Here is a 54,473-nt window from a genome sequence, read left to right on the forward strand (position 1 = left end):
ACGGCGTCAGACGGGCATTCTTGTGTACGTTCATCCGGGGAACTCTTCGGTTGAGGTTGGTGCTTCGCAACCCCAGCTTCTCAGCCCACCCCCGGGTGAACAACCTTCATAGCTTCGACAGCTAGGCCGCCTGGCGGAGCTGGTCGGGCAGTTGCAGGACGGTTTCGATCAGCTCGGCGGCGTCGAAGGGCTTGGCCAGATGGAGGTCGGCGCCGGCGGCCCGGGCGGCTGCCACATGTTCGGCCAGGGCATTGGCGGTCAGCATGACCACCGGCGTGCGCGGGCGGCCTTCGCGGGCCTCGAGCGCGCGGATTTCGCGGGTGGCGGTCAGGCCGTCCATGACCGGCATCTGCATATCCATCAGCACGATGTCGAAGTGATCGTCGCGACAGGCGTCGAGCGCCTGTTGGCCGTTCTCGACCAGCACCATACGGGCGTCGATCTGGGACAGGATCAGTTCGACGACCTTGCGGTTGGTCGGGTGGTCATCGGCGACCAGAACGCTGAGTCCGGCGCGACCTTCCGGGGCGGGTGCCTCGGGCATTGCGGCTGCTGGTGCGGCAGAGCGTTTCAATGGAACCATGAGGGTGAAGCACGATCCGCCGCCGGGCTCGCTTTCGCAGTCCAGGGTGCCGTCCATCATTTCCGCCAGCTGGCGGCAGATGGCGAGACCGAGGCCAGATCCGCCGAACTGCCGCGTGATACCGCCATCGGCCTGCTCGAACCGGCTGAACAGGCGGTCGCGTGTGGCCGCGTCGAAGCCGATGCCGCTGTCCGCGACGGCCAGACGGAGCGTCTCGCGGCCGGTCGCGTCGTGGTCCACGCCGACGGTCAATTGGACCATGCCTTCGGTGGTGAATTTGACGGCATTGGAGACCAGATTGGTCAGCACCTGCTTCAGACGGACGATGTCGCCTTCGATCCAGCGCGGACAGTCCTCGGCGATCTCGACCATATATTGCAGGCCTTTCTCGCGGGCGGTCTCGGCATAAAGCTGTGCCGCTTCCTCGACGGCCTGGTGCAGATCCATTGCCTCGGCGTTCAGCTGCAGGCGACCGGATTCAACGCGGGCGAGGTCGAGGATGTCGCTGAGCAGGATTTGCAGGGTCCGACCGGAGGCGTCGATCAGCTTGAGCATGTCGCGCTGGTCTTCGCTGAGGTCGGTATGGGACAGGGCCTGGGCGACGCCGATCACGCCGTTCAGGGGCGTGCGAATCTCGTGGCTCATATTGGCCAGGAACTGGCTCTTGGCGGCGTTGGCGGCCTCGGCGGCGTCGCGGGCCTCGGCCAGGGCCTCGGCATCGCGCTTGAGATCGGTGATATCGTTGACCACGGTGACGATGCCGCCTGCGGCCGTCATCCGGTCCTGCACGCGCAACCAGCGTCCGCCGGCGATGCGCTGCTCAAGGGTGACCGACAGGGCCCGACGTGCTTCGATCCGTTCATCGATCCATTCCTGCTCGCGGCCCACTGCCTCCTGGTACAGGTTCTCGGAGATGCCGATCTCGAGAATCTGGCGGAAGGTCATGCCGCGCTCAAGCCGCGTGGCGAGCTCGGGATTGACCTCGGAATAGCGGGCGTTCCACAGCACCAGCCGGTCCTCGGTATCGTAAAAGCCCAGGCCATCCGGCATGGCGTCGATGGCTTCGCGCAACTGGCGGATGGCGCTGGTGCGTGACCAGTAGGTCAGGCCGATCGACGCGGCGGCGGCCAGACCCAGAACGCCCATGGCTGCAGCGATCACGGTCAGCACGAAGGTGCCTGAGAAGGCTGAGGGGGCAAGGGCGATCGCAGGACTTGCGTTGATCGTGACAGCGCCCATGGCCGTGAAATGCAGGGAGGCGATCGCCAGGGTGGCGAGCAGGGCGGCGCCGAGGATGCCTTTCCAGCCGCCCCGGGCATAAACCCAGCCTGCGGCGGCGGCAAACAGGGTGCCGATGACGACAGCAGCCACAACCACGGCCGGATCCCAGCTGACAAAGCCCTGAAGCCGGACGGCGGACATGCCGACAAAGTGCATGGCCGTGACACCGGCGATACCGAACATACCCGCCACCATCCGCGCCAGAACAGTCCGGCCCAGAAGTCCGATCAAGGTGGTGCCGACGCTGGCGATCAGGGCGATACCGAAAGATGCTGCCGTCAGGCCCAAGTCGTAGCGGAGCTCGAGGCCGGGGTCATAGCCAAGCATGCCGGTAAAGTGGGTGGTCCAGGCGGTGAGTCCCCCGGTCATGGCTGCCGTCAGACCGAGGGCGAGACGCATGCGCCCGCCGGAGTTTCGCGCCCGGTCAAACAGCGACAGGGCGGTCACCAGACCCCCGAAACAGACCGCAGCGGCCAGCGCCACCATCAGCCAGTTGTGCTGGGTTGTCAGACAGAGCAGGACGGCATTCACGAAGGCGGTATCCCCATGTTTGCCCCCTACGCTAGCGGACACAGGTGAAGATTCCGTACCCTGGCCTTGATTGGCGGGGGTTCGGGCCTGTCTTGCGGATTTCACAGTTCACGCGCATCACAGGACATGCCCGACGCCTCGAATCCTTCTCCTGTAGCCCCTTCGCCCGGGTCGCGGTTGTGGACGGCAGGGGCATCAGGGGGGCTGGCCGTCCTGATCCTGCTGGCGCTGGCGGTCTATGATCCGGAGCACGCGCCGCCCCTACTTGCCGGGGCGCTGTTGGTGGCGATCAGCACCTGGATGGTGGCACGCCAGCGGCCTGTGCCCGGGCAGCCCGAAGCGGCACCCGTGGCCGACAACCGTCCGGACACCCGCGCCGAGGGGCAGGCCACCCTGCTGGAAGAGGTGTTCGAGACGGTCACCGATCCCATGATGGTCGTGCGCGGCGGCGAGCCGGACGACATGGCCGGTCGACGTATCCTGCTGGCCAACCGGGCGGCGCGGGACCTGCTGCGTATTCCGCGTGAGGGGGCGATCCTGGTGTCGGCCCTTCGTGATCCCGGCCTGCTGGAGGCGGTCGATGAGGCCCTGTTCGGCGGCGTCAGCCGCGAGACCGACTTCGATTCAGGCGGCGTGCAGGCCCGTCATTGGCGAGCGGTGACCCGTCCACTGCCGGGGTCGGAGGCCCAGACCCTGGCGTTGGTCATGCTGCGCGACGAGACCGATGTGCGGCGGATGGAGCTGATGCGCGTCGATTTCCTGGCCAATGCCAGCCACGAACTGCGGACGCCACTGGCCTCGCTGTCCGGCTTTATCGAGACGCTGAAGGGGCATGCGCGCGAGGACTCGGTGGCGCGGGACCGGTTCCTCGACATCATGGCGGCGCAGGCCGAGCGGATGACGCGGCTGGTCGCCGACCTGTTGTCGCTGAGCCGGATCGAGCTGAATGAACATGTGCCGCCGTCGGGGCATCTGGACCTGAGCCGGGCCACCGCCGATGTGGTCGATGCGCTGAGCGTGCTGACGCGCGATTACGGCGTGCAGATTGTCGTCGACGCCCCGGATGAGGCGGTGCGGATCAAGGGGGAGCGGGACGAGATCGTTCAGGTGATCCAGAACCTGATCGACAATGCCATCAAATATTCGCCGCGCGACGGCCGGATCGAGGTCGAGATTCGCAGCGGGCTGACCCCGGCTGCTGCTGCGGCCGCTCGGATGCCGGGCGCGGCGCGTCTGCCGCTTTTGACGCCGGACCGGGACGATGGCCTGACCTATGCTGCTGTGACAGTGCGCGACCACGGGCCGGGCCTGTCGCGCGAGCATCTGCCGCGGCTGACGGAACGATTCTATCGCGTCGAGGGTCAGAAGAGCGGGGGGGACCGTCCGGGGACCGGACTGGGGCTGGCGATCGTCAAACACATCGTCAACCGGCACCGCGGAGGCCTGCTGGTCGAAAGTCTGCCGGGCGAGGGGGCGGCCTTTACCGCCTTCTTTCCGCTATCGAAACGCCGCGCTGTGACAGAACCCCTGACGGTGTAACCGAACTGTCATGGACCCGTCGTAATCCGCTGACCAATCACGGGCAGGGTCCGCGCACTTTTGATGACTGCAGGATTGCGGTCTGATTCCCCGTATCGCGGACCTTGATGACCCTGACCGTCCTTCTGATTGTGATCGTGCTGGCAGCGGCGGCCTTTGTGCTGGGCCAGCGGCGGGCCACGCGCCGTGCTGCCCTGCTGACCGGTCGGGAGCGCCCCCATTCGCGTCCCGCCCAGCACGGCGCCTATACCCTGATCTGGGTGGCGGCGCCGGCGGTATTCGTTCTGGTGGCCCTGTCGCTGCTGTCGGGGCCGATCACCCAGCAACTGGTCCAGACGGGCCAGCCGGAGGCGGTGTCCAGCCTCGAGCCCTTCCGCAAGAATGCCTTTGTCGCCGATGCCGCGCGCGTCGCCAATGGTCAGCCGGCCCAGGCGATCTGGGAGCCGGAGCTGGCGCAGCATCTGGCGAGCGAGGGTGCGCGTTCCGACCGGATCGAGATGACGCTGGACTGGGCCGGAGCGGTCGGTGCCATCCTGGTCGCGCTGATGGGCGGTATTATCGCCTTCCTGCGCATCCGGCCGGATTTTCGCGCGCGCAACCGGGTGGAGGGCTGGATCGTCGGCCTGCTGCTGGTCTGTTCGGCAATCGCAGTGCTGACGACTATCGGGATCATCGCCTCGCTGCTGATCGATGCGACGCGCTTCTTCTCGGCGGTGCCGTTGCCCGAGTTCCTGTTCGGCACCCAGTGGAGCCCGCAGACCGCCATCCGCGCGGACCAGGTCGGATCGACCGGGGCGTTCGGAGCCCTGCCGCTGTTCGCGGGCACCTTCCTGATCATGCTGATTGCTATGGCCGTGGCCGCGCCCGTCGGCCTGTTCGCGGCCATCTATCTGTCCGAATACGCCGGACCGGCCAGCCGGGCGATCATCAAGCCGGTGCTGGAGATTCTGGCCGGTGTGCCGACCGTGGTCTACGGCTTCTTTGCTGCGCTGACGGTGGGCCCGGCCTTCCGCGAGTTCTTCAACACCATCGGACGCTGGCTGATCGGTGGACCACTGGATGGCCTTGGCCAGTATCTGATGCTGGTCCAGAACCAGATGGCGCTGGTGGCCGGCGCGGTCATGGGGATCATGCTGATCCCGTTCGTGTCGTCGCTGTCCGATGACATCCTGAACGCCGTGCCGCAGTCGCTGCGGGACGGGTCCTATGCCATGGGGGCCACCAAGTCCGAGACGGTCAAGCGGGTGCTGATGCCCGCCGCCCTGCCGGGTGTGGCCGGGGCTCTGCTGCTGGCCATGTCGCGGGCCATCGGCGAGACCATGATCGTGACCATGGCGGCGGGCCTTGCCGCGCGCCTGACGCTCAATCCTCTGGATACGGTGACCACGGTGACGGTGCAGATCGTGACCCTGCTGACCGGCGACCAGGAGTTCAACTCGACCAAGACGCTGGCGGCCTTTGGCCTGGGCCTGACCCTGTTCCTGGTCACCCTGGCGCTGAACATCGTGGCCCAGCGCATCGTGCAGACGTATCGGCAGCAGTATGACTGAGACCCGCGACGCGATGACGGCGACCCGTCTGGACCGGCTGAGGGGCGGGCTGAAGCGGCGCTATGCCCGCGAGGCCCGGTTCCGCCTGTATGGGATTCTGGCCATTGGCGTGGCCGTGGCGTTTCTGGCGCTGCTGCTGGGCCGGATTATCGATCAGGGGCATACGGCCTTCTATGCCCATGACGTCTCGGTGCCGGTCTATCTGGACCCGGCGGAGATCGACCCCGCCTATCCGCAGGGCACCAATTTCGAGCAGATGGTGGCTCAGCAGCAGCTGGCGTCACGAGGACTGGAGGGCGATGCAGCCGGTCCGCTGGCTGCCGAGATGCGCGGCCTGTTCTCGTCGGAGCTGAAGTTCGAGATCGCCCGGCGGGTGGCCGAAGACCCCTCGCTGATCGGTCAGACGGTGACGTTTGACGTGCCGGTGTCGGATGAGGCGGACCTGTATTTCAAGGACGAAATCTCGATCGACACCCCCCCTGAGCAGCGGCGGCTGACGAACCAGCAGATCGGCTGGCTGGACCAGCTGGAAGACGACGGCAACGTCCGCGCCCACTTCAACAGCCGGCTGTTCACCAGCGGTGATTCGACCGAGCCTGAGCTGGCCGGCGTGCTGGGCGCGGTAATCGGCTCGGCCCTGATGCTTATGGTCACGGCCTTCCTCGCCCTGCCGATCGGCGTGGCGGCGGCGGTCTATCTGGAGGAGTTCGCGCCGCGAAACCGGCTGAGCGCCCTGATCGAGGTGAACATCAACAATCTGGCCGCCGTGCCGTCGATCGTTTACGGCCTGCTGGGTCTGGCGCTGTTCATCAACTGGATGCACCTGCCGCGCTCGTCGCCGCTGGTCGGCGGTCTGGTGCTGGCGCTTATGGCCCTGCCGACCATCATCATCGCCACGCGCTCGTCGCTGAAGGCAGTGCCGCCGTCGATCCGCGAGGCGGCGCTGGCCATGGGCGCCAGCCGCACCCAGACGGTGTTCCAGCATGTGCTGCCGCTGGCCCTGCCCGGGGTGATGACCGGGGCGATCATTTCGCTGGCCCATGCGCTGGGCGAGACCGCGCCCCTGCTGCTGATCGGCATGGTCAGCTTTATCCCGGGTATCGCCAGCTCGATCACCGAGCCGACCGGTGCCCTGCCGTCCCTTATCTACATCTGGGAGAATGCCTCGGAGCGCTCGTTCCACGAACGGACCGCCGCTGCCATCATGGTTCTCCTGACCTTCATGATCGTGATGAACGCTGCCGCCATCCTGCTGCGGCGTCATTTCGAGCGCCGGTGGTAAACGCATGAAACAGACGATCTATCGCTCGCAGGACGGACTGGAAGGCGGCGCATCCGCGCCTGCCGCCGAGGTGCCTGCCGAACTGGCCGCCGCCGCCCAGGCCGCGACCGATCCCAAGGGGGCGGCTCCAGTCGGCCCGACCAAGATCTCCGCGCGCGACGTGTCGGTGTTCTATGGGGAAAAGCAGGCGCTGTTCGACATCAGCCTGGACATTCCGGACAAGACGGTGACGTCGCTGATCGGGCCGTCGGGCTGCGGCAAGTCGACCTTCCTGCGCACCATGAACCGGATGAATGACACCATCGCCGGGGCCAGGGTGACGGGCCGGATCGACATGGACGGCGAGGACATCAATGCCCGCTCGCTGGACCCGGTGCTGCTGCGCGCCCGGGTCGGCATGGTGTTCCAGAAGCCCAACCCCTTTCCCAAGTCGATCTTTGAAAACGTCGCCTATGGCCCGCGTATTCACGGCCTGACCCGCTCCAAGGCTGAGCTGGCCGAGGTGGTCGAGGAATCGCTGCGCCGCGCCGGTCTGTGGGAAGAGGTCGCCGACCGACTGCACTCGCCGGGCACCGGCCTGTCGGGCGGTCAGCAGCAGCGTCTGGTCATCGCACGCGCCATTGCGGTCAATCCCGAAGTGATCCTGATGGACGAGCCCTGCTCGGCGCTGGACCCGATCGCCACGGCCAAGATCGAGGAGCTGATCGACGAGTTGCGCGAACGCTATTGCATCGTGATCGTCACCCACTCGATGGCCCAGGCTGCGCGTGTCAGCCAACGCACCGCCTTCTTCCACATGGGGCGGCTGATCGAGACCGGCGACACCGAAGAGATCTTCACCAATCCACGCGAACGTCGCACCCTCGACTACATCACCGGCCGTTTCGGCTAGGATACCCCGAATGAACCAGCACACCGTCAAATCGTATGGAGACGAGCTGAACCAGCTAACGGCCATCGTCGCCCGCATGGGCGGACTGGCCGAGGCCCAGGTTGCCGACGCCATCGAGTCGGTGGCGCGTCGGGATGTGGCGCTGGCCCGGGCGGTGGTCGAGCGCGATGCCCGCCTCGATACCCTGCACAGCGACATCGAGAAGAAGGCCATCCGCCTGATCGCCCTGCGCCAGCCGGTTGCCTCGGACCTGCGCAAGACGCTGTCGGCGATGAAGCTGGCGGTCGATCTGGAACGCACGGGCGACCTGGCGCGCAATATCTCAAAGCGGGCGCTGATCCTGGCCGACGGCGAGCCCATGCTGCCCCTGACCCGGTCGATCGAGCGGATGGGCAAGCTGGTGTCGAACCGGCTGCGCGATGTGCTGGACGCCTACACGGCCTCGGACGTGGATCGGGCGATGGGCGTCTGGACCTCGGACGACGAGGTCGATGAGCACTACAACAGCCTGTTCCGCGAACTGCTGACCTATATGATGGGCGACCCGCGCACGATCACGGCCTGCACGCACCTGTTGTTCATGGCCAAGAACCTGGAGCGGATCGGCGACCACGCGACCAATATCGCCGAGACCATCCACTATGAGATCACCGGCGGCGACATGATCGGTGAACGACCGCGCTGGACCCCGACCCCGTCGGATTCCGATGTGATGGCGGTCGACGATCCCCTGCGTCCGCAAGAGTCCTGAGACCGGAGACCGCTATCGTGCAGCCCTATGTTCTTGTGATGGAAGACGAGGACGCGCTGGCGACCTTGCTTCAGTACAATCTGGAAAAGGAAGGCTACCGCGTCGTGGTGGCCGGCGACGGCGAGGAGGGGCTGGTCCAGATCGACGAGCGCTTGCCCGATCTGGTGCTGCTGGACTGGATGCTGCCCAAGGTGTCGGGCATCGAGGTGTGCCGGCGCATTCGCGGACGGCCCGAGACCCGCAACCTGCCGATCATCATGCTGACGGCGCGCGGCGAGGAAACCGACCGGGTGCGCGGTCTGGACACCGGCGCCGATGACTATCTGACCAAGCCGTTCTCGATGACCGAGCTGATCGCCCGCATCCGGGCGGTGCTGCGCCGCATCCGTCCGGGTCTGGCCGACGACCGGATCAACCACGGCGACATCGTCATCGACCGGGTGGCCCACCGGGTGCGCCGGGCGGGCAAGGAAATCCACCTCGGGCCGACCGAGTTCCGCCTGCTGGACCACTTCATGCAGCACCCGGGCCGGGTGTTCAGCCGCGAGCAGCTGCTGGATGCGGTCTGGGGCTCGGACGTCTATGTCGAGGCGCGCACGGTCGACGTGCACGTCGGCCGTCTGAGGAAGGCGCTGAGCGTCGAAGGCACCGCCAACCCGATTCGCACCGTGCGCTCGGCGGGCTATTCGCTGGATCTGGACGGGTAGGGCGTGTCGGGGCCGTCCGACCGGCTCGACCTCAGCGGGCGCTGGGCGGGCGTCTTTTTCTACCCGGACGGCGCCCCGGACGACTTCGTGCCGACCAGCTTTCTGGCGATACTGGACGAGCACGGCAGCCACTTTACGGGCCAGACCACGGAGCCGGATTACTGGAGCCCGGTCGGCGCCGACCTGCACGCCGTTCTGGAGGGGCAGCGGACGGGGCTGTCGCTGGCCTTCACCAAAATTCCGGACGGCGGGCGGGTCACCATCGAATATGTCGGCGAGCTGACCCCCGATGGCCAGACCATCCGGGGGCGGTGGCACATCCTGGGCAATTGGTCCGGGACCTTCGAGATGCAGCGGCAGGGGGCAGCCGTTGAGGAGGTGGAACGGCGTGCCTCCGCCTACACCTCCGTGCCCGCCTCCAGCGCATAGACCTTGGCGCAGTATTCGCAGGTGACGTGGATCTTGCCGTCGGGCTCGACCATCTCGGCGCGTTCCTCGTCGGTGAAGCTGTCGAGGACGGTGGCGATGCGGTCGGGCGAGCAGCGGCACAGGGCTTCGAGCGACTGGCCGGCCTCGAGGCGCACGCCGTCCTCGTGGAACAGGCGGTAGAGCAGGGTCTCGGACGGGACCTGGGGGTCGATCAGTTCGTCGGCGCTGATGGTGTTGAACAGGGCGCGGGCGCGGGTCCAGGCTTCCTCGGTCTCGCCGCGGGTGGTGTCGGCGGCGAGGCGCTGGATCATCATGCCGCCGGCGCGCCAGCCGCTGCCGGTCTCGTCGGTCAGGTGGCCGACGGCGAGGCGCACCTCGGTCGGGATCTGTTCGGACTGCTCGAAATAGTGTTCGGCGCACAGGGCCAGGCTGTTGCCCTCGATGGGGGTGATGCCCTGGTGGCGGTCGAAGTCGGGGCCCTGATCGAGGGTCATGACGAAGACCCCCTTGCCCAGCAGGCGGTGGGCGCCGGGGCGGGCGTCATCGGCGGTGAGGGCGGCCAGTTCGCCCTCGTCATAGCGGCAGTAGCCGCGCAGGGTGCCCTCGGTGCCATAGTCACAGACGACGTAGCGGACCGGGCCGTCGCCCTGGGCCTGAACGATCAGTCGCCCGTCGAACTTGAGCGCCGAACCGATCAGGGCTGCGAGCGCACAGGCTTCGCCCAGCAGTTCGGCGACCGGGGCCGGATAGGCATGGGCCGACAGCACGGCGTCGATGGCCGGACCCATGCGGACAATGCGGCCGCGCACGGGCTGACCGTCGATCTGGAAGGCGGCAACGCGGTCGTCGGGCAGGCGGGAGGCGTCGGTCAAGGGGCGTTCCTGTGGGGGGCTTCCTGTGAAAGGCGAAGGCGCACAGATAGGGGGTGGCGGCGACCAATTTAAGCCCTTGCAAGCGTGGCCTTATGATAAGGGCGGAAACCGCGAGGGGCCTGTGCCGTTGTTCTGTCGGCCCCCACTGTGAACGAAGGCGTCTGATGTCTGCAAAGCCCCAGCTGAAACCCCTCAAGGATCAGGCGATCGTCATTACAGGCGCGACCTCGGGCGTCGGGCTGACGACGGCGCGGCGGGCGGCGCGGGCGGGGGCCTGTGTGTTCCTGATCGCGCGGGGTGAGCAGGATCTGAAGACCCTGTGCGAGGATATCCAGGCCCAGGGCGGGCGCGCGGCATGGGCGGTTGCGGACGTCGCGGATTATGACGCCCTGGCCGAGGCGGCGGACAAGTGCCAGCGTCTGTTCGGCGGGTTCGACACCTGGGTGAACAATGCCGGTGTGTCGATCTTTGGCCCGATCCGCGAGACCACGCTGGAGGACCAGCGGCGCCTGTTCGACACCAACTACTGGGGTGTGGTCAACGGCTCGCTGATCGCGGTCGAGCATCTGCGCGGGCGGCCGGGCGGCGGGGCCATCGTCAATGTCGGCTCGATCCTGTCGGATGCGCCCATCCCGCTGCAGGGCATCTATGCGGCGTCGAAGCATGCCGTGAAGGGGTTCACCAATTCGCTGCGTATCGAGCTGCTGCGCGAGAAGGCGCCGGTGTCGCTGAGCCTGGTCAAGCCGGCCGCGATCGACACCCCCTATAACCGCCACGCCCGCAATCTGACGGGGCAGGCGGTTCAGAACCCCCAGCCCGTCTACGGCACCCATGTGGTGGCCGACACGGTGCTGTATTGCGCCAGCCATCCGATCCGCGAGATCACGGTGGGTGGGGGCGGGCGGCTGATCGCGTCCTTCTATTCGGCGTTGCCGGGGGTTGCAGAGCCGCTGTTCGCGCGCTTTGCTCCGTCCATGATGCGCGACAAGAGCCACGACTATCACCCTTGGGACGACGGCCTGTACGACCCGACGAATGACGGCCTGGCCGATGAGCTGCACTATCCGGTGGTGCGCCGCTTCAGCACCCTGGCCGAGGTGCGCAAGCATCCCGGCATCGCTGGCGCCGTGGTAGCGCTGCTGGTGTCGGTCGGTGTCGGCTATGTGCTGCTGAACCAGAAGTCGGGGCCGACGCGGTTCGAGCGATGGAAGACGCAGGCTGATCCACGTCGCTGGCGGATGCCGTCGATGCCCGCCATGCCGTGGCTGTCGCGGCTGCGCTCCGACGGCATGGACGGACGGCTGGAGGCGTTGCAGGCCGAGCTGGACCGCTATGGTGGACGGGCGCGGCGAGGGCTGGAAGACGCGGGCGGTCGCGCCCGGCGCTATGCCTCGGATGCCGGCGGCTATGCCCGGGACCACGCCAGGGAGGGCGGGGCCGTGGCGGCTACTGTCGCCCTGCTGGGGGTTCTGGCCGCAGTGGCGATCAAGGCCCGGCAAAACGACGACTGAGGCGTTGCTGCAACTGCGAAGGTGGGTCAAGGTCGGGCCATGTCCGATGCGCCCACACTGATTTTCGACTTCGATTCGACGCTGGTCGGTTTCGAGACGCTTGAGGCGCTGGCCGAGCTGGCGCTGGAGGGGGCACCCGAGGCCGGGGCGGTCCGCGGCGAGATCGCGGCCCTGACCGATCAGGCCATGTCGGGCGTTCTCAGCTTCGACCAGGCCCTGACCCGTCGACTGACCCTGCTGCCGCTGACCCGTGACCATGTGCAGGTGCTGGCCGAGCAGGCCGTGGCGCGACTGGCCCCATCGGTGGCGCGCAATGTCGAGACCCTGCGCGCCCATGCCGAGCGGGTGGTGATCGTGTCCGGCGGTTTTCGCGAGGTGATCGCACCGGTGGCAAGGCATCTGGGCGTGCCGGATGAGCAGGTGCTGGCCAATGACCTGACCTATGACGACAAGGGCCGGGTGACCGGTGTGGACCGTGCCAATCCCCTGTCCGCCGATGGCGGCAAGGTGACCGGCATCCGGGCGCTGGGCCTGTCGGGCACCGTGGTGATGATCGGTGACGGTTGGACCGACGCGGAGGTGCGGCTGGCCGGGCTGGCCGACCGGTTTCATGCCTTCTGCGAGGTGGTGCGCCGCCCGCGCGTGGTCGAGGCCGCCGACGCGGTGGCCGTGTCGCTGGACGAGGTTCTGCACGCCGAGGGCCTGAGCGGGCGATGGTCCTATCCGCGCAGCCGCATCAAGGTGCTGTTGCTGGAGTCGGTGCACCCGGCGGCGGTCGCGGCACTGGAAGACGCGGGATATTCGGTCGAGTGCGAGACCGGAGCCCTGGACGAGGACGCGCTGATCGAACGGCTGAAGGGCGTGCATGTGCTGGGGCTGCGGTCGAAGACGGGCGTCAGTGAGCGGGTCATCGACGCGGCGGACCGGCTGATGGCGGTCGGGGCCTTTTGCATCGGGACCAATCATATCGATCTGGAGGCCGCCAGCCGCCGGGGCATTGCGGTGTTCAACGCCCCCTATTCCAACACCCGGTCGGTGGTCGAACTGGCCATCGGGCTGGTCATCACGCTGATGCGCGGGGTGGCCGACCGGTCTGCCGCGATGCATGAGGGCCGGTGGAACAAGAGCGCGCGGGGCTCGCGCGAGCTACGCGGCAAGACGCTGGGCATCGTCGGCTATGGCGCCATCGGCTCGCAGCTGTCGGTGCTGGCCGAGGCGCTGGGCATGCGGGTCATCTATCATGACCTGTCCGAGCGGCTGGCGCTGGGCAATGCGCGGCCCGTGATCACGCTGGACGACCTGCTGGCCGAGGCCGATGTGGTCAGCCTGCATGTTGACGGGCGGGCGGGGAATCACCGGTTGATCGGGGCGGGCGAACTGGCGCGGATGAAGCCGGGGGCCGTGCTGATCAATCTGTCACGCGGGCATGTCGTCGATATCGACGCGCTGGCCGAGGTCATGCGGGCCGGACGACTGGGCGGCGCGGCCATTGATGTCTTTCCCGAGGAGCCCCGGACCAATCAGGACCCGTTCGACAGCCCCTTGCGCGGTCTGGCCAATGTCATCCTGACCCCGCATGTCGGCGGCTCGACCGAGGAGGCCCAGGAGGCCATCGGGGCATTCGCAGCGTCTCGTCTGCTGGGCTATCTGAACCGGGGTGACACGACCTTCTGTGTCAACCTGCCGAATGCGCAACTCTCGGACGTGCAGGGTGCGCATCGGTTGCTGCATATCCACCAGAACCAGCCGGGTGTGTTGGCCGCCCTGAACCTGGCCCTGTCCGAAGCCGGGCTGAACATTCTGGGTCAGCACCTGAAGACCGATGGTCGCACGGGCTATGTCATCACCGACGTGGATCGCGACTATCAAGCGGGTGCGCTGGACGTGCTGAAGACTGTGCCCGGAACGCTTCGGTTTCGCGCTCTTTACTGAAGCTTACGCAGCGGCATCTTGCGTTGGGGTCGCTGTCGCGCGCACACTGTTGCCAACAGTCGCGACTGACGACTGAGGGAGGATCTCATCATGTCACGTTTCATGCGCACCGCCGCCGCTGCGGCCCTGACCCTTGCTGCGGGTGCCGCCCTCGCGGGCGCCGCCAACGCCCAGAGCTATGACCGTCTGGTCGTGTTCGGCGACAGCCTGAGCGACAACGGCAACCTGTTCCTGTTGTCCGGTGGCACCCAGCCGCCTGCGCCTTTCTACTTCCAGGGCCGGTTCTCGACCGGGCCGGTTTTCGTCGAGCTGCTCGGCTTCAGCCTGGGTCGGTTCGCCGCCGGGGATTCGAACGCCGGCAGCATCAACTATGCCTTTGGCGGTGCCCGCACCGACCTGTCGGGCTTTCCGCCGGGTATGCGGACCCAGCTGAATGCCTATCTGGGCGGCGGCGGGACGTTTGATTCCAATGATCTGGTCAGCATTCTGGGCGGCGCCAACAACATCTTCCAGGGCCTGCCCGCTGCCGGGGCCTCGATCAATCCGGCCGGCGCCATCCAGCCGGTGTCGCTGTCGGCGGCCGCCGACATCAACCTGCTGGTCGACAGTGTGGCCGCAGCCGGCGCTGGCACCATCCTGGTCAGCAACCTGCCGAAGCTGAGCCTGACGCCGCAGTTCGGGGGGACGACCGCCGCCCCGCTGGCCGACTATGCCGTGACGACTTTCAACGGGGCCCTGCTGACCGGCCTGAACACGGTGGCGGCCAACCGGCCCGGCACCAACATCATCCTGATGGACCTGTTCAAGATCGGTGACACCATCGCCGGCAACCCGACGGCGTTTGGCGTGACCAATGTCACCCAGCCCTGTTTCAACCAGGTGGCGCTGACGCTGTGCTCCAACCCGGACGACTATTTCTATCTGGACGGGGTGCACCCGACGGCGGCCGGCCACCGCGCGATTGCCAGCCTGGCCAATGACTATCTGTATTACGGTGATCGGGGTGCGGCCACGACGCATCAGGGTGAGCTGTCGATGCGCCAGCGCGAGGACTCGCTGGACCTGGGATCGGAAGCCCTGTCGGGCTGGGCGGCCTGGGAACCCGGCCGCACCACGGTCGATGTGAGCCTGACGGGTGATACCACCGACGTCGACTCGCGTGGTCTGGCCCCGGCGGCCAAGGTCGAGGGTCAGGGCATCCGCCTGGCCGTCGATCACAGCATCTCCGACGGCTGGCGCATGGGCCTTGCCGGCAGCTATCGCCAGGCCGAGACCGTTGCCGGACCGACCCGGTTCGACAGCGAGAATTTCTCGTTCGACGCCTTCGTCGGCTGGCGTTCGGGCCCGCTGTTCGCCAACGTCACGGCGGGCGCGGCGCGCGACACCTATGACGACATCCTGCGCAGCACGGGCGTCGGCCCGGTGGTCCACACCGGCGAGACCGAGGGCTACAGCCGCGGTGTCCGGGTTCAGGGCGGGACCTGGTTCGACATGGGCGGCATCGCCCTGTCGCCCCGCGTCGCCGTGACCTGGGCCTCGACCGACGTCAGCGGCTATATCGAGCAGGGCGTCGCCGCCCAGTACGCCTATGAAGACCGCACGGTCGAGGGCATCACGGGCGAAGTCACCCTGCGCGCCGAAAGCGCCATTGAGGGCGTGACCTTCTACGTCGAGGGTGGCTGGCGCGAGAGCCTGGACGACAGCTCGGATCCGGTCGGAACCGGCATTGCCGGCAGCCCGTCGCAGGTCCTGTACCGGACGATCGAAGACCCCATGGGGGGCCAGTTGCTGGCCCAGATGGGCCTCGAGGTCGACTGGGGCCCAGCGCAGGTCGGTCTGGGCCTGAAGGGCCGCTACGGCGAGCATGCCGACAGCTTCGTCGGCGGGATCACCCTGCGGATGCCGCTGAACTAAGGCCTCTGCCGGTCGAAAATGGAGAAGGGCGGGGCCACGCGGCTCCGCCCTTTTTTCGTTTCCGGTCCGTCGGTTCCAGGGGTGCGACGTCCTGACGCGCCCTGTGCCTCATTCTCGTCCAAGGGGAACGGCACAAGGCCCCCTCATTCGAAAGTGACCGGTCACGGCCCTTGGGGCTGCCGTTCCACCCGCTGCATGATCCAGAACGGAGACGCCGCCTGATGCGACGCCTTGACGCCCGACTGCGTACCCTCGCCACCCAATCCGGTCAGTCCCTTGGCCTTGTCGCCGTTGCCGTGCTGGCCATGGCTGCGGCACCGATCTCGGTGCCTGCCGGTGACGATCCGCTGGGCGTGACGAACAAGGGGCCGGTGGCGCCGCCGGTCGTGGCTGTGGCCGAGCCTGCCGGCCCGGTGACCCGCGAAATCCGGTTCGAGGCCCCGCTGAAGGGCTATCCGATCAATTCGCGCTTTGGCATGCGCCGACTGGGCGGCGAGGGCGCGGCGCGTCCGCACAATGGCGTCGATATGGCGGCCCCGACCGGGACCAGCGTGTTTTCCGCCGCCGAGGGCGTGGTGGTCCGCACCGGCTATCAACCCGAGGGCTATGGCCGCTTCGTCGAAGTGGCCCACCCGAACGGTATGACTACCCTGTATGCCCACATGAGCCGCGTGGACGTGGCCTCGGGCATGGCTGTGACGGGCGAGGACCGTCTGGGTCTGGTCGGGTCGACCGGCTATTCGACCGGTCCGCACCTGCATTTCGAAGTCCGCCGCGGCGGCACGCCGATCAATCCGGCGCGCGTTCTGGACCGCAGCTTTGAAGTTGTGGTGATCGAGGCTTCCTAACCGTCAGCCTTAGTTCGCGCGGGTCGCTCTGCCGCCCAGCCAGCTGCCGAGCGCGATCAGGCCGATGGCCAGAGGTCCGAACCATATCGGGTGGGGCAGCATAATGATGTTCATCACCGTACCCAGCACCAGCAATCCGCCGATGATCCAGCTGGGCCAGCCCCGGCGGCGTGCGATCATGCAGGCCACCAGGCCGCCGATCAACGCGGCCAGGCCATAGCCGACCGCCACCAGCACCAGCGAGATCGCCGGCGCCTGGGCCATGGCGGCGGCCTGTACCGCCGGGTCCATATAGTCGCCCGGCGGCGGCGGATACAGCAGGTGGATACCGGCCTGACTGCCCATGGTGACGGCCATAGCTACGACGACGCCGGCCACGACACCCATAATCTTACGGATCATTGAGGCCTCCCCAGCCTGCTTCCTGCGGTGATCATGACAGGGAATTCATAAAAACTGGCATCGATCCGCCACGACCAAGGTTGTCAAACACCCTTTACATACCCTAGGACTCGTTTCGACCAAGAGTTTCCAAAGGGGGCGCATATGGACGCCGCACTGAGCCTGACCGACATCAGCAAACGCTATGGGGCGTTTCAGGCCGTCAAGGATCTGAGCTTTTCCGTGCCCAAGGGCAGCATCTGTGGCTTTCTGGGGCCGAACGGGGCGGGCAAGACCTCGACCCTGCGGATGATTCTGGGCCTGCAGCCGCAGACCTCGGGCAGTCTCAGTATTCTGGGCGCCGGCGACGGCCGCAGCGTGCGGGACCGGATCGGTTTCCTGCCGGAAGAGCGTGGCCTCTACAAAAAGATGACTCCGGTGGATGCGATCGCCTTTTTCGGAGCGCTGAAGGGCCTGCCGACGGGCGAGGGCCGCAAGCGCGCGCGCGTGATGCTGAAGCAGCAGGGGCTGGAGCACGCCCAGACCAAGAAGATGAAAGAGCTGTCCAAGGGCATGGCCCAGAAGGTGCAGCTGATCGCCTCGGTCGTGCACAAGCCGGAATTTGTCATCCTCGACGAGCCGTTTTCGGGCCTCGACCCGGTCAACCAGCAGGGTCTGGAAGAAATGATCCGCGGACTGGCCGCCGATGGCGCCACGGTCCTGTTCTCGACCCACGTCATGCAGCACGCCGAGCGGCTGTGCGACAAGGTGGTGCTGCTGGCCCGGGGCCAGAAGGCGTTCGAGGGCACAGTCGACGAGGCCAAGGCCACCACCCGCCGGTTCCTTGAGCTGGAGGGCGAAATCGCTGTGGCGGCGGCCAAGGCCCTTCCGGGGGTGGTGTCGGTCGAGACCGTCCGCAGCGACGGCCCCGTGCACGTGCTGAAGGCCGAACTGGCCCCGGGCGGGCGGGGACAGGAGGCGCTGAAGGCGGCCTTCCTGAACGGTCTGGACGTGCGGCGTTTTGAGCTGCGCGAGCCGACCCTGCATGACGCCTTTATCGGCCTGACGGGGGATGACCCCGATCAGGACCAGACCGTTCGCCGCGAGAACCTGGAGGCCGCCCGATGAACCGCACTCTTCTGATCGCGCGGCGGGAATATGCCGCCTATGCCATGACCGTCGGCTTCTGGCTGTCGCTGCTGGCGTTTCCGATGTTTGCCGTGCTGGGCGGGGCTATCCCGATCCTGATGCGGACCAGCGAGCCGGTCCGGGCTGTGGTGCTGGTCGAGGAAGGCCCGGGCGCCGAGGGTCTGGCGGGTTCGGTGCGGGAATCGCTCGCTGCGGATGCAGCGCGACGGGCCGCGCGGGCCGCCGAGGCGCAGGAGGCCGCCGTCAAGGCCACGGGCCTGCCCAAGGAGGCTGTGGAACAAGCCGAGAAACAGGGCGGTGGGGGCTTGAGTGAGGCCCTGAGCCGCCAGCGCGTGCGTCTGGTCGAGACACCGGCCGAGCTGTCCGCTGCGGGGTCCGTCGAGGGCCAGGAAGCTGTGGTCCGGGCACTTCTGACCGCCGATGTCGAGCGTGATGCGCAGATCGACTCGGTCGTCTTCCTGACGCGGGATGAGGCCGGGCAGCCTGCGGCGCGCGTGTGGAGCCGCCGCGCGACCGATGACACGGTCGAGGACTTTATTCGCGATGCCCTGCAGTCCGCCAACCGGCGACAGGTGTTCGAATCCGCCGGCATCGACGGCTCGGTCGTTGTCGAGACCGAGCGGTTCCGGCCGGACGTGAAGCTCTTTTCACCCCAGTCGGCCAGCGGGGGAGAAGTGTCTTTCAAGGATCGTCTGCCGGGGATCATCGGCCTTGCCTCGGCCTTCCTGCTTTGGTCGCTCATCATCACAGGAGCCTCTATCCTGCTGAACAGCGTGATGGAGGAGAAGTCGAACAAGATCCTCGAGGTTCTGCTGTCCTCGGCGTCAGCGACCGAAATCCTGACCGGCAAGGTGCTGGGCGTCGCCATGCTGACGGTGACGGTGCTGCTGGTCTGGGCCGGCATCGGATCGGCAGGCCTGTTGTTCAGCTTCCCGGAGACGGCCCGCGACATCGGCTCGATCCTCCTGGAAGGTGGCATGATCTGGTACTTCGTCGCCTACGCCGTGGGCGGCTATCTGATGTACGCCGTGCTGTTCGCGGCCATCGGAGCCTTCTGTGAGACGCCGCGTGACGCCCAGACCTTGATGGGACCGATCATGATGGTTCTGGTCATCCCGATCATCGTGGTCCAGTTGGCCCTGCGCACGCCTGACGCGCCGCTGGTCAAGATCATGTCGTGGGTCCCCTTCTTCACGCCCTTCCTGATGCCGGCGAGGGCGCCCTCGGACCCGCCGATGTTCGAGATCGCGGGGACCATGGCGGGTATGTTTGCCACGGCATTGCTGATGGTGTGGATCGCCGGTCGTGCGTTCCGTGCGGGTGCCCTGTCGGACGTGAAGCTGAGCTGGAAGAGCTTTGCCGGTGCCATCCGGGGCGGGGGGCGGTAAGTCCCGGCGTCACCTCCCCGTCGGTGACGGGGAGGGGGACCGCCCGGGCGACCCAGCCCGGGGGGTGGAGGGGGCGCCGCCGCGGTTTGCGGTTCGTTCGCGAACGACCCGGACGATGAAGGCCAGCACGCCGTCCAGTTCGTCCCGCACATCCACAGCGGCGATCCGCACGACCCGTATGCCTCGGGCGGCCAGCCAGCGAGTTCGCCGCCGGTCATGTGCTATCTGGTCTGGATCGTTGTGGCTCTCTCCGTCCACTTCGACGGCCAGGCGTGCGGCCGCGCAATAGAAGTCGAGGATGAAGGGGCCGCAGGGATGCTGGCGCCTGAACTTGCAGCCTTCCAATCGGCGTGCGCGCAGCCTGACCCAGAGCCGGGCTTCCGGGGGGCTCATGGGTCGCCTCAACCGCCTGGCGCGCATGTGGGTGATGCTGTCTTCCATGCACGACAAGGTAGCACACCGAGAGCATATTGGCAACTTTTAAGGGTGGTGCCGCCCCCTCCTGACCGCTGCGCGGTCTGTCCTCCCCATTCGCCTCCACGAATGGAGAGGTGAATCAAAAAGGCCGCCCTGGTTGCCCGGGGCGGCCTTTGTGTTTTTCAGCGAAGCGCCGGGTCTTACCGGGGACGCGGCTTGGGCATCGGCAGCAGGCCTTCGCGCTGGGCGCGCTTGCGGGCCAGCTTGCGGGCGCGACGCACGGCCTCGGCCTTTTGACGGGCGCGCTTTTCCGAAGGCTTTTCGTAGTGCACGTGGCGCTTCATTTCACGGAAGCTGCCTTCGCGTTGCATCTTCTTCTTCAGGGCCTTGAGCGCCTGATCGACGTTGTTGTCGCGGACAAAAATCTGAACCAGGGGTATCTCTCCTTTTGACTGCCCGCCGCGTCCTTTCTGAAGGGAGACGGGCAGACAAAAACACAGTGTCCCGCAAACCGGAGGGTCTTCGGGTGAAGGCGAGCCGGATACACGATGCGGCCCGCCCTGTCCAGAACGGTGTCGCGGATCGTCGCGGGGTTTTACGGGGGCTCGTCACCCCGATGCGGCAGGCCTAGTATAGCCCACATGTCACCCTCCGACGAGACCGATCCCGACCGCTGGGCCCGCGAGACCGAACAGGCCGTGCTGGATCATGCCGTGGCGCTGGCGCCGCGTCTGGGCTGGAATGCCACCATGGCGCGGGCGGCGTGTGTGGAGGCCGGTCTGTCGCAGGGGGACCAGGACCTGCTGCTGCCCCACGGGGCGCGCGATCTGGCGGCGCTGCTGTCCCGCCGCCACGATGACCGCGCCCTTGCCGCCCTGGCCGAGGTCGATCCGGTGACGCTTAAGATTCGCGAGCGCATCGCCCGCGGCGTTTCTGCCCGTATGGAGGCGGGGGCCGAGGACCTTGAGGCCTGTCGCAAATGCGCGGGCTTCCTGGCCCTGCCGCACAATGCCGAGTCGGGGCTGAAGCTGGCGTGGGAGACCGCCGACCGGCTGTGGGTCTGGGCGGGGGACACCGCCACGGACTGGAACCACTATTCCAAGCGGACGATCCTGTCGGGCATTCTGGTACCGGCCCTGACCATGCGCTGGTTCGACGGGCGCGAGGCGGCCGAGGCCTTTGTCGCCGACCGCATCGACAACGTCATGACCTTCGAGAAGTGGAAGGCCGGCAAGGATTTCGAGGCCCCGCTGCGCAGGGTGACCGAGGTGCTGAGCCGGATGCGGTACGGGCCGAAGGCTGAGGCCTAAAGCGGGCGCACGCGGTTGACGTGGGCCATCTTGCGGCCGGGGCGGGCCTCGCCCTTGCCGTACAGGTGCAGACGCATGTCGGACTTGCCGGCCAGCTTTTGCCACTGATCGATCTCGTCGCCGAGCAGATTGGTCATTTCGACGTGGGCATGGGCGGCGGTGGGGCCCAGTGGCCAGCCGGTGATGGCGCGGATGTGCTGTTCGAACTGGTCGCAGACGCAGCCGTCCTGGGTCCAGTGGCCGGTGTTGTGGACGCGGGGGGCGATCTCATTGACCAGCAGGCGACCGTCGCCGAGGTCGAACAGCTCAATGCCCAGCACGCCGACATAGTCCAGTTGCTCCAGCACGGCGCGGGCGATGGCGCGGGCGCGGCGTTCGGTCTTTGGCTCGACCTCGGCCGGGGCGACGGTGGTCTTGAGCACGCCGCCCTTGTGGGTGTTCCAGCCCAGCGGATAGACGGCGGTCTTTCCGTCCCAGCCCCGCGCGCAGATGATCGACAGTTCGCGCACGAACAGGGCCCGGGCCTCGAGCACCGCCGGGCGCTCGCCGATGGCTGCCCAGGCGTCGGCGGCCTGTATCAGCGTCTTGATCCAGACCTGGCCCTTGCCGTCATAGCCTTCGCGGCGGGTCTTCAGCAGGGCGGGCAGGGGGATGACCTGCAGCGCGGTTTCCAGCGAGGCCAGGTCGTCCACCATGGCGAATTCGACGGTCGGGGCGCCCGCTTCGTTCAGGAAGGTCTTTTCCAGAATGCGGTCCTGGGCGACGGCCAGGGCGCGGGGGCCGGGGGCGACGCGGGCCCCGGCCTCGGCCAGCAGCTCGACCGACCGGGCGGGGACATTCTCGAACTCGAAGGTCACGACGTCACAGACGCGGCCAAAGACGTTCAGGGCTGTGGGGTCGTCGTAGGCGGCGACGATCTGGCCACGCGAGACGCGTCCGGCGGGGCTGTTTTCCTCGGGATCGAGAATGACGACATCGAAGCCGAGGCGCGAGGCGGCCTGGGACAGCATCCGCCCCAGCTGGCCACCACCCAGGATGCCGACGGTCGAACCGGGGGCAAGGGCGGGGGGAACCGGGGCGGGGGTGTCGCTCATCAGTCCTCGACGGTCTCGGGCACGGATTCGGTCAGGGCCTCGCGGAAGGCGTCCAGCCGACCGGCCAGAACGGGGTCGTTAAGGGCGAGGATCTGGGCGGCGAGGATGCCGGCGTTCTTCGCACCGGCCTCACCGATGGCGAGGGTGCCGACGGGGACGCCGCCGGGCATCTGCACGATGGAGAGCAGGGAATCGAGCCCGCTAAGGGCCTTGGACTGCACGGGCACGCCCAGCACCGGCAGGCTGGTCATGGAGGCGACCATGCCGGGCAGGTGGGCGGCGCCGCCGGCCCCGGCGATGATGACCTGAATGCCCTTTTCGCGGGCCTCACGCGCAAAGGCGACCATGCGGTCGGGGGTGCGGTGGGCCGAGACGACCCGGGCCGACCAGGCGACGCCCAGACGGTCGAGGCTGTCGGTGGCGGCCTTCATCGTCGGCCAGTCCGAGCGGCTGCCCATGATGATGGCCACGGGGGCCGTGGCATCCCCTGCCGGAGGTGTCGGTTCCATGGAGGACGGGGCCATGGGTGTCCCTCAAACGCGCGCCCGTGCGGGCGGGAAGGGGCCGGTTACAGCACCCGCGTTGCGCCTGCAACCAAGCAGGTTAGCATCGGGGCGGGCGCGATCGCCTGAGTCGGGCCTTGCCGGCCCCCCTGCCGCCTCTGGAGTCTTGCCGTTTCCGTGTCCCAGACCCCTGCCCCGCTGCCGGATTCCGACGCCCTTGAGGCCGAGCTGGCCCGGCTGCGCGCCGAGGTCGAGGCCCTGCGTGCGCGGGCTGAGGCGGCCGAGGCAGCCGCTGACCACGATGTGCTGACCCCGGCGCTGAACCGGCGGGGGTTCGTGACGGCGCTTCACCGGGCCATGGCCTATTGCAAGCGCCATCAGGTGCCGGCGGTGCTGCTGTACCTGGATCTGGACGGCTTCAAGGGCGTCAATGACACCTATGGCCATGCGGCGGGCGATGCGGCGCTGGTGCGGGTGGCCGAGCTGATGCGCGACAATCTGCGGGAGTCGGATGCGGTGGGGCGTCTGGGCGGCGACGAGTTCGGCCTGCTGATGATGAATGCCGGCATTGAGGAAGGCCGCGACAAGGCCGCGCGGCTGGCCGAGACGCTGAAGACCGAGGGCTTCCGCTACGAGGGCCAGACCGTGCCGCTGGGCGGGTCGTTCGGCGTGCGCGCCTGGACCGGTCAGGAGGATGTCGAGACCTGGCTGGCCGAGGCCGACGCCGCCATGTGGCTGCGCAAGCCGGGGCGCAGCTGAGGCGTCAGGCGATGATGTCGGGGAGGATGCGGGCCTCGATCTTCACGATCTCGTCGCGCAGGGCGAGCTTCTGACGCTTGAGGCGGGCGATGCGCAGCTGGTCGGGGACGGCTGTGGCGCCCAGCGCCTCGATCGCAGCGTCCAGATCGGCGTGCTCACGACGCAGGCCCCGGAGCTGGATGTGAAGCGCCAGTTCCTCTTCCGTCAGACTCGCGTCGTCGTTCATTGCGCCCGGTACCCCTGATTTCCCTGTCTATAGCCGAGCCGGGGTCAGGCTGAAAGACACGCGGTCAGGGTCTGCAGTTCCTTGCGGGGGGTAACCGGCGACCAGGCGCGGGTCACGGCCACCAGCGTCTTGAGCGTATCGGCGCCGGGGGCGGCCTCGCGCGGCAGATGCTCCAGCGCCTGCATCAGATGGTGTTCGGCGCGGCGCTCCAGCTCGATGGTCTTCTGGCGGACGTCCAGACGGGCGCCGGGCTCAATATCGGGATGAGGCGACTTGAGCTTGCGGCGAAGGGCCCGCAGCGGATCGAGGGTCGTTTCATCCCAGGCGCGGGCGATGTCGCAGGCGGCCTCGAGCGTGTCGTCCGCCGCCGACTCGTCCCGGGATGCGATCCAGGCCGCCCACAGCAGCAGGGGCACGCACTGGCCATGACGGTCCTGAAGGTCGACGCAGGCGTCGGCCACGCCGTCGCGGCCGTAGGCCTCAAGCGCCCAGTCCCAGAAGCCGGGGGTGATCATGACGCGGGGCCGCTCAGGCCGCTCCAGCGGGTGACGGGCGACCAGTCCAGATCGAACAGGTCCAGCACGCGGCCGACGCTCTGGTCGATCACCTGATCCAGACTGTCGGGACGGGCGTAGAGGGCGGGCAGGGGCGGGGCGATGATGGCGCCCATTTCCGACAGGGCGGTCAGGGTGCGCAGGTGGCCGAGGTGCAGGGGCGTCTCGCGCACCATCAGCACCAGACGGCGGCGTTCCTTGAGCGTGACGTCGGCGGCGCGGGTCAGCAGGGTCGAGGTGATGCCGGTGGCGATCTCACCCGCGCTGCGGATCGAGCAGGGCGCGATGACCATGCCGCGTGTGCGGAACGAGCCCGAGGCGATGGAGGCGCCGACATCAGCGACCTTGTGGACCACATCGGCGCGGTCGGTCAGGTCCTGGGGCGAAAGATCGGTTTCCTGCGACAGGGTCAGCAGGGCAGCGCGCGACACCACCAGGTGCGACAATACGCCCAGCTCCCGGAGAGCATCGAGCATCCGCACGCCATAGATGACGCCGGATGCGCCGCTGATGCCCACGATCAGGGGGCGATCATCCCTGGATACGGCAGAGTTCAAAACTTTGACCCTTTTGGCAGCGACCCTGTTTTGGTCCGGATGCTACGCGAATCACCGAAACGTGATTCCACACGGTCGGCATCCGGGCGCTCAATCTACTGGTCCCTTAGACAAGGAGGCGCAAGCCATGACCATCGAGGCGCGTATTCGCGAACTGGGAAACCGTCACCGCAATCTGGATACTGCGATCCAGAAGGAAACGACCAAACCGGCCACCGATCCGCTCTACCTCAAGTCGCTGAAGCTCCGAAAACTCAGGCTGAAGGAACAGATTGCCGGCCTTGAGCGACAGAGCCGATAGTCAGGATATCCAGATCATGAAAACGGCCCCGGAGGTGCTCCGGGGCCGTTTTTGCATCGTGTGACCGACATGGTCAGTCGCGCGAGCCGAACACCGACTCGGCGGTGTGCTGGCTGCGGGCCTCGGGGGCATCGGGCTCGAACGCCGGTTCGGCCGCCGGCTGGGCTTCGCCGGTCTGAAGAGTGGCGCCGCCCTTCTTGGCGTCGTCCTTGGCCTTCTTGTCGGCCGCCTTCTTGATCACCTCGTCGAGTACAATCTGGCCGACCAGACCGAGGGTGACGGGATCGACCGGCTTGATGTTGGCGGTGTTCCAGTGGGTGCGACTGCGCACCGTCTCGATGGTGGCCTTGGTGGTGCCCAGCAGTTTCGAGATCTGGGCGTCGGTCACCTCGGGGTGATTCTTGACGAACCACATGATGGCGTCGGGGCGGTCCTGACGGCGCGAGACCGGCGTATAGCGCGGCGGGGCCTTGGCCGGCTTGAGCAGTTCGGCGTGGCGGCTGACCACGGCCTTCATGCGATAGGACTCGTCGGCCTGGGCCTTGTCCAGCTCGTCGCGGGTCAGCTGGCCGTTGATCAGCGGGTCGGCGCCACGGATGTCGCGGGCGACATCACCGTCGGCGATGCCACGCACTTCCAGCGGGTGCAGACCACAGAAGTCGGCGATCTGCTCGAAGGTCAGGGAGGAATTGTCCACCAGCCAGACCGCAGTGGCCTTGGGCATGAGAATGTCGGTCATGACGTCGTTCCGGTTCATGAAGGGGCCCGGAAGCCGGGGCCCGGAAACAGCGGCGCCCGACCTTTCGGCCGGGCGCTGAGACTGTCCGTATAGGCGCATTCGGCTGAAAAGAAAACGCCATATGGCGCGCTCATACAGCCAAGGTTCATCTGCGAAGCGTCACGGTGGGCTCATGGGGGTTTGGCCCCGATCGAAAGTGTGGAGGAGAGATCATGTTGAGTTTGGCAGGAGTGGCCGCCATGTCGGCCCTGGCATTGGGCGGTCCCGCCCCCGTCGCCGATCAGGACCCGCAGCGGGCACCGGGTGGCAGCTATCAGGATCCGCAGGCCGTATCCCCGCGTGGAAGCTATGCACGGAGTTGTAGCGGGGACTATGTGAACCGCGGCCGCCTCTATGCAGATTGTCGTGACGAACGCGGCCGGATCCGCGGGACGTCGATCGAGCTGAATCGCTGCGGTCCCTACGACATCTCCAACAACAACGGCCGGCTGGTTTGTGGCCCGCACCGCGGCGACTTCGAGGACCGTGGGGGTGGCGGCGGCAGGGACGACTGGGACGACCGCCGGGATGACCGCTGGGATCGCGGTCAGGGTGGGCGGGCCGAGATCACGGTGTACCGGGATGCCAATTTCCGTGGACCCTCGACCAGCTTCAGAGGCGAGATCGCGAATCTGGATCGCACGGGCTTCAACGACCAGATCAGCTCGATGAGCTTCCGGGGTGAGTGGGAAGCCTGCACCGATGCCTATTTCCGGGGCTACTGTCAGCGGTTTACGGGCGACGTCCGCAACCTGAGCTCGTGGGGTTTGAACGACCGGATTTCCTCGCTGCGACCCGTGGGTCGCGGGGGGCGGGGAGACCGCTGGTAGTCAGTCGACCACCAGCACGATCTTGCCGATGTGCTCGCCCGCCTCCAGCCGGAGGTGGGCGAGACCGGCATCTGCCAAAGGAAAGGTCGCCTCGATTGGGGGCCTGACCTGACCGCTCTCGACCCAGGGCCATGCCGTCTGGCGGACCGCCGCGATCAGGCGGGCCTTTTCGTCCGCGCTACGCGAGCGGAGCGTTGAGCCGGTCAGCACGATCCGCTTCAGCATCAGCCGCATCAGGTCGATTTCGACCCGGGCGCCGCTGAGGGTGGCGATCACCGACCAGCGCCCGCCGGGCTTGAGCACCGACTGGTTCAGCGCGGCATAGTCGGCTCCGACCATGTCGAGGATCACATCGACGCCGCCCGCTTTATTGATGGTGGCCTCGAGGTCATCGCTTGTGGCATCGAGGCTGACGTCAGCGCCGAGGGCTCGCGCAGCGTCTGCCTTGGCCCTGCCGCGGGAAGTGGCGATGACGCGGGCGCCGGCGGCCCTGGCCATCTGGATGGCGGTGACGCCGATACCGCTGGTGGCACCATGGATCAGCAGGGTTTCACCCGCCTGCAGCCGTCCATCCTCGAAGACATTGGCAAAGACGGTCGACAGGGTCTCGGGCAGGGCTGCGGCGGCCACAAAGTCCAGATCGTCGGGGAGGGGGAACAGATGCCGCGCATCGACCACCGCCTGGTCCGCATAGCCGCCCCCGCCCAGCAGGGCGCAGACCCGGTCGCCGATAGCCCGGTCGGTCACGCCGTCGCCAAGCCGGTCAATCTCGCCAGCCACTTCAAGACCGAGGGTGTCGGGCGCGCCGGGCGGCGGGGGATATCGGCCCTCGCGCTGCAGCAGATCGGGGCGGTTGATACCCGCGGCGCGCACCCGGATGCGAACCTGACCGGGGCCGGGCTCAAGGTCCGGGGACTCGACCAGCGAAAGGGCGGTCGCGGGGCCCGTGCCACCGCTGATCGAGATGCGTTTCATGGGGCCGCCCTTGCAATCATCCGTGTCCGGGCGTTCACATAGGGGCCACAGGACCGTGAACCAAGGAGGCGGGCATGATCATCGACGACGCCGAACCGAGGCCGCAGCGCGGGGCCTTGCTGGGCCAGCTGGCGCGCGAGGACCTGGATCTCTATTCGGTCGAGGAGTGCCGGGACCGGATCGCCCTGCTTGAAGCCGAGATTGCCCGCGTGAAAGCAGCCATGGAGGCGAAGTCGGCGCGCAAATCGGCGGCCGAGGCGCTCTTCAACTTCGGCTCGTAACGGCACGGGCGGCGTGGCATGACCGTTGCAGGCAACCGGGCCGACGCGGTTCCATCTGCGGCGACAGGGTTCACCTACAGGTAAATAGTGTTGATGACTGAAGAGACGTCCCCGCCCGATCTGGCTCCGTCCGGCACCGCCGTGGACGGTCGCGTCGCCGTGGTGACCGATTTTGCCGCCTCCGACCTGTACGACCGCACCTTTCGCGAGGGGATGGAGCTGGTCGAGGAGACGGCCGCCTATCTGGACGGTGAGGGACGGCGGGACTCCAAGCTGCTGTCGCGCTCCAGCGCCCTGGCCTATGCGGGCGAGAGCATGCGCCTGACCACCCGCCTGATGCAGATCGCTTCGTGGCTGCTGGTGCAGCGCGCGGTGCGCGAGGGCGACATGGCGGCCAGCGCGGCCTGCGAGGCGCGTTATCGGCTGGCGGCCCGCAAGGTCGAGGGTGAGACGCCGCCGCCCGCAGACCTGCCGATCGCGCTGGTGGAATATGCGGTGCGGGCCGAGAAGCTGTACGACCGAATCCATTATCTGGACCGGCGTATGTATGTGGATGCAACCCCGCCGGCGGACACGCCGAACCCGGTTCAGAGTCAGTTCGACAGACTGTCAGCGGCCTTCGGGGCCCCCAACAACTCGAACTGACGCTCTACGGCCCGACGTCGTTGGCGTCGACGCGACCGTCCTGAACCGGACGGGGCAGGGAGACGGCGATGCCGAGCGCATCGGCCAGCTTTTCATCGCGATTGTAGACATCCTCGCGGAAGGCCACGCGGCCCTGACCGTCGACGAAGGCCGTCCAGTACAGCAGGCGCACTCCGATTTCGCGGCCCGTCGTGACCCGGGTGGTCCGCCGGTTTGCCTGGGCGGTGTCGAACTCTTCCAGCTTGGCGGGATCCGGGGACAGCAGCAGACGGGCGAACTCGACCGCGCCCTCGACGCGCACGCAGCCGTGGCTGCGGTGACGGTAGGCCAGGTTGAACGCACCCTTGGACGGGGTGTCGTGCAGGAAGATGGCGTAGCTGTCGCGCAGCTCGAACTTGACATAGCCCAGCGCGGACTGGGGACCGGCCCGCTGGATGACCGTGCCGTTCGAGATGTACATGTCATTGGCGGCCAGATAGCCGGGGCCGCGGGGCAGGATCTCGTTTCGGGCGATGCCGGCCGGAACGTACCAGGGCGGATTGGCCACGACCGAGGCGAACGGCTTTTCAAGGCTGGGGGTCTGGTTGGCGGCGGTGCCGACGACGACGCGGTTGGAGTGAACGGGGCGCCCGTCCTTCCAGTAGACCATGATGGCGGCAGCGGTGTTGACCTCGATCCGCTCGGGATCAACGTCACGGGCCAGCCAGCGGCGGCGCTCAAGGTTGAGGGCAATCTGGCGGGCGCGATCCTCGGCAGACGCCGACAGGGACTGCTGGGTGCCCGATCCGATGCGGGCATCAACCGCGAGGCCGTGGCGGCCCTGGAAGCTGCGCACGGCCTGCTGAAGCTCAGGGCCGTAGAAATTGTCGGCCATGGCCAGCAGGCGCATGCCTTCGGCCTCATTGAGGTCGCCCTCGGCGATCAGCCGCTGGATCAGTTGCGGCACGCGGCGATCCACGTCGCCGGGCTCAATGTTGGCCCCCAGCCGGAAGGTCGGCCAGCCGCCGTTCTCGCGGATCATGCGACGATAGCGGACATAGCCCGCCGACAGATTGCTGTAGCCGATGTCGGTCGGGGCGAGGCCCTCATACCATTCGACGACGCCGTTCGAGGCGAGGGCTTGATACAGGCCAAGCGGCAGGTCGATGCGGTTCTTGCGCATCTCCCATAGATCCTCGACCGTCTCGGGGCGGATGCGGCCTTCGCTGAGCACGCGGGCGTAGCGCAGGGCGGCGGCCGTGGTGCGCATTTCCGCCATGCTGCGGTCGGCGGCGAGGCCCTCGAAATCGAAGAAGTCATACTGGGCGAGGCCATGGCGCTCGGCCTTGGAGGCCGCAGTGCGCAAATTGTCGAGGCGCGGGGCGGTCCAGACCGGGGTCCAGCCGTTCATCTCATAGAAGACCCGGACATCGGGCTGTTCGGTTTGCGGCAGGCGGGCCAGTTGGTCGTTGAAGCTGTTGTAGAAGGCGACGGCGGTCGGGTCACGGGTCGGCGGAACGCCCTGGGGCCGGCCCATCGGATCCTGTGGTGCGTTCTGGGCATGGGCGGCCTGGGCCGCTCCCATGATGGCGGCGGTGGCTGCACCCAGACCCAGTTGTCGACGCGTGATCATGATCCGTTTGCCGTCCAGCTTGTCGCGGGCGCCCTGAATGACCCCGCTGTTCTATAATCAACCGCAGCTTATCGGCGTTCCAGACAAACAGAAAGCGCCGCCCCCGAGGGACGGCGCTCTGTGGCTTCCGGGACGCACCCCCGAGAGGGGCGAGCCGCTGGCTACTTCTTGATGAAGCCGCCGAATTTCGAGTTGAAGCGCGACACGCGACCGGCCCGGTCCATCAGGTGCTGGTTGCCGCCGGTCCAGGCCGGGTGCGTCAGCGGATCGATGTCCAGGTTCAGGGTCGCGCCTTCCTTCTGGTAGGTCGAGCGCGTCTGGTAGGAGGTGCCATCCGTCATCGTCACGGTGATGAAGTGATAGTCGGGGTGGGTGTCCGCTTTCATCGCGTTGGTCCGGTCTGTTCAGGCGCGGTGACGATGCCGACCGTCGGTGCGCAAAATGGGAAACCCGCCAGAAGCTCCGGCGAGCGAGGGGCGGCGTTTACACCGGGTAGCGTTCCGGGGCAAGAGGCGCGGGCCATGACCGAAACACCCCCGCCTTCCCGCGCCGCACCCGACCTGGATGCCGAGGCCTCTGGCCGCCCCGGCGCCGGGGCACAGCTCAGCGAGCGGCTGAGCGAGGCAGGCGAGCGCCGCACCCGGCAAAAGGATGTGCGCCCGCTTTTGCGCCTGTGGCCCTTTGCCGTCCAGCACCGCGGGCATGTGGCGCTGTCGGTGTTCTGGCTGCTGATGTCGACGGCGGCCTCGCTGGGCCTGACGGTGACCTCGCGCGGGGCCATCGACAACGGCTTTGAGGCCGGTGGGGCGCAGCTGAATTTCTGGTTCCTGCTGCTGGGGCTGAATGCGCTGTTCCTCGGGGTGGCTTCGGCGGTGCGCTATTATTTCGTGACCCGGACGGGCGAGCGGATCATCGCCGACCTGCGCACGGCCCTGTTCGGGCGGGTGCTGACGCTGGACCCGGCCTTTTTCGTGCGGATGCGGACGGGCGAGGTTCTGTCGCGCCTGACGACCGACATTCAACTGATCGACACCCTGATGACGACCTCGATCAGCTTTGCGCTGCGCAACCTGCTGACCATGATCGGGGGGATGATCCTGCTGTTCGTGGTCAGCCCCAAGCTGATGGGGCTGGTGCTGCTGGTGCTGCCGCTGCTGATCGTGCCGCTGTTCCTGTTCGGGCGGGTGGTGCGCAAGCTGACGGTCGATTCGCAGGACCGGTTCGCCGAGGCGGTCGGGTTCGCGGGTGAGAGCGTCGATGCCATCGAGACGGTGCAGGCCTTTGGCCGCGAGGCCTCGGCCATCGGCCGGTTCGGGGCGGCAGTCGAGGCGGCCTTTGGCGTGTCGCTGAAGCGGATCCGGGCGCGGGCGTGGATGACGGCCATGATCATCACCCTGATGTTCGGCGGTGTGACGCTGGTGCTGTGGCTGGGCGCGCAGGATGTGATCGCCGGACGGATGACGCCGGGGGCCCTGCTGCAGTTTGTGCTGCTGTCGGTGTTCGTGGCCGGTGCCGTGGGGGCACTGGGCGAGAGCTGGGGCGATGTGCAAAAAGCCGCAGGTGCCATGCAGCGAATCGACGAACTGATGCGGGCCCAACCCGGCATTCGCCCGCCCGCCGCCCCGAAGGCCCTGCCCAAGCCGCCGGTCGGCGAAGTCGAGATGCGCGACGTCAACTTCGCCTATCCGGGACGACCGGACCTGCCGGCGCTCCGGGATTTCACCCTGTCGGTGAGACCGGGCGAGACGGTGGCCCTGGTCGGGCCGTCGGGCGCGGGCAAGTCGACGGTGTTTCGCCTGCTGCTGCGCTTCTACGATCCGCAGTCCGGGGAGGTGCGGATCGACGGAGTTGAGGCCTCGACTGTCGACCCTGTCGATCTTCGGTCGCGCTTTGCCTGGGTGTCGCAGGAAGCGCCGCTGTTCTCGGGTTCGGCGATCGAGAATATCCGCTTTGGCCGCGAGGACGCGGGGGTCGAAGAGGTCCGCGACGTGGCCGAGCGGGCCCAGGCGCTGACGTTCGTCGAGGCCCTGCCCGAAGGGTTCGACACCCCGCTGGGCGAGCGCGCGCGCAGCCTGTCAGGCGGACAGCGCCAGCGGCTCGCCATCGCCCGGGCCCTGATCCGGCAGGCGCCGATCCTGCTGCTGGACGAGGCCACCAGCGCGCTGGATGCCGAGAACGAGCGTCTGGTGCAGGTGGCGCTGGATGAGGCCATGCAGGCGCGCACGACGCTGGTGATCGCCCACCGGCTGGCGACCGTGCTGCGCGCGGACCGGATTGTGGTGATGGACGAGGGCCGGGTGGTCGAAGTCGGCACCCACGGCGAGTTGGTCGCTCGGGGGGGGCTGTACGCCCGGCTGGCCCGGCTGCAGTTCCGGGCCGACTGAGCCCGATCAGGTCGCGCGCAGGATGGCGGCGATCTGGGGGTGCAGGTCCGAGTTGGCGACCAGGATCTGCTGGCCGTCGTGGACATTGCCGGTGCCGTCGATGGTGGTGGCCATGCCACCCGCCTCGGAGACGAACAGCAGGCCCGCGGCCACGTCCCACGGCTTGAGGTTGCGCTCCCAGAAGGCGTCGTAACGGCCCGCCGCCACCCAGGCGAGGTCCAGCGCCGCCGATCCCAGACGACGGATGCCGGCGACCCGCTGGCCCATGGCGTGGATGTCCTTGATCGCCTGGGCGTGGCCGGTCTTGCCCATGAAGGGCAGGCCGGTGCCGATCAGGCACTGGCTGAGGTCGCGGCGACCGGTGACCCGGATGCGCGCGTCGTTCAGATAGGCGCCCTTGCCCTTTTCGGCCCAGAACAGCTCGTTCAGCACGGGGTTGAAGGTGACGCCTGCGACGACCTCGGCCGAGCCGTCGGGCGCGCGCCGCTCCAGCGCCACGGTGATGGCAAAGTGGGGCATGGCGTGGACGAAATTGGTGGTGCCGTCGATCGGGTCGACGATCCAGGTGTGCGACTTGTCCGTGCCCTCGATCATGCCGCGTTCCTCGCCGAGGAAGCCGTAGCCGGGGCGCGCCTTGGTCAGCAGCTCGAACAGGGTCTGCTCGGCCTTGATGTCGGCGGCGGTGACGAAATCGGCGGGCCCCTTGCGCGAGACTTGCAGCTGGGAGACCTCGCCAAAGTCGCGGAGCATCGGCCGCGCGGTCTTGCGGACCGCGTCGATCATGGTTTGCAGAAGGGCAGAGGCGAGGGCCATGGGGAATCTCCTGGTCCGCATGTCCTGAAAGGCTTCCGGCCCGGAGATGCGGAGAAGTTCAAAAAAGGGAGCGGTCCGGCTGGACCGCCCGGATCAATCCGCGCGGCGGACGTATTCGCCGGTGGTGGTGTCGACCACGATCTTTTCGCCGACGCCCATATAGGGCGGAATCATGATGCGGACGCCGTTGTTGGCGATGGCCGGCTTGTAGGACGAGGAGGCGGTCTGGCCCTTCACGGTCGGCTCGGTCTCGACGACTTCCAGATTGACCTGGTCCGGCAGGGAGAGGCCGATCGGGCGCTCCTCGTGCATCTCGATGACGACCTTCATGCCTTCCTGCAGATACGGGATGCGGTCATCGCCGACCCAGTCCTTCTGCAGTTCGATCTGTTCGTAGGTCGCGTCGTCCATGAAGACGAGGCTGTCGCCGTTGTCGAACAGATAGGAGAAATCCTTCTGTTCCAGGGTGACGCGCTCGACCTTGTCTTCTGACCGGAAGCGCTCGTTCAGCTTGTTGCCTGTCTCGAGGTTCTTGGCCTCGACGTTGGCGAAGGCGCCGCCCTTGCCCGGCTTGACGTGGCTGGCCTTGGTCACGACCCAGAGGCCGCCGTTCACTTGCAGGACCATGCCGGGCTTGATGGTGTTGCCGTTGATTTTCATCGAATGTCGCTGGGGTTGGACTGCGCGCGCGCAGGCGTGAAATTTGGACGCGACCCCTACAGGGGCGACGGTCAAAGGGCAAGCGGGCGGAATGTTGCGTCAGTCGGGCTGGATGCGGTTCGCCAGCCGGACGCCGGACCCGAGCGGAGAGGCCATCTTGCCGGCCCGGGTGTCCATCTGGCGGGCCTCGTGGGCGAAGGCGGCCGCCATGCCGGCGGACGACATGGCTGCGGCGATCTGCAGCCCGCGACTGGTCGGACGCAAGGCGATCCACACAGCGTTGAGGGCCTGGGCCGCCGCCCAGAAGCCGAGGGCGCGGGTGCGCTCGGGGCGGGCCGGGGCATTCCAGACGCGCAATGCCGACAGGGTGGTGGCCGAAAACATGGCGGGCAGGATCAGGCCCAGCGAGCCGCGCGGCCGCTCGGTCACCGGCTGGTCCGTGCCGCCTGTGGGGCGTGGTTTGACCGATATGTGAGCAAGGGCTGTCGCGGCCACCGCAAAGCCGAGCGTCAGCCCGAGACCGAGCAGCACATGGCTACCGTCCCGGTCACGAGCGTTGATAAGATTGGTCGCCTTGTCGTGTACGTCGTCGAGATCGAACATCCAGTCTCCTCCAGCCACACCAGAGGAATGGGTCGAACCGCCGTCTGTTCCCGATCAGTTGCCCGTGGCGCCGCCGTCGGTGACGATCTCTTTCATCGCCGACTGCAGATAGTTCTGGGCACCCATGAGCTCGATCAGCTTGTGCTGGTTCTCGAGGAAGTCGATGTGCTCCTCGGTATCCGACAGGATGCGCATCAGCAGGTCGCGGCTGACGTAGTCGCGGGCTTCCTCGCACTGGGTGACGGCGGCCGAGGTCGCCTTGCGGCTGTCGAGCTCAAGCTGCAGGTCGGCGCCCAGGCATTCGATGGGGTCCTCGCCCACCTTGAGCTTATGCAGATCCTGCAGGTTCGGCAGGCCGTCGAGGAACAGGATGCGTTTGATCAGCATGTCGGCGTGCTTCATCTCGCCGATCGATTCCTCGTAAACGACGTTTCCGAGGTGCGACAGGCCCCAGCTTTCGAACATGCGGGCATGCAGGAAATACTGGTTCACCGCCGTCAGTTCGTTGGTCAGGACCCCATTGAGGGTGCGGATGATCGCGGGATCGCCCTTCATGGCCGAGGCCTTTCGTATTCGGGGCGGGGCCACGCGTGGGGAATCGCCCGCCGTTGAAGCAGAGCCACAGCCTAGCACACCGAACGGCGGCTCTCAAAAATAATCTGCGTTTTCAGTAAGATGAGAACGACTTTGCGTGTCGATCTCGAGAGGCCCAGCGGCTATTCGGCGGCCATGGCCCAAGACTCGCGCGTTTCCTGAATCATCTGGCGCATTTCACAGACGCATTTGGCGCACTGGGCGCTGCACTGATGGTGGGCAAAGACGTCGCGGGGACGGGTCGCGCCCGAGTCGATCGCACGGGCGACGTCGCGCTGCCTCAGGCCGTTGCAGTTGCAGATGTACACGGAGCGCACACGCCGGATTAGTTGATAACGCCTCGCTATAGCACCAATCGCGGCGACTGCAAATCGTTCGCACGCACGATGCGACGTTGACGAATGCGGTGCGGCGTCGCACTTGCCGGGAATGAGCAAGACCACCGTCCCCGCCCGTCCGCCGTGTCGGCTGTATCTGATAACGCCGCCCGCCGTTCCTGACCTCACGGCCTTTGCCGGGCAGTTGGCACAGGCGCTGGAGAGCGGGGATGTGGCGGCGTTGCAGATCCGGCTGAAGGATGTGCCGGACGCCGAGGTGCGCCGCGCGGTCGAGGTGCTGGCCCCGCTGGCGCAGGCGCGCGACGTGGCGGTGATTCTGAATGACCGCGCCGATCTGGCGAAGGTGACGGGTTGCGACGGCGTGCACCTGGGGCAGCAGGACGGGTCGGTGGCCGAGGCGCGGCGGCTGCTGGGACCGGACGCGATGATCGGGGTGACCTGTCACGACAGTCGCCATCTGGCCATGGAGGCGGCCGAGGCGGGGGCGGACTATGTGGCCTTTGGCGCCTTTTACCCGACGGCGACCAAGGCGGTCGAACACACCGCCAGCCCGGATGTGCTGACGATCTGGCAGGAGACGATGGAGATCCCCTGCGTGGCGATCGGCGGGCTCAATGCGACAAACGCCGGTGCCATGGCCGCGGCCGGGGCGGACTTTGTGGCGGTCAGCGGCGCAGTGTGGTCACACCCCGGCGGACCGGCAGAGGCCGTGCGTGCCCTCAACGCGGCTCTTCGCGGTTGAGCTTCAGGGGATATTAAAGGGCAGCGATTAAGCATCACGGGCTGTTTGTGTCATGTGGACAAGTCGAATGCCCGTCAGCCCCGCGCTGGATATCTCTAAGCCTGTGAAGGCGGCCTCCGACAAGAGCGCCGCGCGCGCCGTCACAGAACGTGTCCACGAACCTGTGTTTTCACAGCCTCTGGTGCCGATCCTGACAGCGGTCGGGGTGGCGTTGCTGATTGTACTGTCGATCACCTTTGCCCGAACAGCAGGTCTCGTGGCGGCCCTTTGGGGGGCCGGTGGCCTTGCGACGGTTGTCTGGCTGAGAACGTCACGCGGGCCGATCTACGACCTGGCGTACGGCGGATTGATCGCGCTGGGCATTCTGGTCGGCGAGTTTCTGGTCGGCAATCCACCGCTGCTGTCGGTCATGTTCACCGTCGCCAATATGGTGGAGATCGTGCTGGCGGTGACGCTGGCGCGGCGGTTTGCGCCGGGGCTGAACCTGAGCACGGTCGAGGGATGCGCCCGGTTCCTGCTGAGTGCCGCGGTCGTGGCGCCGATTCCGGCGGCCCTGTTCGCCTCGCTGTGTCTTTACGCGATGAGCGGCGCGGATATCGCCGCGTCCTTCCAGACCTGGTGGTTCGGCCATGCGCTGGGACTGGCCGTCATTGGGACGTTTGGCCTCGCCCTGACCCGCACCCATATGAATGTGCTGCGGCGACCGTGGAAGCTGGCCGAGACGCTGATCCTGCTGGGCCTTCTGACGATGGCCTCCTGGGCGGTGTTCTGGTTCGCCACGGTGCCGATGAGCTTCGCCATGTTCCCCTTGCTGATCTTGATCGCGGTGCGACTGAGGATCCTGGGCATAGCCACCAGCCTGCTGATTGTCACCCTGACCGCTGTGGGAAGCGCCATGCTGGATCATGGACCCTTTGCCATGCACGGGTCAGATATCGCCGGCAGGGCGGTGCTGGCGCAGGTCATGATGCTGCTGGGCTTCATGCCGATCCTGCTCGTCGCCGCCCTTCTCGAAGAGCGGGACCTTCTGGCAGATCGCGCCAAGGCCGGTCAGGTTCGGGCCGAGCGCGCCTCGGCGGCCAAGTCGCGGCTGCTGGCCAATGTGGCCCATGAGATCAAGAGCCCGGTTGGAGGCGTGATCGGCATCGGCGAACTGTGGAAATCCGGCCAGATCGGCGAGGTGACCGATACCCAGCGGGACATGGCCGACATGCTGGTCAAGACCGCCCGTCAGGTCGAGGCCCTGGCCCATGACCTGCTGGACGTAGCCCGCGCCGAATCCGGGGCGGTCAAGGTCGACCTGCGCCCGACCGACGTACACGGTGTGCTGGACGATGTGGCCCGCGTGACGGCGCTGCGGCCCGAAGCCGCAGGCGTGCGGATCGAGCTGGAATGTGCAGTTGACGGCATGGTGGCGCTGGCGGACTCCCAGCGTCTGACCCAGGTGATCGGCAATCTGGCCAGCAACGCCGTGAAATATGGCGCCGCGGGCGGCGTTGTGATCCTGAAGGCCCGTCGTGTCCCGGGTGGCGTTCGCATCGAGGTCATCGACCGCGGCCCCGGTCTGTCGGCCGACAAACAGGCGCAGTTGTTCGAGCCCTTCAACCGTCTGGGTCTCGAACGGTCCGCAATTGAGGGGCACGGCATCGGCCTGGCCCTGGCCAAGCGGCTGGTCGAACTGCAGCGCGGTGACATCGGCGTAGTGTCCGAGCCGGGCCAGGGCGCAACCTTCTGGGTGGAACTCCAGGCCGCCTGATCTCGACAGAAGTGCGGACTTGCGCCCGGCGTGGCGTCGGGGGATGGTCGGATCATGAACGCGCTCGATCTCCTCACCCGCCCTCATGCCCTTGTCGGCCTTGGACTGGCTGTGGGTCTGGTGTTCGCCCCCGCTGCGGTTCTCGCTCAGGACGCGGACGGCGACGACATTACCCGCGACCTTAACAGCGGCCCGCCGGTCGCCATCGCGACCCCGCCAGCACCGGAGCCTGAGCCAGAGGCTGAGGCCGAGGCCGCGCCCGAGACAGAGCCGGCAGTCGTCGTCGAGGCCGAGGCAGAACCCGCGGAGGCCCCTGCCGAGGCTGCCGAGCCCACTGCACCGCCTGAGCCTGAGCCCGTTGCCCTGACCGTGTCCGAGCGCCTCGTCCTGCCGTTCCGGGTCGCCATGCCGGAGGGCGCGGGCCTGTATCCCGGACGGTCGGGTCCCGAGTTCGACATCTTCTCGGTCCGGCGCGAGGGCCGTGGTCTGTTGATGATCTATGTCGGTCCACAGTCGCAGTTCCCGATCTACAGCGGTGAGCAACGCGAACGGGCCGGCCGCCGGTCGATCATTGTCACCGAGAACGGTCGGACGCTGGCGCTGGAGCATCTGTATCGGCTGCGCGACGGCGTCGAACTGCACGTTTGGGTGTCGGCCGTCAGTGACGAGGACCGGGCGCTTGCCGATGCGATCGGCCAGACGGTCGAGCCGCGCTAACCCGCACGCCGTACCGGTCGGGTCTGGCCATCGGGCAGCAGCCGCAGACCCGCGCGCCCCGTCATGACCAGAACCTCCTGCCCCTGACCGGCCCAGCGTTCCAGCGTGGCCTGATAGGGCGCGCGCCGCCAGTCGTGCGGGCGGGCCGGGTCGCATTCGACGATCAGCCGCCCCCCTCCGGCTTCGCTGTGCAGGACGAAGCCGCAGACGGACGGCTTCCAGTCGGCATCGAGCGCCTCGGTCAGCAGCCACAGGCAGTTGAAAATTCGGCAGTCCGCAGGCCGGTCGTCATAGATGCGGCACCCTTGGGCTTTTTTGAAATGGGTGCACCAACGACCCGCCGGTTTGTCCAGTGCGGTCACACCCATCAGCTTGCAGCACAGGCCGCAGTCATCGCAGGAGCGGGCAAGGGGGTCGGGCAGGGGGCGGCCTTTGGAGCAGAATTCGTCTCAAGGCTTGCCATGAGGGGGGTGAATCCGCAAACCTGAGAATGACTATCAATTACGACTCAGGAGGTGGCCATGATCGTCATGATGGCACCGGCGGGCGGACTGGCGCGGTTGCTGGACTTCGACCTACAGCACCTCGCGCCGCGACAGGTGCCACAGCATAAGGGCCAGCAGGACCAGACCCCCGCCAAAGCCCAGTCCCAGAGCGGTCTGCAGGCGCCAGCCCTCGGTCGCCAGCATATTGACGGGCATCTGCCAGGGCAGGAAGACGCCGACCTTTGCGGCAGTGGCGACGACGGCAAAGAAGGTCCCGCCGATTCCGACCACCAGCCCGGGCACAAAGCTGGACCAGCGGAGCGCGATCCAGAGCTGGATCACCACGACGAGGGTGGCGGCGAGATACATGCGACCCAGAGCCGTCAGGTAGGCTGAGGCGTCGAAGACACCCGTCGGGGCCAACTCGGGCTTGATCACGACGGCCAGCTTTACGGCCGCCCAGGTGAAGGCGAAGACGCCGACACTCATTGCGGCCAGCACCAGAAAGACGCTGAGGATCTTGGCGGCATAGAGCGTCCAGCGCGGCAGGGGCAGGGCCCGCAGATGGTCCCAGGTGCGAGGACCGTGCTCCATATGGGCAATCAGGGCCGTGAGGGCCGTAACGCTCATGGGCAGCATGAAGAAGGCCCAGATTCCGGCGGCGCTGACCATCCACATGTCCCAGGGTTGGGCGGTCTTGCCCCGCAGGATGTTGAAGAAGGTAAAGACAGCGATCAGGCCCGGCGCGGCGATGGCCAGGGCGGCGGCCAGCGAGCGGTTGAGCTTACGCAGTTCGACGGTCAAGACACGGAGCATCAGGCGGCTTCCTTCTGAGCTGGCGGGGTCAGGGCGGTGATGTCGCGGTAGATGGTCTCGAGCGAGCGGGCCTGTGGGGTCAGTTCGTGGACGCCGATGCCAGCCTCCACGAGGCCGCGGTTCAGCGCGCGGGCGGTCTCGCGGACATCGGCGCCCGGGGCCAGGGTGATCCGGTCGCTGTCCGGGTCGGGCGTGAGGCCCATGCTCAAAATCAGCGCGCGGGCCCGGTCCGGGGCGTCGCAGCCGAGCCGTAGTTGAGGAGCCTGACCGGCGCGCAGGGTCGCCAGATCGTCCTGCAGCACCAACCGACCCTGATGAATAATGCCGACGCGGTCGGCGACCTGCTCCACCTCGCCCAGCAGGTGGCTGGAGAGCAGCACAGTGGCGTTGGCGCGGGCAGGGAGGGTCCGCAGAAAGTCGCGCATGTCGGCAATACCGTCGGGATCGAGGCCATTGGTCGGCTCGTCGAGGATCAGCACTTCGGGACTGCCCAGCAGGGCCCGGGCGATCCCCAATCGCTGGCGCATGCCCAGCGAATAGCCGCCGACCCGGCGACCGGCGTCAGGGGTCAGGCCGACGATATCGAGCACCCGGTCCAGCTCGGTCCGCCTGAGCCCCAGCAGGGACCGCGTCAGGTCCAGATTCTCGCGACCGGACAGGTGGGCGTAAAAGCCATGCGCCTCCAGCAGGGCTCCCACGCAGCGGACGGCGCCCAGCCGGTCGACCAGCGCATCCCTCCCGGCGATGTAGATCGTGCCGGCATCAGGACGGACCAGTCCCAGCAGCATCTTGAGCGTGGTGGTCTTGCCCGCCCCGTTTCGGCCCATGAAGCCATAGACGCAGCCCCGGGGAACCGAGAGGGATACGCCATCCACGGCCAGGGTTGGGCCGAAGCGGCGACGCAGGTCGCGGGTTTCAATAGCAAGCATGTCGACGTCTCGTGGTTTAACTCTTATATAAAGTTGCAGACGTCAGAAATTTAAGTCAAGATTAAATTTCAGTCAGGGAGAGAGCCCGATGAGTCATGACGATCTGGCCCGGTTCCGGGCGCGCTGCCACCAGTTCCAGCTGCTGGCCCGGTTCATGGTGATCAGCGTCGGCAGCCTGCTGGCGCTGATGCATCTGATCGCGCCCCTATGGCTGCGCCTGCGAGGCGATGAGGTCCCCTATGCGTGGGATATCGCCAGTTCGGTCATCTGGGCCATGCCGGCGGTCTGCTATCTGGCGGCGGTGTGGATGATCGGTCGGGCCATGGGGCAGTTGTCGAAGGGGCGGCTGATCCAGCCGACGCTGGTGCTGGCCCTGCGCAATGTCGGGCTGGCGTTGGGTGTCGGCGGGGTCTGGAGTGTGTTCGTGGTCACCAATCTGACGCGGATCATCCACGGCGGGCAGGGCGGCTGGCTGCATTTCGACGTCAGCGGCATGACGCTGGGCATGATCGGCGGGGCGTTGTTCCTGCTGGGCCGGGTGGTGGATCAGGCGGCCGATGTGCAGGCCGAGCTGGACGAGATGATCTGAATGCCCGTTCGCGTGACCTTTGATGCCGTGCTGGCCAAACAGGGCCGGACCGCCCGTGATCTGGCCGCCGAGGTGGGGCTGAGCGAGACGCAGATGTCCCTGTTCCGCTCGGGCAAGGTCAAGGGCATCCGCTTTTCCACCCTGGCCAGGCTGTGCGCGGCGCTGGGGTGCCGCCCCGCTGACCTGCTGGACTATGAGGCCGACCCTGCCGATCTGAATGGGCCGGACGAAAACGACTGAGGGCGCGTCCCTTGCGGAACGCGCCCTCCGGCCCTGATCGTCAGTGCTGACTAGCGACGCGGGAAGTAGTTGTTCTCGCGGTCGGCGTCGGCGGTCTCCCAGTTGGGATCGACTTCGGTCTGCACCAGGGTCTTGTCGGTCACATACTGCCAGCTGACTTCCTGGCTGTTGTAGCGCCAGATCTCGGCCGGGATGCGGACCACTTCGCTGGTGCCGTCGTCGAAGGTCAGCTTCAGGATGATGGGCATCACCACGCCGCCGACGTTCTTGAAGCTGAAGCGGTAGACGTTGGAGTCGAACGACTGGGCTTCCTGGATCAGGGGCATGATCATCTGCCGACCGCCGCGGCCAATGGCCCGGCGTTGCTCGTCCGTCAGGGGATAGGCGCCGTCGGCGCTGTCGTCATAGGCGTCGATCGACGGGTTGCGCTCGATGACCGTCTGCATGCCGGCATTGTTGGCGATGGTCAGCGGCACCGGCGGCTCGACGACTTCGACCTCGGGCTCGCCGGGAGGCGGCGGACCTTCAGACTGTTCCTCGTCCTCATCCGTGGCCAGACGGGCCTGGACCACGTTTTCGAGCGAGATGTCGACGTGGTCGGTCGAATAGAACCAGCCGCGCCAGAACCAGTCGAGGTCCATGCCCGAGCTTTCTTCCATGGTGCGGAAGAAGTCGTAGGGGGTGGCACGCTTGAACTTCCAGCGCTCGGCGTATTCGCGGAAGGCGCGGTCAAACAGCTCGCGGCCCATGACCGTCTCGCGCAGCACGACCAGAGCCGTGCCGGGCTTCAGATAGCCGACATTGCCGGCATTGAGCGCCGTGTCATAGCGGGTCATCAGCGGGACCTGGTTGTCCGACGTCATGAAGCGGACGATGTCGCGCGGCTCGCCCCGCGACGGGAAGTCAGGATCCCAGAGCTTGGTCGCCTGATATTCGACGAAGGTGTTGATGCCCTCATCCATCCAGGTCCACTGACGCTCGTCGCTGTTGATGATCATCGGGAACCAGATGTGGCCGATCTCGTGGATGATCACATCGACGAGGGCGTATTTGGTCGCGTCCCCGTTGATGACATTGCCATTCTCATCGCGCGTCGGACGGGCCCCGTTGAAGGTGATCATCGGGTATTCCATCCCGCCCACTGGCCCGTTGACCGACTGGGCTGTCGGATAGGGGTAGGGGAAGGTGAAGGAGCCATAGACGTCGATGGCGTGGGCCACGGCGCGCGTGGAATAGGTATCCCACATCGGCCGCGCCTCTTTGGTGTAGAAGGACATGGCCATGACGGTCGGATATTCGGCACCCGGCTCATCCTGACGGACGGCCATGGCGTCCCAGACAAAACCGCGTGAGGCAGCCCAAGCGAAATCGCGGACGTTCTCGGCCTCGAAACGCCAGGTGCGGGTGTCGGTCGAGCGACCCTGTTCGCGGGCCACGGCCTCGTCGGGGGTGACGACATAAACGGGGGCATCGGTGGCCGACCGGGCCTGCTCCATGCGGGCCTGCTGCTCGCGGGTCAGCACGTCGCGGCTGTTCTGAAGCTCGCCCGAGGCGGCCACCACGTGGTCGGCCGGAACTGTGATCGACACCTGATAGTTGCCGAACTCCAGCGGGAACTCGCCCGAACCGAGGAAGGGCAGGGTGTGCCAGCCTTCATAGTCGGAATAGGCGGCCAGACGCGGGAACCACTGGGCGGCCTGGAAGATGCAGTTGCCGGCCGGGGTCGAACCCGGGAAGCATTCGTAGCCGCTGCGGGCGCCGGTCACCATGGTCTGGGCGAACGGCATGGCATAGGTCATGTCGAAGCTGATCCGCTCGCCGGGTGCCAGCGGGCGGGGCAGATCGACGCGCAGCAGGGCATCGACCTGGGTGATGTTCAGCGGGCGCCCGTCGGTGCCCTTGACGACGATGTTCTGGAAGCCGCCGGCCCAGGTCTGACCGCGCTCAAAGCCCAGGGCCTCGAAGAACTGATAGGTCTCCGAGCTCGAGCTGGGCGAGGCCATGGTGGCCATCGACCCTTCGGCCATGTCCTGCTGGTCCAGCAGGATCCAGAGGTAGGTCAGGGTGTCAGGCGAGTTGTTGTGATAGGTGATCCGCTGGCTGGCGGTCAGGGCCTTGGCGTCCTCGTCGAGGCGCACGTCGATGACGTAGTCGACCTGCTGCTGCCAGTAGCGATGGCCGGGCGCGCCCGAGGCCGTACGGTAGTCGTTGGGGCTGGGCCAGCTCTCGCCCTCGAACTGGCGGAACTTGTCCTCATAGGTGCCGCGGCTCTGATCGACCGCGCCGACGCTGACCTGGGCGACGGCGGACCCCGCCGTAAGGGTGGACACGGCCAAGGCCGCGACCAGAATTCGGATACGCATGAAAAACCCCACAAAATTTACCGGCCCAAGGACGCGGCGACCTTAGCGGGCAGGGGGGCGGGCGCAAGCCGCAGAACATTACAGACCGTTCAGAGTCCGCGTCGGCCGAGCCAGCTCCGGACCAGATCGGGCCAGACGGCGGCGGGTCGGCCCTCGATCAGGCGAATGCCAAAGCCATGGCCGCCTTCCTCGAACAAATGGACCTCGACCGGGACCGCGGCCTGCCGAAGGGTGGCGGACAGCATCAGGGAATTCTCGACCGGCACGGCCGTGTCGTCCATCGCGTGCAGCAGGAAAGTCGGAGCGGCCCCTGTCCAGTCCATCTGCTCCAGACTGTAGGCCGAAATCTGATCGGGCGCGGGGGTTTCACCCAGCAGCTCGCGACGCGATCCGGCGTGGGCGTAAGGGTCGGCAAGCGTGGCGACCGGATAGAGCAGGATCAGGGCGTCGGGCCGGTGGAAATGCTGATCCGCTGCATCGATGACTGGGTAGGTGGCGTCCGCACGCGCGCCCAGCAGACCGGCCAGATGCCCTCCGGCCGAGGCGCCCAGAACGACCGTGCGATCCGGGGCGCGGCCTTCGCCGGCGGCGTGGGCCCGGACCAGACACAGAGCGCGCTGGGCATCCTGCAACGGCGCATCCGGTCCCGCTGCCCAACCGTCCGCGGGCAGGCGGTAGCGCAGGACGTAGCAGGTGTAGCCCATGGCCGCGAACACGCGGGCGCAGTCCATGCCCTCCTTGTCGACCACAGCCCAGCGGTACCCTCCGCCGGGGACCAGCAGCATCGACACGCCGTTCGGCTGTACTGGCCGCACGACCGTCAGCAGGGGATCGCGCGTGTGCTTTGCGATGCGGTCGTGAAATGCGGGATCGGTCGAGCGCTCGACCACCTCGGGCGTGACGGTGACGCCGTCACCGCCGGGAGCTGCGCCGGGCCAGAGGTGTATATCATCCATCCGTGCAGGGCGGGAGGACGCGTGCGACAGCCTGCCGGAAGACACAGCGGCCACCAGACCGGGCGTGATGGCAAGCAGGGAACGACGGTGCAGTGACATCACGAAGCAGACTCATGGAGGACGAGCCTCCGAAGATTACATGCCTGCAATCATATTGCCGATATTTAAGTTCATTCGACCGGCATTTCGTGTCGATGCTGTCCTCGATGTATTTGGGGAGGTTTACGATGAACGATGACGCTGAAAACGCGCAGGACATGGCGGCGTTGTTGCAACGTCTGCGGCGGCAAACGCGACTGCAGGGCCTTGCGATCCTGGGATTGGGGGCCCTGCTGGTAGCGGGTTTTGCCGTGAACACCGATCCGCAGAGGTTGACCGTCTCCGAACTGGCGGTCGTGGATGAGAACGGCGTGGTGCGGGTCAGGGTCGGCGGTGCCCTGCCCGATGCGATCATCGACGGGCGGCGCATTGGCCGCGGCGGCGAAAAGGTCGCCGGTGTCATGCTGTACGACGACACCGGTCAGGAACGCGGGGGGTATGTCACCTTCTCCCCCTCCGGCAATGTCGGGCTGACGCTGGACAGCCGCCGGTCACAATCCGCCCTGTTCGTCGCCGATCCAGAAGAGGGCGTGGCCCTGAAGCTCTGGAATGGCGACGACGCCGTCGAAATGCGCGCGGACGGAGACGGTGCCCGCTTTACGGCCGTGCAGGGCAGCCGAGTGATTTCACAGACCCCGGCCGTGCCGCTCGCCGCCGAGGTCTGTGGAATATACCGAGAGGCGCTGACCGAGCATGGAGAGGCCGTCCGGCGCGAATGCAGTGCCCGGTTCAGCCCCGAGAGCTGCGAGGTCTGTCTGGCCGACTGACGCGGTCGGTCAGACCCGCTCGACGGCCATGGCCACGGCTTCGCCGCCGCCGATGCAGAGCGAGGCCACGCCCCTGGTCTTGCCGTGGGCTTCCAGCGCGCCCAGCAGGGTGGCAAGGATGCGGGCGCCCGAGGCACCGATGGGGTGGCCCAACGCGCAGGCGCCGCCGTTGACGTTCACCTTGTCGCGGCTCATGCCCATTTCCTTCATGGCGATCATCGGCACAACGGCAAAGGCTTCGTTGATCTCCCAGAGGTCAACGTCGTCGACCGACCAGCCGGCCTTCTTCAGGGCCTTTTGCATGGCGGGCACGGGGGCGGTGGTGAACAGGCCCGGCTCATGCGCATGGGCGGCGTGGGCGACGACGCGGGCCACGATCGGCAGGTTCATGGCCTTGGCGACGCTCTCGCGGGTCATGACCAGGGCGGCAGCCCCGTCCGAGATAGAACTGGCATTGGCGGCGGTGATGGTGCCGTCCTTGGCGAAGGCCGGACGCAGGGTCGGGATCTTTTCCGGACGGGCCTTGCCGGGCTGTTCGTCGGTGGTGATGGTTTCCGTGCCCTTGCGGCTGGTGACCTCCACCGGCGTGATCTCGGCATCGAAGGCGCCGCTTTCGATGGCGGCATTGGCCCGTCGCAAGGATTCGATGGCGTAGTCGTCCTGCTGTTCGCGGGTGAACTGGTACTGGCCGGCCGTGTCTTCGGCAAAGGCGCCCATCAGCTTGCCGGGCGTATAGGCATCCTCCAGACCGTCCATATACATGGTGTCGACGATCACATCGTGGCCGATGCGGGCGCCGCCGCGGTGCTTGTTCATGACGTAGGGGGCGCCGGTCATCGACTCCATGCCGCCCGCGACGATGATGTCGGCCGTGCCGGCCAGAAGCGCATCGTGGGCCATCATGGCGGCCTGCATGCCCGAGCCGCACATCTTGTTGACCGTGGTCGCCTCGACATGTTTGCCGAGGCCCGCGCCGATGGCGGCCTGACGGGCCGGGGCCTGGCCGAGACCGGCCGGCAGGACGCAGCCCATGAAGATCTGCTCGACCTTGTCGGCGCTGACGCCCGCGCGTTCGACCGCGGCCTTGACGGCGGTGGCGCCCAGATCGGTCGCCTTGACGCCGCTCAGCGCGCCCTGAAAGCCGCCCATCGGGGTGCGGGCGAAGGCGACGATGACGACGGGGTCATTGGATTGGGTCATGGAAAACAGTCCCTCGGATACGGATAAGGTGAAGGCTAGATCGGCTTTTGTGCGCTGCAACGCAAGTCCGTTTGCACCTGCGCTCAGGCGCCGGGCGTGCGGCGTGGCCCGAAAAGTTTGCGCCTTTGCCGGGCGAGCGCCAGCGGCCTGCCGTCCGGCGCAAAGGCCACACCGTCATCCAACGCCCAGCCGCCGGAAACGTCCCGGGTGCGGAACTGAAAAATGGCCCAACCTTCCGGCGAGGTGTCCGGCGTCACCGGCTCGATCAGGTCATAGCGCAGGTCGACGCTCGCCGACGGCAAGGGCGGCGCGGGCAGCACCGTCATGTAGGACGGGAAGATGCCGTCCAGCAGGAAGCACAGGCTGAGCTCGTCCAGCGGGCGATGGTCGATGGTGCGCATCCACAGCCGCAGGGTCGGGTCCGACAGGGGCGAGCCGCCGCCGATCTTTGCGCCGCCGTCGAACCGGTGCTCGATATAGCGGGTGAACCAGGGGGCCAGCTGCGGATCGACCGGCGTCGGGTCCAAGCCCTCGAACGGGGTCGGGGACGGGCTGAGCGGCCGGACCTCAGGTCCATGACCCAGGGTGCCGAAGGTGCCGAGCGCGGTCAGGGCGGGCCGCCCGGGCTGGCCGGCCCTGACCGAGGCATAGGCCACGGATCGTCCGCCCCGCTCCAGCGTCGGCGAAAAGGTGACGGGCGCGAAACGGGCCGCGGCCAGATACTGGACCGTCAGGGTCATCAGCGGTGGCTGGATGTCCAGCCCTTCACGCATGGCGCGGACAGCCAGGGCCGCCATCAGCCCTCCGAACGGTGCGCCCCTGTCCGCATCCCAGGCCAGCGGTGCGTTGGAGAAGTCCGCCGTCAGATCGGCGGTCCGGTCTGGCCCCTCGCCGGCCGTGAGGGCGAGGGCCTGATCCAGGGTCTGCAGAGGCGCGGGAATGGCCATGCGTATCGGTCCATTGCGTAAAAAGACGGACTGTCGAGAATAGGCGGAGGGTCCAGAATGACAACCCACTTGCAATCAGCCTGCCGCCACGTCACCTTTCTGACATGGGACGCACCGCTGACTACTCCAGACAAAGTTGCTCGATCGCTGCCACGCTGGAGGTGATCGGTGACCCGTGGACCCTGCTGGTCATCCGCGATGCCTTTCAGGGGGTCAGCCGGTTTGAACAATGGCAGGATCGTCTGGGCTTGGCGCGCAATGTTCTGGCGGCGCGACTGAAGTCACTGGTGCAGCACGGGGTGCTGGAAGTCCGCCCCTATTCCGAGCGCCCGCCGCGCAACGAATATGTGCTGACGGCCAAGGGCAAGGATCTGTACGGAGTGCTGGTCACCCTGCACGCCTGGGGCAACAAGCATGTCTATGGCGACTGTGACTCGGGCATCGACATGGTGCACCAGACCTGCGGCCATTCGCTGGATCCGCGCATCGCCTGCAACCACTGCAGCGAGATCGTCAAGCCGCGCGAGATCGCCCTGACCCGGGCCGAGAACCGGCCGACTGTCGGGGATGTCATGCCGCGCGAGGATGCGGCCTGATCGTCAGTTTCCGGCAGGCCGCGAGCGGTCAGGCGAGCGCGCGCGTCGAGGCGATGAAACCGCCGCCGAGCAGACGTTCGGGATCGTCCGGGTCGTAGAGGGCGCAGGCCTGGCCGGGGGATACGCCCTCCTCGCCCGCGTCAAAGCTGACGCCGATGGCGTCGCCGTCGCGGAACAGCCGGGCGGGCAGGGGCGGGCGGGTCGAGCGGACGCGGGCCAGCACCGGGCGGCCCGTGGCTGCTGCGGCCGCAAAGTCGGCCTCGTCACCCAGCCAGTTGGTTTCTTCGAGTGTCAGCGCACCGGTCAACAGGGCTTCGCGCGGACCGACGATCACGCGGCGAGTTTCTGGCTCCAGCCGGACGACGAACAGGGGATCGCCCACGGCGACGTTCAGCCCGCGCCGCTGGCCGATGGTGTAGTCGGTGATGCCTGCGTGGGTGCCCAGCACCCGGCCGTCCATGTGCACGATCTCGCCGGCCTCACGTCCCTGCGGGCGCAGCCGGTCGATCAGGGTGCGGTAGTCGCCGGACGGCACGAAACAGATGTCCTGGCTGTCGGGCTTGGCGGCGATCCGCAGGCCCAGTTCGGCCGCGACACCGCGCACCTGGGGCTTTTCCAGATCGGCCAGCGGAAAGCGCAGATAGTCCAACTGGTCGCGGGTGGTGGCGAACAGGAAATAGGACTGGTCGCGCGACGGATCGATGGCCTTGCGCATCTGGACCCGGCCATCGATGACCGACCGGCGGACATAGTGGCCGGTGGCCATGGCCTCGGCGCCGAGGTCACGCGCGACATCCAGCAGGTCGCGGAACTTGACCGTCTGGTTGCAGCGGATGCAGGGCACAGGCGTGCGCCCTTCCAGATAGCTGTCGGCGAACTGATCGATCACCGCCTCACGGAAGCGGCTTTCATAGTCGAGCACATAGTGGGGAATGCCGAGGGTGTCGGCAGCCAGACGGGCGTCGTGAATATCCTGCCCGGCGCAACAGGCGCCCTTCTTCTTGAGCGCTGCGCCATGGTCATAGAGCTGAAGCGTGACGCCGACGACGTCATAGCCGGCCTTGTGCAGCAGGGCCGCGACCACGGTCGAGTCGACCCCGCCGGACATGGCGGCCACCACGCGCGATCCGACCGGCAGGCCGACCGCCGCGCGCGCGGAGGCAATCGCCGCATCCAGATCGGCAGGCGCCATGGCGGCGATGGGGCAGGCGGTATCCTGCGAGCGGGTGATCACCGTGGTCATGGGCGCCATATAGAGGGCCCGCCCGACTTTTTCGAGGCTCAGCAATGCAGAAGGCCGCCCCTGCGGTCACAGAGGCGGCCATCGGCAGGCTTCGGGGAGGGAAGACCTAGTTGCGGTAGTGCTGGATTCGCGTGGTGCGCAGACCCTGCATGCCCCATTTGTCGATGGCTTTTTGCCAGGCTAGGAATTCTTCGGCGGTCAGACGATAGCGCGCGAGGGCGTCATCGAGGCTGAGAAGTCCGCCGCGCACAGCAGCGACGACCTCGGCCTTGCGGCGGATCACCCAGCGGTCCGTGTTGACCGGCGGCAGATCGCGCAGGGTCAACGGCGTGCCTGTGGGACCAACCACATAGGCTTCGCCGTCCTTGTTCATTCGTCGCTCTTGCAACATGGGCTTATGCCTCTTTCACCACCATCACTGACCCTGACCATAAGCAACTGGCGCTAAAGGCCGTTTAAGCGTCGTGGTGAAGGAACGGCTAACGCGCCGCCGCTGAAACGGCGCGTTCCGGGTGCCTGAAAGGGCTGTTTTTCGCGTCATTTGCGACCTCCGCCTGATGCCCGTCAGCGCTTGATGCTGATCAGCTCGGCCAGCATTTCGTCGGCCGTGGTGATGATCTTGGATGAGGCGGAATAGGCCCGCTGGGTGGTGATCAGCCCTGTGAACTCGGCGGACAGATCGACGGTCGAGGCTTCCAGCTGTGAGGCGCCGATGAAGCCGGCGCCACCCGATCCGGCGGCCTTGAGGTTGTAGGTGCCCGAGCCCTGGCTGACCCGATAGGCATTCCCCGCTGTCTCGGTCAGGCTGTCGGGGCTGGGGAAGGTGGCCAGCGCCACCTGGGCAATCTGGCGGGTCACGCCGTTGTCGAAGATGGCGGTCACGAAGCCGCGCTCGTCGATCTTGACCTCGCTGAGATTGCCGAAGGCCGTGCCGTTGGTAATGGTCGCCTGCACGACCGAGGCGCTGTCGTACTGGGTCAGGCCACCGGCGGCCGCCGTCAGGTCGAAGGCCAGCGACTGCTCGTCGATGCCCAGGTCGGGTGCCCAGGCAAACTCTCCGGCCGCAGGCGCGCCCGAGCTGGAAGAGCCGAAGTTCAGATTGGCATTGGCGGGATCGTCAAACAGGGCCTGGGCGCCGAGCGCTTCCATGGCCGAGACGTCGAGACGTCCGTCCTGGGTGAAGGCGACCAGACCGGTCTTGAGCTGGCCGTTGGCCAGTCCGGCCCCCGAAACGACATCCGACGCCGGTATGGCGCGGATTTCAGCGTACCACTGGTTCGGCACGGTGCTCTTCAGGAACGAAAGGGCGATGGTGCGCTGGCCGCCCTTCGAGTCCGAGACGGGGATGGTGACCTCGAAATCGGGCTTCACCCCGGTGCCGGTTTCCGGATTCCACAGAGCCATGGAATTGGTCAGGGGATCATAGGCCGTGGGTCCGGGAGGGACGGCGGCGGCGTCGGTCGCCTCGGTCGAGATGGCCTGGCTGGACTTCAGGTTGGCGTTCATCTGCACGCGGGTCGTGGCTTCCGCCGTGCCGCCGACCGAGCCGACGTTGATGGTCCGCAGGCGCGACAGGTCTGATGGATCGGTGGCGATGTCGCCATTGGCGTCGACCGGCCATCCCTGCAGATACAGGCCGGCGGTGTTCTTCAGATAGCCCAGATTATCAACCCGGAAGGCGCCGGCCCGGGTGAACAGGCGCGCGTCTGTGACCTCCAGGTTCTCGGGCTTCTCCGTGACGACGAAGAAGCCTTGACCGGCGATGCCCAGATCGGTGGTTGAGGTGGTGCGCTGCAGCTGGCCGTTCTGGCTGGTGAAGTGACGCGCCGAACCCTGGACGCCGCCAGCGGAATAGCCGCTGCCCTGGCTCTGACTGTTGACGACAGTCGAGAACTCGCTGGTCGTCCGCTTGTAGCCGACCGTGTTCACATTGGCGATGTTCTGGGAGATGGCGGCGAGGGCGGCTGAGTTGGCCGTCAGACCCGACACGCCAGCCAGCAAGGCACTGTTGATGCTCATGGGATACTCTCCTTAGGACAGGTATTTCAAGGGGTTGAATGCCGAGGCGACTGAGGCCAGCAGGCTCTCGTCGTCTATGGAATCAGTGGGGGTGGTCGCGGCGTCATTGGCCTGCTGCAAGGCGATGACGCTGCTGAGCGGCAGGATCGAGTTGCCGATCGTCAGATAGGGTTCGCCGTCATACAGCTCGACGCCCGAGATGCGGCCCTGGATCAGGACCTGGTTGTCGACCGCTTCGCCAGCGCCATCCTTGGCCACGACCTTCAGGGTGTAGACGCCACCGTCCGCGACCTGGCCTCCGCCAGTGGTCTGGCCGTTCCAGGTGAAGCCATGAACGCCGTCAGACTTTCCGGGGCCCTCGCCGGACCAGACGACATTGCCTCTGCCGTCCAGCACCTGGAGGGTGACCTCGGAGGCCTCACCGGCCAGTTCATAGCTCCACGACGCCTGGCCATCCTCGATCCGTGTGGCCGACCAGACTGCGGTCGCGTCCTTGCCGATATAGGTGGCGGCGGTGGTCAAGCCGGTGCCCTGCTGGGCCGAGAGCAGGCTGGTCAGCAGGTCATTGGTGAGAAGTTGCTGCTCGACGCCCGCCATCTGGGTTAGCTGACCGGTGAACTCGTTGGAATCGACCGGGGACAGGGGGTCCTGGTTCCTCAGCTGAGCTGTCAGCAGGCTGAGGAAGGTCTCGAAATTGCTGAACAGGCTGGTGGTGCCCGCGCCGATCCGTCCGGCGGCGTCATTGGTGGTGATGGCATCGACCATGGGGTCAGACCTTCAGATCGACGCGGTCTCGCGTCAGGGAAAGAGTTTGCCAGGGGGCGGGTTCGAGGGCGGGCTGGTCCGCCTGGTTATTCAGGTCGGACGCCCGGGCGAAGGCACGCCGGTCAAAGCCCGAGAAGCCGCGATCGGCGGAGGAGGGATCGCGCTCGGTGAACTGCAAGGCGTCACCGTCGAGGTGCAGGCCAGCCTGCTCCAGCTGGCGACGCAGTTCGTCGGCCCGGCCGCGCAGTTCGGTGGCCGCTGCCGGATTGTCGAAGGCCAGCCGCGCGGCCATGTGCCCGTCGGAGTCGATCTCGATGCTGACATCGACACGGCCGAGGCCTTCGGGGGTCAGGGCCATTTCGAAACGCGTCGAGCGGCCGTTGAGGCGGTTCTGAATCTGGGCCGCGATCAGGGCGGTGGTCTCGACCGTCGCGTGGGACAGGGTCGACAGACCAAGGCCTCGGTCCACAGAGGCAAGCGCTGTCTTGAAGGGGTCCGCTGTCGCGGCGTCGCCGGGCACAGGGGCGGTAGCGTCGCCGCCGGCCGCCGGGAGAGCTGCCGGAGAGGGATCAGCCGCCGTCTGAGCGGCCTGGCCTGCGGCGGCCATGGTCAGGGCCTGGAGCGACGACTGGATCGCCGTCGGAGCCGGGGTCCCGGTCGCCTGGAGAGCGGACGGGGCAGCGTCGCCGGTCAGCCGGGTCTTGAGGCGTGAGCCCAGGTCATTCGTGCTGCCGGACCCGCGAGCGGCGGCACTGTCCCGGGCCTCGTGGGTTGCCAGCAGACGGCGGACGAGGGCAGGGGCCAAAGGCGCTGCGGCCTGACCGTCGGACAGGGCCCTGGCTGTGCCTGGTGACGTGGCGCTGTTGGGAACCGGTGACGCCTCTGCCTCCCCGTCTTTGGCGACGGCGGGCGGTTCGGACGGCGGGCCGGGGTTGATCTGAGGCCCCTGCGCGCCCTTGCCCTTGCCCAGGGTGGGCGCTTCGCCGGGCAGGACCTGCGGACCCATGCCTTCCTTGCCGCCTGAGGCGCCGAAGACAGGCGGGTTGTGTGGCAGGACCGGGGGGCGCTCATCGGAGGGAACCTTGCCGTCCTCGCCCGGCAGAACCTGCGGACCCGTGCCTTCCTTGCCGCCGTCGAGCTCCACGACCGGCGGGTTGTGGGGCAGGATCTGAGGACTCGTGCCCTCCTTGCCTGTGGTGGGCGGATTGTGCGGGAGGATGTGCGGCCGGGTGCCGTCTTCGAGCCCGGTCAACTTTGCCGAAGCGCGATCGTCGGCCGCGACCTCGCCTTCGGGTGCACCCATTGTGTCGGTTTGGGCGGTTGGCTCAGGGCGCGACGTTGCCGGGCGGACCTTTGCCTCGGTGACCTGCGCCTGGCTGACCAGTCCGGCAAAGGCTTCCATGCCCTCGGCTGTGGTGCCCGCAAGCCCGGGCGAACGGGTGACGGCCTCACTGGCCGACCCGCCCTGCA

At 67.1% G+C, this 54,473-nt stretch carries 58 protein-coding genes (1 of these 58 running past the window's edge); 27 read left to right on the plus strand and 31 right to left on the minus strand.

Going from position 1 to position 54,473, the window contains the following annotated elements:
- Window positions 1-121: 121 nt before the first annotated feature.
- Window positions 122-2,395, minus strand: coding sequence for an ATP-binding protein (locus EG854_RS11875; RefSeq protein WP_241153253.1), 2,274 nt, complete (start codon window positions 2,393-2,395; stop codon window positions 122-124).
- 126 nt (window positions 2,396-2,521) lie between these two features.
- On the opposite strand from EG854_RS11875, the gene EG854_RS11880 reads away from it, so the two are divergent.
- The 7 genes from EG854_RS11880 (at window position 2,522) to EG854_RS11910 (ending at window position 9,545) form a co-directional block, all read left to right on the plus strand.
- The gene (locus EG854_RS11880) at window positions 2,522-3,934 is read left to right on the plus strand and encodes a sensor histidine kinase (RefSeq protein WP_123288348.1); all 1,413 of its coding nucleotides are present in this window, start codon (window positions 2,522-2,524) and stop codon (window positions 3,932-3,934) included.
- Between the two features lie 107 nt (window positions 3,935-4,041).
- Window positions 4,042-5,484, plus strand: a complete 1,443-nt coding sequence (pstC, locus tag EG854_RS11885; RefSeq protein ID WP_123288349.1) for a phosphate ABC transporter permease subunit PstC — start codon at window positions 4,042-4,044, stop codon at window positions 5,482-5,484.
- Window positions 5,477-6,766 (plus strand): phosphate ABC transporter permease PstA, encoded by a 1,290-nt coding sequence (gene pstA / locus EG854_RS11890; RefSeq protein WP_123288350.1) that lies wholly within the window; start codon window positions 5,477-5,479, stop codon window positions 6,764-6,766. The genes pstC and pstA overlap by 8 nt, the downstream gene beginning before the upstream one ends.
- 4 nt (window positions 6,767-6,770) lie before the next feature.
- A complete protein-coding gene (gene pstB, locus EG854_RS11895; RefSeq protein WP_123288351.1) occupies window positions 6,771-7,658 on the plus strand; it encodes a phosphate ABC transporter ATP-binding protein PstB in 888 nt (295 codons plus the stop codon).
- A gap of 10 nt (window positions 7,659-7,668) precedes the next feature.
- Window positions 7,669-8,409 (plus strand): phosphate signaling complex protein PhoU, encoded by a 741-nt coding sequence (gene phoU / locus EG854_RS11900; RefSeq protein WP_123288352.1) that lies wholly within the window; start codon window positions 7,669-7,671, stop codon window positions 8,407-8,409.
- A gap of 17 nt (window positions 8,410-8,426) precedes the next feature.
- Window positions 8,427-9,116, plus strand: a complete 690-nt coding sequence (gene phoB, locus EG854_RS11905) for a phosphate regulon transcriptional regulator PhoB (RefSeq protein ID WP_123288353.1) — start codon at window positions 8,427-8,429, stop codon at window positions 9,114-9,116.
- A gap of 3 nt (window positions 9,117-9,119) precedes the next feature.
- Entirely contained in the window at window positions 9,120-9,545 is a 426-nt protein-coding gene (locus tag EG854_RS11910) for a hypothetical protein (protein WP_123288354.1), read from the plus strand.
- Here EG854_RS11910 and EG854_RS11915 read toward each other — a convergent pair.
- Window positions 9,515-10,417: an Hsp33 family molecular chaperone gene (locus tag EG854_RS11915; protein ID WP_123288355.1), complete on the minus strand. Its 903-nt coding sequence runs from the start codon at window positions 10,415-10,417 to the stop codon at window positions 9,515-9,517. The genes EG854_RS11910 and EG854_RS11915 overlap by 31 nt on opposite strands.
- Window positions 10,418-10,581: 164 nt before the next feature.
- Here EG854_RS11915 and EG854_RS11920 point away from each other — a divergent pair, with 164 nt between their 5' ends.
- From EG854_RS11920 to EG854_RS11935, 4 genes are all read left to right on the plus strand, one after another.
- On the plus strand, window positions 10,582-11,928 hold the full coding sequence (locus EG854_RS11920) for an SDR family oxidoreductase (protein WP_123288356.1): 1,347 nt from the start codon (window positions 10,582-10,584) through the stop codon (window positions 11,926-11,928).
- A 39-nt stretch (window positions 11,929-11,967) separates the two neighbouring features.
- Window positions 11,968-13,860 carry a phosphoglycerate dehydrogenase gene (gene serA / locus EG854_RS13465; protein ID WP_123288357.1) on the plus strand — a complete coding sequence of 631 codons (1,893 nt, stop codon included), beginning with the start codon at window positions 11,968-11,970 and terminating at the stop codon, window positions 13,858-13,860.
- Between the two features lie 90 nt (window positions 13,861-13,950).
- Window positions 13,951-15,774 (plus strand): autotransporter domain-containing protein, encoded by a 1,824-nt coding sequence (locus tag EG854_RS11930; RefSeq protein ID WP_123288358.1) that lies wholly within the window; start codon window positions 13,951-13,953, stop codon window positions 15,772-15,774.
- Between the two features lie 221 nt (window positions 15,775-15,995).
- Window positions 15,996-16,622 carry a M23 family metallopeptidase gene (locus tag EG854_RS11935; RefSeq protein WP_123288359.1) on the plus strand — a complete coding sequence of 209 codons (627 nt, stop codon included), beginning with the start codon at window positions 15,996-15,998 and terminating at the stop codon, window positions 16,620-16,622.
- 9 nt (window positions 16,623-16,631) lie between these two features.
- Here EG854_RS11935 and EG854_RS11940 read toward each other — a convergent pair whose 3' ends face one another.
- A complete protein-coding gene (locus tag EG854_RS11940) occupies window positions 16,632-17,024 on the minus strand; it encodes a hypothetical protein (protein ID WP_164462029.1) in 393 nt (130 codons plus the stop codon).
- Window positions 17,025-17,168: 144 nt separating this feature from the next.
- On the opposite strand from EG854_RS11940, the gene EG854_RS11945 reads away from it, so the two are divergent.
- Both EG854_RS11945 and EG854_RS11950 read left to right on the plus strand, forming a co-directional pair.
- On the plus strand, window positions 17,169-18,131 hold the full coding sequence (locus tag EG854_RS11945; RefSeq protein ID WP_123288361.1) for an ABC transporter ATP-binding protein: 963 nt from the start codon (window positions 17,169-17,171) through the stop codon (window positions 18,129-18,131).
- A complete protein-coding gene (locus tag EG854_RS11950) occupies window positions 18,128-19,540 on the plus strand; it encodes an ABC transporter permease (protein ID WP_123288362.1) in 1,413 nt (470 codons plus the stop codon). The genes EG854_RS11945 and EG854_RS11950 overlap by 4 nt, the downstream gene beginning before the upstream one ends.
- Before the next feature lie 9 nt (window positions 19,541-19,549).
- Here the strand turns inward: EG854_RS11950 and EG854_RS11955 are convergent, their stop codons facing one another.
- Entirely contained in the window at window positions 19,550-19,981 is a 432-nt protein-coding gene (locus EG854_RS11955) for a DUF559 domain-containing protein (protein ID WP_123288458.1), read from the minus strand.
- Between the two features lie 176 nt (window positions 19,982-20,157).
- Window positions 20,158-20,391 carry a 30S ribosomal protein S21 gene (rpsU, locus tag EG854_RS11960; protein ID WP_123288363.1) on the minus strand — a complete coding sequence of 78 codons (234 nt, stop codon included), beginning with the start codon at window positions 20,389-20,391 and terminating at the stop codon, window positions 20,158-20,160.
- 207 nt (window positions 20,392-20,598) lie between these two features.
- On the opposite strand from rpsU, the gene EG854_RS11965 reads away from it, so the two are divergent.
- A complete protein-coding gene (locus tag EG854_RS11965) occupies window positions 20,599-21,267 on the plus strand; it encodes a COQ9 family protein (RefSeq protein ID WP_123288364.1) in 669 nt (222 codons plus the stop codon).
- Here EG854_RS11965 and EG854_RS11970 read toward each other — a convergent pair.
- A complete protein-coding gene (locus EG854_RS11970) occupies window positions 21,264-22,361 on the minus strand; it encodes a 5-(carboxyamino)imidazole ribonucleotide synthase (protein WP_123288365.1) in 1,098 nt (365 codons plus the stop codon). The genes EG854_RS11965 and EG854_RS11970 overlap by 4 nt on opposite strands.
- On the minus strand, window positions 22,361-22,870 hold the full coding sequence (gene purE / locus EG854_RS11975) for a 5-(carboxyamino)imidazole ribonucleotide mutase (protein WP_123288366.1): 510 nt from the start codon (window positions 22,868-22,870) through the stop codon (window positions 22,361-22,363). The genes EG854_RS11970 and purE overlap by 1 nt, the downstream gene beginning before the upstream one ends.
- Window positions 22,871-23,041: 171 nt before the next feature.
- Between purE and EG854_RS11980 the strand changes: the two genes are divergently transcribed.
- Entirely contained in the window at window positions 23,042-23,623 is a 582-nt protein-coding gene (locus EG854_RS11980) for a GGDEF domain-containing protein (RefSeq protein ID WP_123288367.1), read from the plus strand.
- A gap of 4 nt (window positions 23,624-23,627) precedes the next feature.
- On the opposite strand, the gene EG854_RS11985 is transcribed toward EG854_RS11980, so the two are convergent.
- The 3 genes from EG854_RS11985 to EG854_RS11995 are packed head-to-tail and all read right to left on the minus strand — an operon-like array spanning window position 23,628 to window position 24,960.
- Window positions 23,628-23,849, minus strand: coding sequence for a YdcH family protein (locus tag EG854_RS11985; protein ID WP_123288368.1), 222 nt, complete (start codon window positions 23,847-23,849; stop codon window positions 23,628-23,630).
- 44 nt (window positions 23,850-23,893) lie between these two features.
- Window positions 23,894-24,364, minus strand: a complete 471-nt coding sequence (locus EG854_RS11990; protein WP_123288369.1) for a TIGR02444 family protein — start codon at window positions 24,362-24,364, stop codon at window positions 23,894-23,896.
- Entirely contained in the window at window positions 24,361-24,960 is a 600-nt protein-coding gene (locus EG854_RS11995; protein ID WP_123288370.1) for a UbiX family flavin prenyltransferase, read from the minus strand. Before EG854_RS11995 ends, EG854_RS11990 begins: the two co-directional genes overlap by 4 nt.
- A 127-nt stretch (window positions 24,961-25,087) precedes the next feature.
- Here EG854_RS11995 and EG854_RS12000 point away from each other — a divergent pair, with 127 nt between their 5' ends.
- Window positions 25,088-25,261: a YdcH family protein gene (locus EG854_RS12000; protein WP_123288371.1), complete on the plus strand. Its 174-nt coding sequence runs from the start codon at window positions 25,088-25,090 to the stop codon at window positions 25,259-25,261.
- Between the two features lie 73 nt (window positions 25,262-25,334).
- Here EG854_RS12000 and EG854_RS12005 read toward each other — a convergent pair whose 3' ends face one another.
- Window positions 25,335-26,000 (minus strand): DUF1013 domain-containing protein, encoded by a 666-nt coding sequence (locus EG854_RS12005; RefSeq protein ID WP_123288372.1) that lies wholly within the window; start codon window positions 25,998-26,000, stop codon window positions 25,335-25,337.
- 212 nt (window positions 26,001-26,212) lie between these two features.
- On the opposite strand from EG854_RS12005, the gene EG854_RS12010 reads away from it, so the two are divergent.
- Window positions 26,213-26,869: a beta/gamma crystallin-related protein gene (locus tag EG854_RS12010; protein WP_241153257.1), complete on the plus strand. Its 657-nt coding sequence runs from the start codon at window positions 26,213-26,215 to the stop codon at window positions 26,867-26,869.
- Here EG854_RS12010 and EG854_RS12015 read toward each other — a convergent pair whose 3' ends face one another.
- Window positions 26,870-27,844 (minus strand): NAD(P)H-quinone oxidoreductase, encoded by a 975-nt coding sequence (locus EG854_RS12015; protein WP_123288373.1) that lies wholly within the window; start codon window positions 27,842-27,844, stop codon window positions 26,870-26,872.
- A 74-nt stretch (window positions 27,845-27,918) separates the two neighbouring features.
- On the opposite strand from EG854_RS12015, the gene EG854_RS12020 reads away from it, so the two are divergent.
- Both EG854_RS12020 and rcdA read left to right on the plus strand, forming a co-directional pair.
- Window positions 27,919-28,125, plus strand: a complete 207-nt coding sequence (locus EG854_RS12020) for a DUF1192 domain-containing protein (protein WP_123288374.1) — start codon at window positions 27,919-27,921, stop codon at window positions 28,123-28,125.
- Window positions 28,126-28,218: 93 nt separating this feature from the next.
- Window positions 28,219-28,770 (plus strand): protease adaptor protein RcdA, encoded by a 552-nt coding sequence (gene rcdA, locus EG854_RS12025; protein WP_123288375.1) that lies wholly within the window; start codon window positions 28,219-28,221, stop codon window positions 28,768-28,770.
- A 4-nt stretch (window positions 28,771-28,774) separates the two neighbouring features.
- Here the strand turns inward: rcdA and EG854_RS12030 are convergent, their stop codons facing one another.
- Window positions 28,775-30,382 (minus strand): L,D-transpeptidase family protein, encoded by a 1,608-nt coding sequence (locus EG854_RS12030; protein WP_221403410.1) that lies wholly within the window; start codon window positions 30,380-30,382, stop codon window positions 28,775-28,777.
- A gap of 161 nt (window positions 30,383-30,543) precedes the next feature.
- Window positions 30,544-30,768, minus strand: a complete 225-nt coding sequence (rpmE, locus tag EG854_RS12035; protein WP_123288376.1) for a 50S ribosomal protein L31 — start codon at window positions 30,766-30,768, stop codon at window positions 30,544-30,546.
- A gap of 135 nt (window positions 30,769-30,903) precedes the next feature.
- On the opposite strand from rpmE, the gene EG854_RS12040 reads away from it, so the two are divergent.
- Window positions 30,904-32,766: an ABC transporter transmembrane domain-containing protein gene (locus tag EG854_RS12040; protein ID WP_123288377.1), complete on the plus strand. Its 1,863-nt coding sequence runs from the start codon at window positions 30,904-30,906 to the stop codon at window positions 32,764-32,766.
- Window positions 32,767-32,772: 6 nt separating this feature from the next.
- Here the strand turns inward: EG854_RS12040 and EG854_RS12045 are convergent, their stop codons facing one another.
- From EG854_RS12045 to EG854_RS12065, 5 genes are all read right to left on the minus strand, one after another.
- Entirely contained in the window at window positions 32,773-33,579 is an 807-nt protein-coding gene (locus tag EG854_RS12045; protein WP_123288378.1) for an inositol monophosphatase family protein, read from the minus strand.
- 93 nt (window positions 33,580-33,672) lie between these two features.
- On the minus strand, window positions 33,673-34,239 hold the full coding sequence (gene efp / locus EG854_RS12050; RefSeq protein ID WP_123288379.1) for an elongation factor P: 567 nt from the start codon (window positions 34,237-34,239) through the stop codon (window positions 33,673-33,675).
- A 99-nt stretch (window positions 34,240-34,338) separates the two neighbouring features.
- Window positions 34,339-34,842: a tryptophan-rich sensory protein gene (locus EG854_RS12055; RefSeq protein ID WP_123288380.1), complete on the minus strand. Its 504-nt coding sequence runs from the start codon at window positions 34,840-34,842 to the stop codon at window positions 34,339-34,341.
- 54 nt (window positions 34,843-34,896) lie between these two features.
- The gene (gene bfr, locus EG854_RS12060) at window positions 34,897-35,397 is read right to left on the minus strand and encodes a bacterioferritin (protein ID WP_123288381.1); all 501 of its coding nucleotides are present in this window, start codon (window positions 35,395-35,397) and stop codon (window positions 34,897-34,899) included.
- 161 nt (window positions 35,398-35,558) lie between these two features.
- Window positions 35,559-35,744, minus strand: a complete 186-nt coding sequence (locus EG854_RS12065; RefSeq protein ID WP_123288382.1) for a (2Fe-2S)-binding protein — start codon at window positions 35,742-35,744, stop codon at window positions 35,559-35,561.
- Window positions 35,745-35,865: 121 nt separating this feature from the next.
- Here EG854_RS12065 and thiE point away from each other — a divergent pair, with 121 nt between their 5' ends.
- The 3 genes from thiE to EG854_RS12080 all read left to right on the plus strand — a co-directional run bounded on the left by thiE (window position 35,866) and on the right by EG854_RS12080 (window position 38,989).
- Window positions 35,866-36,516, plus strand: a complete 651-nt coding sequence (gene thiE / locus EG854_RS12070; protein ID WP_123288383.1) for a thiamine phosphate synthase — start codon at window positions 35,866-35,868, stop codon at window positions 36,514-36,516.
- Between the two features lie 67 nt (window positions 36,517-36,583).
- The gene (locus EG854_RS12075; RefSeq protein WP_123288384.1) at window positions 36,584-38,272 is read left to right on the plus strand and encodes a sensor histidine kinase; all 1,689 of its coding nucleotides are present in this window, start codon (window positions 36,584-36,586) and stop codon (window positions 38,270-38,272) included.
- Window positions 38,273-38,326: 54 nt separating this feature from the next.
- Entirely contained in the window at window positions 38,327-38,989 is a 663-nt protein-coding gene (locus tag EG854_RS12080; RefSeq protein WP_164462030.1) for a hypothetical protein, read from the plus strand.
- Here EG854_RS12080 and EG854_RS12085 read toward each other — a convergent pair.
- The 3 genes from EG854_RS12085 to EG854_RS12095 form a co-directional block, all read right to left on the minus strand.
- Complete coding sequence (locus tag EG854_RS12085) at window positions 38,986-39,357, minus strand: YkgJ family cysteine cluster protein (protein ID WP_123288386.1); 372 nt, start codon at window positions 39,355-39,357, stop codon at window positions 38,986-38,988. The two genes, EG854_RS12080 and EG854_RS12085, sit on opposite strands and share 4 nt — an antisense overlap.
- A gap of 207 nt (window positions 39,358-39,564) precedes the next feature.
- Entirely contained in the window at window positions 39,565-40,290 is a 726-nt protein-coding gene (locus EG854_RS12090) for an ABC transporter permease (RefSeq protein ID WP_123288387.1), read from the minus strand.
- Window positions 40,290-41,219, minus strand: a complete 930-nt coding sequence (locus tag EG854_RS12095) for an ABC transporter ATP-binding protein (protein WP_123288388.1) — start codon at window positions 41,217-41,219, stop codon at window positions 40,290-40,292. The genes EG854_RS12090 and EG854_RS12095 overlap by 1 nt, the downstream gene beginning before the upstream one ends.
- An 88-nt stretch (window positions 41,220-41,307) precedes the next feature.
- Here EG854_RS12095 and EG854_RS12100 point away from each other — a divergent pair, with 88 nt between their 5' ends.
- Together EG854_RS12100 and EG854_RS12105 are read left to right on the plus strand one after the other, a co-directional pair.
- Entirely contained in the window at window positions 41,308-41,808 is a 501-nt protein-coding gene (locus tag EG854_RS12100; protein ID WP_123288389.1) for a DUF2975 domain-containing protein, read from the plus strand.
- On the plus strand, window positions 41,809-42,048 hold the full coding sequence (locus EG854_RS12105; RefSeq protein ID WP_123288390.1) for a helix-turn-helix domain-containing protein: 240 nt from the start codon (window positions 41,809-41,811) through the stop codon (window positions 42,046-42,048).
- Window positions 42,049-42,098: 50 nt separating this feature from the next.
- Here the strand turns inward: EG854_RS12105 and EG854_RS12110 are convergent, their stop codons facing one another.
- Together EG854_RS12110 and EG854_RS12115 are read right to left on the minus strand one after the other, a co-directional pair.
- On the minus strand, window positions 42,099-44,411 hold the full coding sequence (locus tag EG854_RS12110; RefSeq protein WP_123288461.1) for a M1 family metallopeptidase: 2,313 nt from the start codon (window positions 44,409-44,411) through the stop codon (window positions 42,099-42,101).
- 89 nt (window positions 44,412-44,500) lie between these two features.
- Entirely contained in the window at window positions 44,501-45,367 is an 867-nt protein-coding gene (locus tag EG854_RS12115; RefSeq protein WP_241153259.1) for an alpha/beta hydrolase, read from the minus strand.
- 227 nt (window positions 45,368-45,594) lie between these two features.
- Here EG854_RS12115 and EG854_RS12120 point away from each other — a divergent pair, with 227 nt between their 5' ends.
- The gene (locus tag EG854_RS12120; protein ID WP_123288392.1) at window positions 45,595-46,233 is read left to right on the plus strand and encodes a hypothetical protein; all 639 of its coding nucleotides are present in this window, start codon (window positions 45,595-45,597) and stop codon (window positions 46,231-46,233) included.
- Window positions 46,234-46,242: 9 nt separating this feature from the next.
- On the opposite strand, the gene EG854_RS12125 is transcribed toward EG854_RS12120, so the two are convergent.
- Entirely contained in the window at window positions 46,243-47,433 is a 1,191-nt protein-coding gene (locus EG854_RS12125) for a thiolase family protein (RefSeq protein ID WP_123288393.1), read from the minus strand.
- Between the two features lie 83 nt (window positions 47,434-47,516).
- On the minus strand, window positions 47,517-48,380 hold the full coding sequence (locus EG854_RS12130; RefSeq protein ID WP_123288394.1) for an acyl-CoA thioesterase: 864 nt from the start codon (window positions 48,378-48,380) through the stop codon (window positions 47,517-47,519).
- Window positions 48,381-48,484: 104 nt separating this feature from the next.
- On the opposite strand from EG854_RS12130, the gene EG854_RS12135 reads away from it, so the two are divergent.
- Entirely contained in the window at window positions 48,485-48,976 is a 492-nt protein-coding gene (locus tag EG854_RS12135) for a winged helix-turn-helix transcriptional regulator (protein ID WP_123288395.1), read from the plus strand.
- 28 nt (window positions 48,977-49,004) lie between these two features.
- Here EG854_RS12135 and mnmA read toward each other — a convergent pair whose 3' ends face one another.
- The 5 genes from mnmA to EG854_RS13325 form a co-directional block, all read right to left on the minus strand.
- Window positions 49,005-50,219, minus strand: coding sequence for a tRNA 2-thiouridine(34) synthase MnmA (gene mnmA / locus EG854_RS12140; protein WP_375782304.1), 1,215 nt, complete (start codon window positions 50,217-50,219; stop codon window positions 49,005-49,007).
- Window positions 50,220-50,325: 106 nt separating this feature from the next.
- Complete coding sequence (gene sciP / locus EG854_RS12145; RefSeq protein ID WP_123288397.1) at window positions 50,326-50,610, minus strand: CtrA inhibitor SciP; 285 nt, start codon at window positions 50,608-50,610, stop codon at window positions 50,326-50,328.
- A gap of 173 nt (window positions 50,611-50,783) precedes the next feature.
- Entirely contained in the window at window positions 50,784-52,238 is a 1,455-nt protein-coding gene (flgE, locus tag EG854_RS12150; RefSeq protein ID WP_123288398.1) for a flagellar hook protein FlgE, read from the minus strand.
- Between the two features lie 12 nt (window positions 52,239-52,250).
- Window positions 52,251-53,003: a flagellar hook assembly protein FlgD gene (locus EG854_RS12155; RefSeq protein ID WP_123288399.1), complete on the minus strand. Its 753-nt coding sequence runs from the start codon at window positions 53,001-53,003 to the stop codon at window positions 52,251-52,253.
- Window positions 53,004-53,007: 4 nt separating this feature from the next.
- A protein-coding gene (locus EG854_RS13325) for a flagellar hook-length control protein FliK (protein ID WP_241153261.1) crosses the window boundary here: on the minus strand, window positions 53,008-54,473 show its 3' portion. 28 nt of this gene lie beyond the right edge of the window; the window shows 1,466 of its 1,494 coding nt (coding positions 29-1,494); its start codon lies off the right edge, out of view; it ends in the stop codon at window positions 53,008-53,010.

Origin of the sequence: Brevundimonas halotolerans (assembly GCF_003730275.1) — a bacterium.
Taxonomy (GTDB): Bacteria; Pseudomonadota; Alphaproteobacteria; order Caulobacterales; family Caulobacteraceae; genus Brevundimonas; species Brevundimonas halotolerans.

Excerpts from the sequence above, each read along its gene's own strand:
- EG854_RS11880 (WP_123288348.1), top strand. The coding sequence starts at position 2,522 with ATGCCCGACGCCTCGAATCCTTCTCCTGTAGCCCCTTCGCCCGGGTCG.
- pstC (WP_123288349.1), top strand. The coding sequence starts at position 4,042 with ATGACCCTGACCGTCCTTCTGATTGTGATCGTGCTGGCAGCGGCGGCC.
- pstA (WP_123288350.1), top strand. The coding sequence starts at position 5,477 with ATGACTGAGACCCGCGACGCGATGACGGCGACCCGTCTGGACCGGCTG.
- pstB (WP_123288351.1), top strand. The coding sequence starts at position 6,771 with ATGAAACAGACGATCTATCGCTCGCAGGACGGACTGGAAGGCGGCGCA.
- phoU (WP_123288352.1), top strand. The coding sequence starts at position 7,669 with ATGAACCAGCACACCGTCAAATCGTATGGAGACGAGCTGAACCAGCTA.
- EG854_RS11920 (WP_123288356.1), top strand. The coding sequence starts at position 10,582 with ATGTCTGCAAAGCCCCAGCTGAAACCCCTCAAGGATCAGGCGATCGTC.
- serA (WP_123288357.1), top strand. The coding sequence starts at position 11,968 with ATGTCCGATGCGCCCACACTGATTTTCGACTTCGATTCGACGCTGGTC.
- EG854_RS11930 (WP_123288358.1), top strand. The coding sequence starts at position 13,951 with ATGTCACGTTTCATGCGCACCGCCGCCGCTGCGGCCCTGACCCTTGCT.
- EG854_RS11935 (WP_123288359.1), top strand. The coding sequence starts at position 15,996 with ATGCGACGCCTTGACGCCCGACTGCGTACCCTCGCCACCCAATCCGGT.
- EG854_RS11940 (WP_164462029.1), bottom strand. The coding sequence starts at position 17,024 with ATGATCCGTAAGATTATGGGTGTCGTGGCCGGCGTCGTCGTAGCTATG.
- EG854_RS11945 (WP_123288361.1), top strand. The coding sequence starts at position 17,169 with ATGGACGCCGCACTGAGCCTGACCGACATCAGCAAACGCTATGGGGCG.
- EG854_RS11950 (WP_123288362.1), top strand. The coding sequence starts at position 18,128 with ATGAACCGCACTCTTCTGATCGCGCGGCGGGAATATGCCGCCTATGCC.
- EG854_RS11955 (WP_123288458.1), bottom strand. The coding sequence starts at position 19,981 with ATGGAAGACAGCATCACCCACATGCGCGCCAGGCGGTTGAGGCGACCC.
- EG854_RS11965 (WP_123288364.1), top strand. The coding sequence starts at position 20,599 with ATGTCACCCTCCGACGAGACCGATCCCGACCGCTGGGCCCGCGAGACC.
- EG854_RS11970 (WP_123288365.1), bottom strand. The coding sequence starts at position 22,361 with ATGAGCGACACCCCCGCCCCGGTTCCCCCCGCCCTTGCCCCCGGTTCG.
- purE (WP_123288366.1), bottom strand. The coding sequence starts at position 22,870 with ATGGAACCGACACCTCCGGCAGGGGATGCCACGGCCCCCGTGGCCATC.
- EG854_RS11985 (WP_123288368.1), bottom strand. The coding sequence starts at position 23,849 with ATGAACGACGACGCGAGTCTGACGGAAGAGGAACTGGCGCTTCACATC.
- EG854_RS11990 (WP_123288369.1), bottom strand. The coding sequence starts at position 24,364 with ATGATCACCCCCGGCTTCTGGGACTGGGCGCTTGAGGCCTACGGCCGC.
- EG854_RS12000 (WP_123288371.1), top strand. The coding sequence starts at position 25,088 with ATGACCATCGAGGCGCGTATTCGCGAACTGGGAAACCGTCACCGCAAT.
- EG854_RS12005 (WP_123288372.1), bottom strand. The coding sequence starts at position 26,000 with ATGACCGACATTCTCATGCCCAAGGCCACTGCGGTCTGGCTGGTGGAC.
- EG854_RS12010 (WP_241153257.1), top strand. The coding sequence starts at position 26,213 with ATGTTGAGTTTGGCAGGAGTGGCCGCCATGTCGGCCCTGGCATTGGGC.
- EG854_RS12015 (WP_123288373.1), bottom strand. The coding sequence starts at position 27,844 with ATGAAACGCATCTCGATCAGCGGTGGCACGGGCCCCGCGACCGCCCTT.
- EG854_RS12020 (WP_123288374.1), top strand. The coding sequence starts at position 27,919 with ATGATCATCGACGACGCCGAACCGAGGCCGCAGCGCGGGGCCTTGCTG.
- rcdA (WP_123288375.1), top strand. The coding sequence starts at position 28,219 with ATGACTGAAGAGACGTCCCCGCCCGATCTGGCTCCGTCCGGCACCGCC.
- EG854_RS12030 (WP_221403410.1), bottom strand. The coding sequence starts at position 30,382 with ATGATCACGCGTCGACAACTGGGTCTGGGTGCAGCCACCGCCGCCATC.
- rpmE (WP_123288376.1), bottom strand. The coding sequence starts at position 30,768 with ATGAAAGCGGACACCCACCCCGACTATCACTTCATCACCGTGACGATG.
- EG854_RS12040 (WP_123288377.1), top strand. The coding sequence starts at position 30,904 with ATGACCGAAACACCCCCGCCTTCCCGCGCCGCACCCGACCTGGATGCC.
- EG854_RS12045 (WP_123288378.1), bottom strand. The coding sequence starts at position 33,579 with ATGGCCCTCGCCTCTGCCCTTCTGCAAACCATGATCGACGCGGTCCGC.
- efp (WP_123288379.1), bottom strand. The coding sequence starts at position 34,239 with ATGAAAATCAACGGCAACACCATCAAGCCCGGCATGGTCCTGCAAGTG.
- EG854_RS12055 (WP_123288380.1), bottom strand. The coding sequence starts at position 34,842 with ATGTTCGATCTCGACGACGTACACGACAAGGCGACCAATCTTATCAAC.
- bfr (WP_123288381.1), bottom strand. The coding sequence starts at position 35,397 with ATGAAGGGCGATCCCGCGATCATCCGCACCCTCAATGGGGTCCTGACC.
- thiE (WP_123288383.1), top strand. The coding sequence starts at position 35,866 with ATGAGCAAGACCACCGTCCCCGCCCGTCCGCCGTGTCGGCTGTATCTG.
- EG854_RS12075 (WP_123288384.1), top strand. The coding sequence starts at position 36,584 with ATGCCCGTCAGCCCCGCGCTGGATATCTCTAAGCCTGTGAAGGCGGCC.
- EG854_RS12080 (WP_164462030.1), top strand. The coding sequence starts at position 38,327 with ATGAACGCGCTCGATCTCCTCACCCGCCCTCATGCCCTTGTCGGCCTT.
- EG854_RS12085 (WP_123288386.1), bottom strand. The coding sequence starts at position 39,357 with ATGGGTGTGACCGCACTGGACAAACCGGCGGGTCGTTGGTGCACCCAT.
- EG854_RS12090 (WP_123288387.1), bottom strand. The coding sequence starts at position 40,290 with ATGCTCCGTGTCTTGACCGTCGAACTGCGTAAGCTCAACCGCTCGCTG.
- EG854_RS12095 (WP_123288388.1), bottom strand. The coding sequence starts at position 41,219 with ATGCTTGCTATTGAAACCCGCGACCTGCGTCGCCGCTTCGGCCCAACC.
- EG854_RS12100 (WP_123288389.1), top strand. The coding sequence starts at position 41,308 with ATGAGTCATGACGATCTGGCCCGGTTCCGGGCGCGCTGCCACCAGTTC.
- EG854_RS12105 (WP_123288390.1), top strand. The coding sequence starts at position 41,809 with ATGCCCGTTCGCGTGACCTTTGATGCCGTGCTGGCCAAACAGGGCCGG.
- EG854_RS12110 (WP_123288461.1), bottom strand. The coding sequence starts at position 44,411 with ATGCGTATCCGAATTCTGGTCGCGGCCTTGGCCGTGTCCACCCTTACG.
- EG854_RS12115 (WP_241153259.1), bottom strand. The coding sequence starts at position 45,367 with ATGGATGATATACACCTCTGGCCCGGCGCAGCTCCCGGCGGTGACGGC.
- EG854_RS12120 (WP_123288392.1), top strand. The coding sequence starts at position 45,595 with ATGAACGATGACGCTGAAAACGCGCAGGACATGGCGGCGTTGTTGCAA.
- EG854_RS12125 (WP_123288393.1), bottom strand. The coding sequence starts at position 47,433 with ATGACCCAATCCAATGACCCCGTCGTCATCGTCGCCTTCGCCCGCACC.
- EG854_RS12130 (WP_123288394.1), bottom strand. The coding sequence starts at position 48,380 with ATGGCCATTCCCGCGCCTCTGCAGACCCTGGATCAGGCCCTCGCCCTC.
- EG854_RS12135 (WP_123288395.1), top strand. The coding sequence starts at position 48,485 with ATGGGACGCACCGCTGACTACTCCAGACAAAGTTGCTCGATCGCTGCC.
- mnmA (WP_375782304.1), bottom strand. The coding sequence starts at position 50,219 with ATGACCACGGTGATCACCCGCTCGCAGGATACCGCCTGCCCCATCGCC.
- sciP (WP_123288397.1), bottom strand. The coding sequence starts at position 50,610 with ATGTTGCAAGAGCGACGAATGAACAAGGACGGCGAAGCCTATGTGGTT.
- flgE (WP_123288398.1), bottom strand. The coding sequence starts at position 52,238 with ATGAGCATCAACAGTGCCTTGCTGGCTGGCGTGTCGGGTCTGACGGCC.
- EG854_RS12155 (WP_123288399.1), bottom strand. The coding sequence starts at position 53,003 with ATGGTCGATGCCATCACCACCAATGACGCCGCCGGACGGATCGGCGCG.